This window comes from Rhizobium mayense (assembly GCF_030272705.1).
Taxonomy (GTDB): Bacteria; Pseudomonadota; Alphaproteobacteria; order Rhizobiales; family Rhizobiaceae; genus Rhizobium; species Rhizobium mayense.
This window is the reverse complement of the sequence record NZ_JARFYM010000037.1, coordinates 1-57671: the sequence shown is the minus strand read 5'-3', so window position 1 is coordinate 57671 and position 57671 is coordinate 1. Positions and strand designations below refer to the sequence as shown.

The following is a 57671-nucleotide window of genomic DNA, read 5'->3' as shown; positions in this document are numbered from 1 at the left end:
TCTTCCCGGCAACGACGAGACGCGGCTGGCCCTGACCTCGAAGCGTGCCGACGTTCTAGTCGACGCCTCCGACACCAATCTGCTTCTTACGCAGGCAAATCCCGACTGGGCGGTCGCACTCAACCCGACCCCCGCGCTTGCCAAGCAGGGTGTGTCTTTCGGCCTGCCGCATAACATGTCGGCCGCCGACGTCGAAGTCGTGAACATCTTCCTGGAAGAAAAGGTTGCGACAGGCCAGGTGGACGCGCTCATCAAGAAAGCCGTCGATCAGGTCCTCAAGGGTTCCAACTGATCCAGCCGGGCGTCGGCTCACGCCGCCGGCGCCCGTTCTCGCTTTCAGACAAACCGAGATCGGCCATGACAATGTCTTCCAGCCTACCGCTCGTGAAAATGCAGGCGCTGCACAAAAGCTACGGCTATGGCGCAATTCAGGTGCTCAAGGGCATCGACATCGAAATGAAGCCCGGCGACCGCGTCGTCGTCATTGGTCCCAGCGGCGGCGGCAAGAGCACGCTCCTGCGCGTCATGATGGGTCTTGAACAAATCGATAGCGGAAGCGTGAGCTTTGACGGAAAGCCCTATATCTCGTCCGATGGACGGGGCAAGAAGACCGTCATCGACACGGAAGTCCGGCGTTCGATCGGCATGGTGTTCCAGCACTATACGCTCTTCCCGCATCTCAACGTCATCCAAAACCTTGTCCTCGCGCCGTGCAAGGTGCGCGGCGAGCCGAAGGCCAAGGCGGAAGCCCGCGCACAGGCCCTGCTTGAGAGATTCGGCCTCGGTGCAAAGGCGACGGCCTATCCGGCACAACTTTCCGGTGGCCAGAAGCAGCGTGTTGCCATCGCCCGCGCCTTGATGCTCGATCCGAAGCTGATGCTCTTCGACGAAGTGACGTCGGCCCTCGACCCCGAGCTGGTCAGCGAGGTCGAACACGTCATCATGCAGCTCGCCTCGCAGAACATGCCGATGATGATCGTCACGCACGACATGTGGTTTGCGAAGAATATTGCGTCGCGGGTGATCTTCTGTGCGGGCGGCGTTGTCGTCGAGGACGGTCCTCCGGAACAGGTGCTCGGCTCTCCGAAGGAGGAGCGTACCAAGGAGTTCATCGACCGCGTCTTCCACATCAAGCAATAGAGGAGGCGGTCATGAACTATACTTTCGACTTCAATTCCGTGTCTTTCGCACCTCTACTAAGAGGATTGGTGGTCTCGCTGGAACTGACCGCCGCGGCCAACATCATCGGCATCGTCGCCGGCTTCGGGCTCGCACTGCTGCTGATGAGCCCGTACCGCGTGGTGCGATTGCCCTTCATGCTGTTCGTGGAATTCTTCCGTTGCACGCCTGCACTCGTGCAGATCGTCTGGATTTTCTACTGCGTGCCCATGCTGTTCGACGTCTTTCTTGACCCGATCACCATGGGCGTCATGGCCCTTGGGCTCAATCTTACTGCGTTCAACGCCGAGGCCTATCGTGCCTCCATCCAGGCGGTTCCCAAGGAGCAGCTCGATGCAGGAATCGCGCTCGGGCTCAATCCCTGGCAACGCGTCATGTACATCGTATTTCCGACTGCGTTCCGGGCCTCGATCCCCGTGCTTCTGACGAACGGGATTGTCATCTTCCAGCAGAGCGCGCTTGTGGCCATCGTGGCGATCGCCGATCTCATGTACGAAGGAAAGTCGCTGGCGACAGAGACCTACCGTCCCATCGAGACCTTCACGGTCGTCGCTCTCATCTATTTTGCCGTGTCGTTTCCAGTCACTCAGATCGTGGGCCTGCTGGAACGCCGCCGTCAACTGCTCGCAAGCTAGGAGGGCTGTGATGTCGCTCGATTTCTCCGTCCTTGCACGGTTCGAACATGCTCTTCTTCTAGGGTTACTGACGACACTTGAGCTCACCGCCGTCTGCATCCTGCTGGGTTGCTCGCTGGGGTTCTTCGTAGGCCTCGCCAGAACCTCTCGCAGCACGACGCTTCGTTTCATCTCTAGCATCTACGTGGAATTCTTCCGCGGAACACCGGTCCTGATCCAGCTTTTCTGGATCTTCTTCTGCCTGCCACTGATCCTTGGTGTCGAACTTTCGAACTTCATGTCAGGCGTCATAGCTTTGACACTCTACATGGGAGCGATCACCAGCGAGACGTTCCGGGCAAGTCTCAAGTCCATCGGGCCGGAGCAGTTCGACGCATGCGTTGCGCTTGGTCTTCCACGCCGGGTCCAGGTTACGAGCGTGATTCTTCCGCAGGCGGTGCTGCGAGCTATCCCGACCTTGCTCTCCAACTGCGTCAGCCTGTTTAAGGAGAGCGCGCTCGTCTCAGCGGTCGGCATGGCCGACCTGATGTTCGTCGGACAGAACATCTCCAACAATACCGCGCGGCCTGTCGAAGTGCTGACTGTCGTCGCTCTGATCTACTTCGTGATCGCCTTCCCTCTGACGCGCGCCGTCACGCTCGTCGAAGGGCGGATCCTCAAGAAGCTCGCAATCTAAGCAATCGATACAGGAGAATGAACTAATGAAGCTTTCCGGCGTCATGCCCGCGCTAATCACCCCGTTCGACGCGAACGGAAAGGTCGATTTCAAGGCCTATGAGAAGCATCTGACGGCCTTGCGCGAAGCGGGGGTCACAGGCTGGGTTCCGATGGGATCCACGGGCGAATACTCCGCGCTGTCCAATGACGAGCGCCTCGAAGTGCTGAAGTTCGTCAAGGACTTCGCTAATGAAGATGAAATCCTGATTGCTGGTACAAATGCTCCCGCGACTCGCGAGGTCATCGAGAACACGCTGCGGGCCAAGGAGATCGGTTACGACACTGTTCTGCTCGCGACACCGTTCTACACCCGCCCGACCCAGGAGGAGCTCCTTGCTCATTTCCAAAGAGTGCTCGGGGAGACCGACATCAATCTCGTCCTCTACAGCTATCCCTACAAGGATGGCGTGGAGATCGGCTTCGACATCCTGGATGCTCTTGCTGACGATCCGCGTGTTCTCGGCATAAAGGAAAGCTCCGGTTCCCTCCAGCGGGCGATCGACATTCACTCGCGGTATAAGGGCCGCATCGACCTCGTCTCCGGTTCGGATGATATCGCACTCGACTTCATGTTCTGGGGTGCCGACGCGTGGATCTGCGGTCCGGCCAACTGCATGGCGAAGGCCTGCGTCGATCTCGACCGCACCTTCCGCTCGGGCGATCTAAACGCCGCGTGCGAGAAGATGATCGTGCTCTACCGGGCGATGAACATTCTGGAGAGCGGCAAGTTCGTGCAGAAGGTCAAGTACGGCTGCGAACTCCAGGGTCTGCCGGTCGGCAACTGCCGTGCTCCACTTGGCGAGCTGACCGCCGACGAGAAGGCAGAATTCAAGGCTGCGATGCAACCGATTCTGAATTGGTAGGATTCACCGGCGACCGGGACAACCTCCGTCTCGGCCGCCGCCATAACATTGAGGGACCAAAGTGGCACAGACCGTCGTAGTCGGCGCCGGGATCATCGGTACCGCCATCGCATACCAGCTACAGCGCCGCGGCGAGTCTGTCGTTCTCGTCGACCGGAGCGCCCCGGGCAAGGGCGCGTCCTACGGCAACATGGCTAGCATCGCTGTCACCGAATTCATGCCGGCCTCGCGACCGGGCATCTGGGCGCAGATGCCCGGATGGATGCTCGATCCGGAAGGGCCGGTTCGCATCCGCCCGTCCTACATGCCAAGATTGATACCCTGGTTCCTGCGCTTCGTCGCGGCAAGTCGCCCTTCGAAGCTTCGCGAGCTCGAGGCGGCCGGCTCCATTCTCTGCAGCCGCGTCTATGAAGACCTCGACGCGTTGCTTGCGGAGACCGGCCTGCAGCACATGTTGTCGGCGGAAGGATGTCTCAGCCTCTACACCGACGAGGCTGAGTTCAAGGCCGATCACGAGCACATTGAAATCCTCGACCGTTTCGGGTTCCGGTACGAGGTTCTCGGTGGCAACGCGATCCGCGACCTGGAGCCCGCGATCACCACCAGGATTGGCAAGGCCGTTCTCTTCCCGGACAATCGCTCCGTTTCAGATCCCTACAAGCTGGTCCTCGCGCTGGCTGAGAAGTTTCAACAACTGGGCGGAACGATGGAGACCGGCGACGTTGTCGGGTTTGAGCACGATGCCACTGCGGTCAAGTCGATCTGCCTCCGCGATGGCCGGAAGCTCCAGGCGGGCGGCGCAGTCCTTGCCGCGGGCGCCTTCACTGGCCGTCTCTCCGCCATGCTTGGTGAACCTATCCCGCTCGAGACCGAGCGTGGCTATCACACACAGATCATGGCCCCCGGCGTCTCGATGCGCCACTCGCTCATCTGGCCAGCGCGCGCTTTCATGGTCACTCCGACTGCAGGCGGCATCCGCGTCGGTGGCACGGTCGAAATGGCGGGCCTTGATGCCGCACCAGACTACCGTCGTGCGAGGGTTCTGGTGAAGCGCGCCAAGGAAGCCCTACCGGATCTCAAGGTCGAGGGGGCCTCCGAATGGATGGGGCACCGCCCGGCAATGCCGGACACCATTCCGGTTATTGGGCAGTCCGCCAAGCGCAGCAACGTCTGGTATGCAACGGGCCACGGACACCTGGGACTTACCTACGGCGCTACCACCGCCCGTCTCATGGCCGACCTTATCACGGGCCGGAAGCCGCCCGTCGACATGAGACCCTATCGCGTAGACCGATTCTAAGCCCCGGGGCGAGCAACGACAGCAAAAGGGAATGAAGATGCGAAGCGAACTCTACATCGATGGCAAGTGGATGAAGCCGGTCAAGGGAGGCACCTGCACGGTGACCAATCCCGCAACCGAGGAGGTCATCCAGACAATAGGAGCGGCGACCGCCGAAGATGTCGACATCGCCGTCAAGGCCGCCCGCCGGGCCTTCGACAAGGATGGTTGGCCGAAGCTCACGGGCGCACAGCGCGCCAAATACCTTCGCGCGATTGCCAAGGGAATCCGTGCCCGCCAGTCGGAAATTGCCCGGTTGGAAGTTCTCGACAACGGCAAACCGTTCCCTGAAGCGGACTGGGATATCTCGGATGCGGCAGGCTGCTTCGACTACTACGCGGGCCTTGCCGAGCAGCTCGACAACAACCCGGAGGAGATCATCGCGCTTCCGGACGACCGGTTCACGTCGAAGGCCGTCAAGGAACCCATCGGCGTCGCGGGCGCGATTATCCCGTGGAACTATCCCTTGCTCATGGCTGCCTGGAAGGTCGCCCCGGCGCTCGCAGCAGGCTGCACCATCGTCCTGAAGCCCGCGGAACTAACCTCGCTTACCGCGCTCGAACTCGCTGCCATCGCGGACGAAGCCGGGCTTCCAGCGGGCGTCCTGAACATCCTTACTGGCTCCGGCTCGGTTGCGGGCCAGGCGATCATCGACCACAAGGGCGTCGACAAGCTCGCCTTCACCGGCTCCGGCCCGGTTGGCTCGAAGATCATGGCCGCAGCCGCCCGCGACATCAAGCGCGTCAGCCTGGAACTCGGTGGCAAGTCGCCCTTCGTCGTCTTCGAAGACGCCGACATCGACGAGGCAGTCGAATGGATCATGTTCGGCATCTTCTGGAACCAGGGGCAGGTCTGCTCGGCGACGTCACGCGTCCTCGTGCAGGAAACCATCTACGAACGCCTTCTTGCCCGTCTGGTCGAGGAGACGAGCAAGATCAAGATCGGCAACGGTCTGGACGAGGGCGTTCTCCTCGGCCCGCTGGTCTCCAAGCGACAACATGAACAGGTCGTCGCCGCAATTGAGGCCGCACGAAAAGCAGGCGCCACGGTCGCATGCGGCGGACAGCGTCCCGAAGGATTCGAGAAGGGCTACTACCTGCAGCCTACAGTATTGACTGACGTTCCACTCGACAGTGACGCCTGGGTTGAGGAGATTTTTGGTCCGGTCGTCTGCATCAAGCCGTTCAAGACGGAAGAAGAGGCGATTGAACTCGCCAACGACTCCCGCTTTGGCCTGGCCGCGGCCGTCATGTCCAAGGACGACATCCGAGCCGAGCGCGTCGCCGCCGCCTTCCGGGCAGGCATCGTCTGGGTCAACTGCTCGCAGCCGACGTTCACCGAAGCGCCCTGGGGCGGCTACAAGGAATCAGGCATCGGTCGTGAACTCGGCCGCTGGGGTCTCGAAAACTATCTGGAGACCAAGCAGATCACCAAATACGCCACCGACAAGCCCTGGGGCTGGTACATCAAGTGAGGTCCATCGAGATGGGATCCGAAAATAGCCTGGAACTACTGCTGGTGCACTGCCAGGGCGAGCTTGGCCATGTTCTGGTAGGCGGCGCTCCGGAGATTCCCGGAACGACCATGCTCGACAAGATGAACCACATCAACAATGTCGATGACAGCCTGCGCCGCTTCGTGACCTTCGAGCCACGAGCCAATGTCGCGATGTCGGTGAATCTTCTGGTCGCCCCGACACGTCCCGACGCCGATGCCGGCTTCATCGTGCTGCAGGCGGATCGCGCGCATCCGATGTCGGGGAGCAACTGCATCTGCGTCGTGACTGCTCTGCTGGAGAGCGGCCGCGTTCCGATAGTGGAACCGGAGACGACGGTCCGCCTGGACACGCCGGCAGGATTGATCGTCGCACGGGCCTGCTGCGAGAGCGGCCGCTGTGTCAGCGTCAGCCTCGATAACATTCCGAGCTTCGCCGAACTTCTCGACCACGGGGTCGATACGCCTGCCTGGGGCCGGATCAAGGCCGATATCGCTTTCGGCGGCGTCTACTACGCGCTTGTCGACGTGAGGCAGGTGGGACTGACAATCGCACCGGAGAACGCCCGCGAACTGGCAGAGGCCGGGATCGAGCTGAAGCGGCTTCTCGCGGAACAGGTGAAGGTCTCCCATCCCACACTGCCGGGCATCGACGAGATCGCCTATGTCATGTTCCGCGACGAGGAACCGGACGGGGCCGTGCGGACCTGCACGACGCTCCAGCCCGGCCGCGTCGACCGCTCGCCTTGCGGAACGGGAAGCTCCGCCAATCTTGCGGCCCTCCATGCGCGGGGCCAGGTTTCGGTCGGCGACATCAGGACATCGCGGTCGATCATCGGCGGCGTGTTCCGGGTCGAAGCCATCGGTGAGACTGAGGTCCAGGGCCGTAAGGCGGTGCTGCCACGGATCACTGGTCGTGGCTATGTCTATGGCCGTACGGAGCTTCGTGTTGCCGACGACGATCCATTCAGAAACGGATTCGCGTTGTCGGACACCTGGGGGGCGCAGGTCAGCCTATTGAAATGAGGTAATGGCATGAAGAAGACACTCGAAGGACAGGTCGTTCTGGTCACGGGAGCGTCCGGTGGAATCGGTGCGGCGATCGTGAGGCAGCTCGCGGAGGATGGCGCGCGACCGGTCATCCACTACGGCCGCGATCAGGCGGGCGCGGAAGCGCTCCTCGCGGAAGTCGGTGGCAATGGCTGGATCGTCCAGGCCGACCTGTCGGTGCCGGAGGGCCCGTTCCGACTTTGGGAGATGGCCGTCGCGGCGACCGGTCGGGTCCATGGCCTCGTCAACAATGCCGGCATCCGCACAGAGATTTCAATCGAAGCCTCGGCGTCTGACTGGAAGGCCGCATGGCAGCGCGAATTCCAGATCAATTTCTTCGCCGCGGCTGATCTTTGCAAGGAAGCGATCCAGCACTTCAAGGCGAATGGCGGCGGGCGGATCGTCAATATGGCTAGCCGGGCGGGTCAGCGAGGGTATACGGCTGACGCGATGCCTTATGGGGCAACCAAGGCGGCGCTCGTCAATCTGACCAAGTCGATCGCCCGCAGCTTCGGCGAGGACGGCGTGACGGCCGTCGCCATCGCGCCTGGCTGGGTCCGAACCGACATGGCCGAAGAGTTCATCGCCGTCCACGGAAAGGCTGCAGCCGTTGCGGACATCCCGATCGGAGAGATGGCGGAACCGGCAGAGGTGGCGGAATTGGTCGCCTTCGTTCTGCGGCCCGGTCAGGCGTCACTGAACGGAGCGACGCTCGACATTAACGGCGGAAGCTACATTCGATAGCGAGGAGGAAATTTCGATGAAGAGGTTTGTAGGGAAGGTCGCCGTCGTCACGGGAGCAGGGGGCGGCATAGGATCGGCAATCGCGGGCAGGCTGGCATCCGAGGGCGCGCTCGTTGTCGTGACCGACGTTAACGTCGAGGCGGCGGCGCATGTCGCCAGCAAGATCGACGCGGCGGGCGGAACGGCGGTTGCGATCGGGGCGGACATCTCGAAGAAGGAGGAATGTTTCGAGCTCGTGGCGAAGTCGTTCGAGCTGAAAGGCCGACTGGACGTCCTCGTCAATAACGCAGGGATCAATCGACGCGGCAATCTGCTGTCGCTCTCCGATGAGGATTGGAAGGCAAGCTTCACGGTCAACCTGGATTCGATGTTCCATTTGTGCCGGGCAACGCTTCCCCACATGATACAGGCTGGCGGCGGCGCGATCGTGAATACCGCCTCGCAATGGGGCCTTCATCCCGCGCCGAACCACATTGCCTACAACACCACAAAGGCCGCGGTAGCTGCGTTCACTCAGAACCTTGCGAGGGACTACGCACCCGACAAGGTGCGCGTAAACGCTGTCTGCCCCGGAGAAATCCATACGCCTATGCTCGAAGCCGGAGTTACGCGCTCCGGCCGGACGATCGCTGACCTCGACAAGCTCGTTCCCTTTGGGCGCATCGGGAAACCGGAAGAGGTGGCGGCCCTCGTCGCGTTTCTTGCGTCGGAGGAGGCCGCCTTCATGTGCGGCTCGCTGGTGGAGATCACGGGAGCCCAGGCGGTTGCGTGACCGTCGCTCCTGCGGTCTGGATAGGGATACACGAAGAAAAAGACCAGCCGCAGATTATTGCCGCCTGGCCCATATGCGTATCCCGCCCATTGATCTCATCCGATGACCCGCCACACTGCGGAATAAAAAGCGGCGGAAATGTTGTTTCACACACCGATAAGATGTTTAAAAAATGACCGTAGATATGCGCCTATGACGTGTATCGCATCGAGCAGATATGACATCCGTTTTTGTTGGGTAACGGCACAAGCTCTTGTTGCGTGATTACCGATCGAAATCGGGCGTAGCCGAGCGTTCTCGCCGATAACCCGTGCCATACCTCCGGTCCGCTAGCGAAGCGACACGAACGGAGGGCCAGCCAGGCAAAAACATTCAATTTAGAGCTGATGTCTTCTTCTAGTGGGGATCTAAAGACATGAGGGTTGCAATCCCGCACGAAGAGGAAGGCTCAGCACAATGGGCCGGGCAAAGTGGGTTCTGGCTCAAGCCGCCATCATTGTGATGCTATTGCATTCCCGGGCCATTTTACAGGCAATGAATCGAGTAGCCGATCCATTTTCCCTTGGCTTGGTTGCCAAATAGCGCTGCAACCGCAATACTCGCGTGCTCGCGGGATCAGTTGGCTGATGTGTCGAGATTAATGATGTCTCCCCTTGCCCAGCTTTCGGCGAGGCTCATCAGAAAATCCATCTCCCGTCTCAGCCTAACCGTTCGACTCACATCGTTTGCATGCTCGCTTTCAGCGCAGACGTGGTAAAACTCTCCGACCGCAATTCCTGCCGCTTTGCGCTTTTCTTCGAGCGACGATTTCAAATCGGCAAGCTCTTTCTTCACGCTAAAATAGCGCCGCATAACAGCGAGCAAACGTACATCGTTGTCTATAACATTCATATTAGCATCTTCCGCAATACGACGGCCTAGGGAGAAACAGATTCGCGCATTTTTGTCACCCATCTTGCGGGAGGGAATCAATGAAAAAGCCGTTGACGGACGTGCACACAATAGGTTCGCTCGCGCTCAGTATCATCAAAACCATTCCAATTGTGTCGGCTTTGTCGATTTCTCGACAGAGCTTCGTTTGGCGGACTCCTTGCCCTTCTTTTCTAAGCTAATGAAAGCAAAGGCAGACGCTTCCTGACCAATCTTGCGTTAAAGTTGGCATGAATTTTGATGCCAGTCACCGAGATGCAGCGAGAGCTGTTTACTCGGAAAGAGCCGAGAAATGTCTCAATGAGACGGAACGACTGGAGATAAGTGATATTGCTGAGAATGATTGCGTTGTCCGTTGTCGCCCATGCTTTCGCGGTTATTGCCATCGGGCGTTTGCCCAAGAAGTGCCCTCCAACAACAGTGCGCCAATCGGTTGTGCGATGAATTCACGGTGCCCAAAATATGTGTTGTGGGCAGGTTTGGCACTTCTGGCGATGGCATTTTTCGCAATGACTGCCAATGGACAAGAGACCAGCCTCGTCGGTATCAACCGGGGGTCAGACCTAACCACCATCGCCCGTCGTCTTGAACGCGGCGGATACGAGCTGACGAATGGCACATGGGTGCCGTTAAGCAAGATGTACCATAGCAACTGGGTCGACATGCAATTCGAAATGTTGACCCAGCTGTCCGACGATTTCGGTCTGCTGTGGGGCGCAAGCACAGGTCAGCGTGCCGAAAAGGTCCGAATCGACCCAGATGTGCAACTCGGCTTCATTGTACAAAAGCGGCCGACGCCCTCCACGACGCTTACTTTCACGGCCAATTCGATCTTGGGTGGTGACCTGACGGAACAACCGTGTACCGCCAGCTACCGACTTGGCGGCGTTCAAAAGGTAAATTGCCGCTTGGCGGCTTCCGAACTACCGGTAGCGGACACCCTAAAACATTTGGTGAAACTCCATCCGAGCCGACTGAAACTCAGTCTCTGGTTCAGAGGCCAATTCTAGCGATGATCAAAGGTGTGGCCGGCAGATTTGATAACGAAGAACAATGCAGACAGGAGGTTAGTATGCAGAAATCACTGTTATTCCCTATAGCGTTCCTTAGCGGTCTCGTTATGTGCCTGCTGGCAGCAACAGGTTTTGCCGGCGAGACTGGTGCCCATGTCAAAGGAAGGGCCGATACACCAACCATGGAAAGCAGCGCGTCGGCGTGCGCACAAAATGCCGACAACACCTTTTGCTGGATGAGTCCGGATATTGGGCAAGCCTGGGCGTCAGGCTATACAGGTTCAGGCGTATCGATAACGATCGTGGATGATTTCAGATCCTCGGATATGGTAGATGGCGATCTCGGTCGTGGCCCACAAAGACAGCGGCATGGCGAATGGGTCTTTGAGGAAGCGGGCATGGTGGCGCCTGGTGCGAACATGTTCCGGAATGCATACATCCAAGAGGCCCCGATCGCGCTGCACGACGGCCTCAATGTCATCAACTTGAGCTACAGCTATCCGGAGCCAGTGAGCCGGTCTCCACTTGAGCAATCGATTGTCGATGCAGCTCGGGCGGGCAATGCGGTCGTCGCAAAGTCTGCCGGCAACGATGGCATACGAATGGGCACCGTGAACAGTAAAGGGGATGCTGATTATCTAGCCGTCAGCCTGTTTGGAACGCCATCGACAATCTTTGTGGGTGCGCTCGACCACAATGGTACTCCCGAGAATAAGGCATCGTTGGCCTCCTATTCGAATTATGCCGGTTCGAATCCGCAGGTGCAGAACCAGTTCCTGACGGTTGGTGTCGAAGGCGACAAAACTGGACTGTTCGGAACATCTCATGGGGTACCCGTGATTTCGGGCTATTCCGCTATCCTTGGCAACAAGTTCCCGTCGGCGACGCCGACACAGATCGCCAATCAGTTGCTGGATACAGCCAGGACTGACACACTCGTCAACTATAACGCGGCGACCTACGGCCGCGGCGAGGCTAGCCTTTCGAGGGCACTGGCACCCGATTGGATCAGGTAAACAAAGAGCCAAAGTTACCTGCGAGGCGTTGAGTGCCATCAAATCGCCTCGCAATCCGAGAGTAGACGCTGGGCATTAATTGCGGCTTCAACAAGGTGCGGTTCATGGCACCGGTCAAGAGCCCGCAGGCGTGCGCGGTCGCTTCACCACAGCCGAGGCGCGCCTCCGCGGCGCCGGCATGCTGATGGTCACCGATGAAGCAACGGTGGAGATCGAGGGTGAAGGAAAGCTGGCGCTGAGTGCGATTTGGCAGACAATCGTTAAATTCGAACCCAAGAACCTGACTGGTTTTGTCTAAGGCGGCGGCCCCGGCATCCCGGCAAAGACCTGTGTTCTCAGGGAAAGAAACCTGGAGCCGTCGCTGGCTGCACCTGCAAAGGACGCCTTCTGAGTGAAATTGCTGCGGCCAGATGATGCGCCGGATCGTCCTGCGTGTTCCGCAAGCCGAATTTCAACATGGGTCCAAACCGCGGAAACTCGCGCGGCCAATCCATGGCGTGGATAGGTATGATCCAAAAAATCAATTTTTCCAATCGGCCGAGTGCCATTAGAAAACGCTGAATTTGACCGAAATCAAGCGTGGCACCACGACAATTCTTGCCATGGATTTTGCCAGCGCGTTGAAGGAATGATCGCCGGTCATGGCGATCCGAGAGTGATTGTAGCTTCGCTCACTCCAGCTTGACGGAGTATGTGAGCGCCGTGACCGACATGCGAAGAAGCGCGGAGAGGGTATGTGCGGGATTGTGGGTATTGTCGGCCATCAGCCGGTTTCGGAACGGCTGGTAGACGCGTTGAAGCGCCTTGAATATCGTGGCTACGATTCGGCGGGCGTCGCGACTATCGACGGTGGAGCGCTCCATCGCCGGCGCTGCGAGGGCAAGCTCGTCAATCTCGAGGCCAAGCTGAAAGAACAGCCTCTGGCGGGCACAATCGGCATTGCCCATACGCGCTGGGCAACCCATGGCGCGCCGACGGAGCGCAATGCCCACCCGCATTTTACAGACGGCATCGCGGTCGTCCACAACGGGATCATCGAGAATTTTGCCGAATTGAAGGATGAACTGACCGCGGCCGGCGCCGAGTTCCAAACCGACACCGACACAGAGGTCATCGCGCATCTCGTGGCAAGATTTCGCCGGGGCGGCATGGGCCGGCGGGAGGCTGTGCATGCGATGCTGAAGCGCGTCAGGGGCGCTTATGCGCTGGCTCTGCTCTTCGAGGACGACCCTTCAACCATCATGACTGCGCGCAATGGTCCGCCGCTCGCAATCGGTCACGGCGTCGACGAGATGTTCCTTGGGTCGGATGCGATTGCGCTGGCGCCCTTCACCAACGAGATCACCTACCTGATCGATGGCGATTGGGCGGTCATCGGCAAGACTGCCGTCCATATCTTCGATATCGACGGCAAGTCCGTGACCCGACCGCGGCAAGTCTCGATGGCGGCGGCCCATCCGATCGACAAAGGCAACTATCGCCATTTCATGGAGAAGGAAATTTACGACCAGCCGGAGGCCATCTCCGATACCCTGAGCCACTACATCAACTTCCTCGACAATCGCGTGGTCGAGGTTTCGGGCGACATCGCCTTCGCCAACGTTCAAAGCCTGGCGATCTCCGCCTGCGGCACTGCCTATCTGGCCGGGCTGATCGGCAAGTACTGGTTCGAGCGCTATGCGCGTCTGCCGGTCGAAATCGATGTTGCGTCAGAATTCCGGTACCGCGAAATCCCGCTCTCGCCACAAGCGGCTGCTCTCTTCATCTCACAATCGGGCGAGACAGCCGATACGCTTGCTTGCCTACGCTATTGCAAGGAGCACGGGTTGAAGACCGGTGCGGTTGTCAACACCCGCGAATCCACGATAGCGCGGGAGTCCGACGCTGTGTTCCCGATCTTCGCCGGACCGGAGATCGGCGTCGCGTCCACAAAGGCCTTCACCTGCCAACTCGCCGTCCTGGCAGCGCTCGCAGTTGCTGCGGGCAGGGCGCGTGGCGCCGTCACGGAGAAGGAGGAACAGATACTGGTCGAACGCCTTGCCGAGATGCCGCGCGTCATGGCGCAAGTGCTCGACAGCATCCAACCAAAGATCGAGCGTCTGTCGCGTGAATTGGCAAAGTGCCGCGCCGTGCTTTATCTCGGCCGCGGCACGAGCTTCCCCCTGGCCATGGAAGGCGCGCTGAAGCTGAAGGAGACTTCCTACATCCACGCGCAAGGGTATGCCGCCGGCGAATTGAAACACGGTCCGATTGCTCTCGTCGACGAGAACATGCCGGTTATCGTGATTGCACCGCACGACCGCTTTTTCGATAAGACTGTTTCAAACATGCAGGAGGTCGCGGCCCGCGGCGGACGGATCATCTTGATCACTGACGAGAAGGGCGCTGCCGCCTTGAAGCTCGACACGATGCATACAATCGTTCTTCCGAATGTGCACGAGATCATTGCGCCGATGATCTTCTCGCTGCCGGTTCAATTGCTCGCCTATCATACGGCCGTATTTGTGGGCACGGACGTCGATCAGCCGCGCAACCTGGCGAAATCAGTTACCGTCGAATAGGCGGCCATTTCCGTAAGAGACGAATGACAGAGTGAGATGGCTATAGCCGCTCAGCATTTGGGAGATCGACATGCCGCAAACGAAGATACTAGGCTTTTCGGGGAACATAACACGTCCGTCCACGACGCGCTCATTCGTCGACCATATCGTTGCGCAACTGGCAATCAAAACGGGAGCGTCTTCGCTGTCCTTCGATGTCAACGACCTTGGACCTTCACTGTTGAAAGCCAGGCGGTTAGACGACCTCACCGCTGACGCGCGCTGCGTGGTGGACCAGATGCTCGAGGCCGATGCCCTGGTCGTAGGCTCACCCACCTACAAGGGCAGTTACACCGGCCTATTTAAGCATTACTTCGATTTGCTCGACCCAACATCGCTGAGAGGCAAGCCGATCATCATCGCTGCAACGGGCGGAGGCGAACGTCATTCGCTCGTTGTCGAGCATCAGTTGCGCCCTCTGTTCGGCTTCTTTGAAGCGCTTGCGATGCCGACCGCAATCTATGCCACCCGTAAGGATTTCGCCGACGGGGAGGTGATTTCCGAGCCCATCCGCATGCGCGTAGGCCGGGCCGTTGAGGAAGCAGCCCGCGCGATCGGATGAGCAGATGCAGCAAACGTCGCCGAGATAGGCCCTATTACCCCGGGCGAACTTTGCGAGGCGATTTTATGGCACTCAACGCCTCGCAAGCAACCTTGGCTGTTTTTTTAGCTGATCCAATCGGGTGCCAGTGCCCTCGAAAGGCTAGCCTCGCCGCGGCCGTAGGTCGTCGGGTTCTAGCTGGTGAGTGTGTCGGTCCCGGCTGTATCCAGCAATTGATTGGCGATCTGTACCGCTGTCGCCGACGAGAATTTGCCGCCCGGAATGGCGCGATAGCCGGAAATCAGTGGTGCCGCAAAAATGGCTCAAACAGTTCAGTTTTGTCACTTTCGACGCCGTCAGACTTTTCTACTTTGCACCATGGCCGACATTCCAACTTTTAACACCACAGTTGCGCGCGGATGCCGGTGAACTGCGAGGAATTGCCAGTTGAGAAAGCCGTATATCCTACTTGCCGCCGTCCTTGTCTGTGCAGCACTCCAGTTTCCTTCCCGCAATGGCATGGCCGAACAGGCCGGCGCACCCGCGCTCACCGTCTCCCTGGCGCAACCCGGGCAAAGGGATTGGCCGGAGACCGTTCCGGCGAGCGGCTGGCTGAAGCCATGGCAGGATGCAATCATCGCCTCGGAAACGAGCGGCCTGCGCATCACGGACGTTCTGGTCGATGTCGGATCTGTGGTGAAGAAGGGGCAGACGCTGGTGCGACTATCGCAGGACAGCGTTCTGGCCGAGTTTCGCAAACAGGAAGCTGCAGTCGTGACGGCCAAGGCAAATCTCGCCAAAGCCACGGCCAACGCAGACCGGGCGCGGCAGTTGCGGTCTTCCGGTGCTGTCTCCGCTGAGAAAATCACCGAATATTTTGCCGATGAGCAAACCGCAACTGCGAGCCTCGCATCCGAAGAGGCGGCGCTCGACGGTGCAAAGATCAAGCTTGCGCAGACAACGATTACGGCCGTGGACGACGGTCTGATAACGTCGCGTTCCGCCAACCTCGGCGCGGTCGTTTCCACCGGCACCGAGCTATTTCGCTTGGTTCGCCAGCAGCGGGTCGAATGGCAGGCGGAAGTGTCGGCCCGCCACCTTCCAAGGATTTCGGAAGGCCTGAAGGCGACGATTAACGGGCCCGACGGTCTCCAAATTGAAGGCAAGGTCCGACTGGTTGGGCCTTCGGTGAGCACCGATACCAGCCGGGCGATCGTCTATGTAGCGCTTCCCGCCGATATCCGTCCGCGGATCGGCCTTTACGTCATGGGCAACATCGAATTGCAGACCACTCCGGCGCTTACAGTTCCCGAAACGGCGATCGTGTTCCGGGACGGGATAAGCTACGTCTTCACGTCCGGCGAGGGTCAACGGGTGCGAAGGATCCGGGTAGAAACGGGCCGCCGCAACAATGGCGAAGTCGAGATCGTCGCCGGCATAGACCGGTCGTCAAAAGTCGTCACAGCGGGCGGAGCGTTTCTGTCGGACAACGACCTCGTGAAGGTTGCGGAGACACATTGATGAATTTCTCCGCGTGGTCGATCCGCAACCCCATACCGGGGATATTGCTGTTTGTGATGCTTGGATTTGGCGGGCTTTGGGCTTTCAAACAGCTGGCGGTCCAGTACTTTCCGGACATGGACCTGCCCACCATCAGCATTACCGCCACGCTCGATGGCGCGGCACCGACGCAGCTTGAGACGCAGGTTGCCCGCACAATCGAGGACAGTCTCACCTCCCTCAGCCACCTCGATCACATCATCACGACGATCACCGACGGCACCGTCTCGATCAAGGTCTCCTTCAAGCTGGAAAAGGACAGCGAAGCGGCGCTGAACGAAGTCCGCAATGCCGTCGATAGCGTAAAGGCCGCCCTGCCGGCGCAGATGGAGACGCCCAGCGTTACCAAGGCCACCGTACAGAGCTCTGCATTGGTCACCTTTGCTGTCCGCTCGGCCGATCTTGACGAGACTGAGCTGTCCTGGTTTGTCGACAACGATCTGACCAAAGCACTCCTGTCGGTCCCGGGCGTGGGGCAGGTCGACCGCATCGGCGGAGTCAGCCGCGAGGTTCACGTGGACCTCGATCCGGCGACGATGGCGTCGTTTGGTGTTACGGCAGCCACCGTGTCCTCGCAGCTCAAAGCCGTGCAGGCTGACACGTCCGGCGGCCTCGGAGAAGTTGGCGGCACACGCCAGACATTGCGCACGCTCGGCGCCGTAGCGTCGGTCGAGGCCCTGAGCGAGCTTCGAATTCCGCTCGCTAACGGGCAGCAGGTTCGCCTCGATGACGTCGCATCCGTCAAGGACAGCTTCGCCGAGCGATCCTCGACGGCATATCTCGACGGCAAACCCATAATCGCGGTCGAGATCAAGCGTTCGAACGGGTTTTCCGACAGCAGTGTCTCGGCTGACGTTGACGCGGCAATGAAAAACTTCGCAAGGGCGCATCCGAATGTGCAGATCAACCCAGTCTACAGCATGATCGGGGCAGTTCTCGATAGTTATCATGGTTCGATGCACATGCTGTATGAAGGGGCGATCCTGGCGATCGTCGTCGTCTGGCTCTTCCTCAGGGACTGGCGCGCGACGATCCTCTCGGCCGTGGCGCTGCCTCTGTCGGTCATTCCGACCTTCCTCGTCATGTATTTTGCTGGTTTCAGCCTGAACGTCGTCACCATGCTGGCGCTGTCGCTCGTCGTCGGAATCCTCGTCGACGATGCCATCGTCGAGATCGAGAACATCGCCCGCCACCTGCAGATGGGCAAACGGCCGCTCGATGCCGCGCTGGAAGCGGCCAACGAGCTCGGGCTCGCCGTCATCGCCACTACCTTCACGCTGGTGGCGGTCTTCCTGCCGACGGCGTTCATGAGCGGCATACCGGGCCTCCTGTTCCGTCAGTTCGGCATCACGGCAGCAGTCGCGGTCCTCGCCTCGCTGATAGTCGCGCGTCTGCTGACCCCGATGATGGCAGCTTATTTCATGAAGGCTCATCGGACGGAGGAAAGAAATGGCCGCATCATGCGCGGTTATATTGCGGTGGTAAGGGCAGCTCTGAGACACAGGAAGACCACGGCGGCAATGACCGCCGCCGTCGTCGCACTTTCGCTTTCCATCATCCCCCTCTTAAGAACGGGATACCTGCCGGCTGCTGACGACGCACGCACGCAGATCACGCTCACCCTGCAGCCCGGCGCCACCGTCGAACAAACCGACGCCGCAACCAGGAAGGCCGCAGATATCGTCAGTAAGCTCCCCGACGTGACGCATGTCTTTACGGCTGTCGGCTTGGCATCCTCGGACGACGGTGCGAAGGTCGCCATGAGCAGTGTCGGATCCGCCGCGATCGTCGTTACGCTGACGCCCATCTCCGAGCGCGACCGCAAGCAGTCGGAAATCGAAAACGATATTCGCCAAGCGCTTTCCGTCCTGCCTGGCGTGCGGGTCGCCGTCGGTATCGGCAACGGCACGAAGCTCGAGATCACGCTGGCCAGCGACGATGCCAGTGCGCTCGACAGCGCGAGCACGGCGATCGAGGAGCAGCTTCGGACGCTTCATGGCATTGGAGCAGTGACGTCGACTGCGTCGAGGCAAGCCCCCGAGATCCAGATCAAGCCTGATTTTACGCGCGCTGCAGCACTCGGCATAACGTCGAATGCGATCGCCAGCGCAGTGCGCGTGGCGACGAACGGAGAATATTCCTCCGATCTTCCGAAGCTCAATCTGCCGCAACGGCAGATCCCGATTGTCGTGCGCTTCAACCCCGACACGCGCACCAAGCTCGACGACATCAAGAACATGCGGGTGGCCGGAACGAACGGCAATGTCGATCTCGGTTCGATTGCCGATATCCGCATCGTCGGCAGCCCGTCTGAGATCGACCGCATCGACCGCATGCGCAATGCCACGATTTCCGTCGAACTCAACGGCCGCATCTTGGGCGACGTCAACCGCGAGGCGAAGGCGCTGCCGGCGCTCCAGCACCTGCCGCCGGGCGTTACCCTGGTGGAACACGGCGAACTTCAGCGCAGTTCGGAGCTGTTCCAGAGCTTCGCCCTCGCGATGGCGATCGGCGTGTTCTGCATCTATGCGGTGCTCGTCCTGCTGTTCCACGATTTCCTGCAGCCGTTGACACTTCTGATGGCCCTGCCGCTCTCGCTCGGCGGTGCGCTGGTGCCGCTTGTGGTAACCGGCACGAGCTTCTCGATGCCCGCCGTCATCGGGCTGCTCATGCTCATGGGCGTAGTAACGAAGAACTCCATCCTGCTTATCGAATACGCGATCATGTCACGTCGCCAAGGCATGTCCCGGTTCGATGCGCTCGTCGATGCCTGCCACAAGCGGGCGCGGCCGATCGTCATGACCACCATTGCCATGGCCTCGGGCATGCTTCCGGTCGCTCTCAGCCTGACGGGCGGCGATTCGAGTTTCCGGCAGCCGATGGCCATCGTGGTGATCGGCGGGGTGATGATCTCGACACTTCTCAGCCTCATCGTCATCCCGGTCATCTTCACCTTCATCGACGATCTACACATTGCATTCAGATCGCTCGGCCGCCAGACGCGGCGACGCCACGCGACCTGCGGGCGGGAGACGGAGTTCTGTAATTTGCAAGGCGATCTGGCCGGCGACACGAAGAAATCGCCAGAGATGACCCCAGCTCTGCATAAAGTCATCGAACCCACACCTTGATCGAGGCTCGCAGGCGCTTTTTTGACTATACGCTTGTCGTTGTCGATCAAACTTCGCCATCGGCTTTTAGGCGAGTCTTCCACTCTGTGGCTGAGTCTGGATCTTCTCTCACGCTCTTGAAGTTCTGCCATTTGGCAGTATATTTACTGTCAGATGGAGGCCGCCATGGTCGTAGCACATGCAGTTCGAGATAATGGAGTACCGCAGGCGCCTGTTAATCTCGGCGACGAAAACGCGCGCGAAAGGCTGACGCCAGCCGCTGTGTCTGGAGTTGTCCGGTTGGCTGAGATTTGGCGCCTCACCAGCGGTGAGATATGTGCCCTCCTGGGCGATGTATCGGAACGAACGTGGTTCAGAATGAAAAAAGGAGAGTGGACGGGAAGCCTCTCCCAAGACAGTTTGACAAGGGTCAGCGCCCTAATCGGAATTTTCAAGGGCCTACGGCTTTTGTTCTCGGAACCATTGGCCGATGAATGGGTGAAGCTTGCCAATAAGGGACCGCTTTTCGAAGGCCGGCGGCCGATTGACGTGATGATCGAAGGTGGCATTCCGAAACTCCTGCTCGTAAGGCGCCATATTGACGCGTTGCGAGGTGGCCTTTGATCGAGCCTGCCCGCGCAGATATCGTTCAGCGCGACACTGTCCGCCTTATATCTACCGCACGGCTCAAGGAACCCGTGTTGTTGGCTCTTGTGCCGAGCCATGGCGCGTTGGAGGATCTAGCCGAACTAGAGGGAGCGACCAGCGGCCGCCTTCAAGCCCAGCAAGGCGGGCTTTTGGATCTTGATCCCAAGGAGCTCGTCTTCGGCCGGCCAGGTCACACTTTCATCAACGCGGCGTTCACCTACACCCGCCCGGGCGGCAACCGGTTCAATGACGATGAACGCGGCGCCTGGTATTGCGCCTTCCAAGCCAAGACTGCCTTGGCTGAAGTGTCGTTTCATCTGACGCGCGAACTTGAAGCGATCAACCGTTTCGAGAACGTGACGGACTACGCGGAATTGATCGCCGACTTCGTGGGTCAATTTCACGACCTGCGAGGCGCGGATTTCGCAACGGACCCTAGCCTGAGCTCGGAGCCCAGGGTCGCCTACCCAGCAGGGCAAGCTCTTGCGAGGTTGCTTCGCAAGGAAAAGGACAGCCCGGGGCTGATCTATCCTTCCGCCAGATTGATAGGAGGGACCTGCCTGGTAGCTTTTCACCCCTCGCTCGTCCAAAACCTGCGGCAAGGGGCAATATGGCGACTCGAGTGGCAGGGAACACCCAGACCGGAGATAACGAGGCTTTGATGTCAGAGGTAAAAGACGCCTCGCTCCAAGACTGTGGTGACATTCAAAAACCAGCTCATGATCCAGCGCCTTGAAATGGTTGAGGCGCTTTCCGAGTGCACGAACCGCAACTGCATCAATTTGCCGGTCGGATCATCTACAAACATCAGCATGGAGATAACCTCGCTACCGGCTGAGAAAGTCGCTTGGCAGGGGAGAAGAGCTTCAAGGCGTCCCACAATTTCTGGCGTGGCTCGTCCCGCTCGCTTTACGTGGATTCAGACTGGATACGCCGGCCAACCTGCTTGAGAAAAGAAAGGTTGTGGATTTCGAAGACAGCGATACTTCTGGACGTGATTTCTTGGCAATCTATCCCCAACAAAGAAGACTCAGCGGAGGTGACGGTGATGCCTAACCCAACGCAGGAAAGCAATTGGCAGGATAGAGCTGGTGAGAATGTCTTCGAGATGTGCATTGCCTACTGCGGCCCAGGCTTCTGGATACGAAGGACGACTTGGGGCAACAGCCTTGCGCGCATTGTCGGCGTCGGGCCTATCACGCAGCCCGCGCCGTACTTTGGGAATCCATCCGTCTTAATGGATGTCTACTCGCTGAGCGGCGAGTTGAAGGACACTCTAGCGCCGGTGCCGGTTGCCGGGACCTACAAGACCTGGCGACGTATCGACCCGCCGGCCTGGACGGACGCGGGAAGTTTGAGACCGCTCGATGACCCGGCGATCGACGAGGCGCTCGCGAAACTCGACAAGCGGCGTGGCAAGCAGCCCGGCGGACGTTTTTCACACGAACCTCCTTTCGGCGTCGAGGGTGTTATGCTCAAGGTGCCGTTCGCTCGGAAGGAAGAAGCGAAGGCCATCGGCGCTCGCTGGTCGTTGGCTGACAAATCCTGGTGGCTCCAGGCGGGGAATGACGCCGCCCTCGCCAAGGCGCGCAAGTTAGGCTTCCTCGACTAGATCAGGGAACCGCCGATATACGTTCTGCCGATTTGCAAAAGCGACAATGAGGCCCATCGTGACCAATGGGGCAGTTGCGTCTGCCGCAATTGCCGCGAACGCTAGAATGCCAAGGTGAGAGAAAAAGATATTCCGCAGCGATCCTAAAAACTATGCGTCCGTGCAAGCGTGGCAATTTGGTCCTCCGCGACAAGCATGGCGCCTACTAACCGCGTCATGAACTCGAACAGCGGGTCGTCATCATCCAAGTTCCATGCGAATTGCGGTGCGAAAACGCTGTGATTGATGGCGGCTTCGACTTTCGCGTCGAAACCCTCCACTCGGACAGCGAGAAATCTATGTTCGTCATCCGGTGTTTTCTGGCGCTTCTTTGTTGATTTCCACCCGAAACTGAGCCGGATCAGTTCCGGGTGGAAATCAACACTTAGGACGATAACCGCTGCTATTGATTGCAATGAGATAAACTTCTCGGGTCACATCCCTCAAAAGCTCGGTTAGGACCGGGTCGGCGGAGCTGCCGGAGTCGATAAGTTGACAAATTTGACAAATTTGACAAAGTTGCTCAAATGTCTACGTTAACTGCCAGGAGATGAGACACATGGCAGAAAAGGCAAATACGAGAGCTTCGACCATCGCAGCGAAAACGCGCGGTACGGCTGTGCTGACAATGTTCACAATGAAGGGCGACCCCATCAAGGCGCTCTCCGGATTCAAGCTGCCAGCCGGCGCTCATGTTGCGATCGTATCGGCGAAACCGGAGTCCGTGAGCGCAATCAGGAAGTCGGTCCGCGGTCATGTCGCCCGGGTGACTGAGGTAATTGAGAAGGAATCAGCCACGGCGCAAGCGGATGAAAAGCCGCTGATCGACAGATCGGCGTTTGAACCCGACGCTCGCAGTCGGGCGATTCTTGAGGGCCTTCGCATCGCACAGGAGGATCTCCGTGACGCCGGCGGCGCCTATGACCTCGATCAGGTCCGCACGCTCATGCGCGGTGTGTCGCGGCAAGCCGTCGACAAGCGGGTGCAGGACGGTTCCCTGCTCGCTGTTCCCGGTCCGAGCAATCGTCGTAGCTATCCGACGCTGCAGTTCAATCGCGACGGCACTGTTGTGGCTGGACTCAAGGCGGTCCGAGAGGCCCTGCAGACTAGCAATCCGTGGGCAATCCTCAACTTCCTTACCAATCCTGATGCGCGGCTGGGCAATCGCAAACCGATCGACCTGCTGAAATCCGGCAACCTGGACCTTGTGCTTGATGCCGCGAAGCGGCACGGTGAGCAGGGGGCGTGAGCGGCCCATTGCCTCCCGCCGATCTGGACCGGCGCCAACCGGAACTGGTGGAGCTTCAGGCAGGAGCAGTGCTCCATCGCTTCTATACGGCGAAATGGGATCCGATCTTCTTCGACACCTCGACGAGTGGGCGGTTCAATGCACCCGATGCCTCCTACGGCGTTCTGTACGCTGCAAAGAAGATCGACGGGGCCTTCGCAGAGACGTTTCTGCGCATTCCCGGCCGCACGCTTATCGATACGGCCCTCCTCCATCGAAAAGCGTATGTTCGGCTGACCTTGACCAGAGAATTGAGGCTGGTCCGGCTCGCCGGACCGGGCCTCGCTCGCCTCGGCGCAACAGCTGAAATTTCGCATCAGGGGTTGCCGTACGACGTGCCGCAGACTTGGTCGCAGGCGCTGGCTCGCCACCCTTTAGGTGCGAATGGTATCGCCTACCACGCCAGGCATGACGATACCGAACTCTGCTATGCGTTGTTCGACCGATCGGCCAACGCGATTGCGGAGGTGGCACGTGAGTCGGATCTCGATCGGGACTGGTTCTGGCGTGTCGCTGAACGCTATGGGGTCGGGCTGGCTCCGTAACGACCAAGCCACTTTTAGTATCGATCTCAATACAGCCGAGCGAGATCACAACAGCGATTAGAGCCGAGGCGATTAGACAACGAACACGCCGGGAACGTTGCTTTCCCCGAACAATATCGATCTCGGGACGCAGGCACGCCCGCCTTTCGTCCCAGACGTGCTTAATCCAAGCGCACGAGGTGCTGTGTGTTTGGAACGAGCCCTTCATGTACGAGCCACGTCAGCGTCAAAAGTGCAAGACTGACCTTTGGTGTCGAACTCGATCGACCTGAGCCGTTGATCTCCGCGAGCGACAAGGCGCGAAACATCGGGAACGCGGGGATCTGCGCGGAACGGATAGTTCGCAGCATCCGCACGCGTTTCCAGACCTTATCGCGGTTATGGATGATCGCACTCAAATTGCAGAGTGCGGTTCTTATGCTGCTGATCCGCGGTGCAGTATCGAGGAGGACAGAAATCCTGACGCCCAATCCGACTAACTGCGTCGTGAACAGCAGCGTCAGCGGCCCGTTTCCGACAACCACGACCTTGCGGGGCGGTGCAACCGCTGAGGATTTCAGGAGAAGTTGCACCGCCCCGACGCTCATGACACCTGGAAGGGTCCGGCCCTCGAAATCTATCGGGCGCTCTATCGCACCCGTCGCCAAGATGAGTTTGCTGAACCGAAGGCGCGCAGGCGCATGATCCTTGGTATAGCTTGTCACGCCGCTGGCATCTGCCATGTCGATGCGCCAGGTGTGCATCAAAAATCGTCGTAAGACTTGCCTCGCTGAACCGGGCTATGGCCTTCGATGTTGTTGAATAGGCAGCTCCGAGAGCGTATCCATTCCGAAACGGTCGATCCTCCAATCCATGATAAATTTTGGCCGCCAGCGCTCGGGCGTTCATCGATCAGCGCGACCGAGAGCTCTTGACCTGCAGCCATCGATGCCGCCGCCCACAGTGCAAATATCGACAGCTAACCCACAAACATCGCGCTCACGCGTCCGCGTCTTGACGAGCGCATCACCCACTCGAAGGCCGTAGGGATGGATCGAGCGCATTTAGCCGACACCTGCGCCTCGCTGTGGATCGATGGCGAGCTCATCCATTTCGAGGATCTGGTGCTGCACGACGCCACGAAAGATATTCGCACGCCGACCCATGAACTCACCATCGCCCGCGATGTTTTGAAAACCTGCCGGCGCGTTGCCACGGATCCGCCCGCCTGGGTGCTCAGCTTCCAACAAGATCAAAACGATCACGTCTCGTTGCTGACCACCAGCCGGACAGACCCGGATCATGTTTTTCAGGGCGCAGTGATATAGAGACGATCCCTTCCGCCAGGTCCGAGTTCGGCCGGTGAAAAATACACATCCGCCGCCCATTCATCGACTTTGTGCAGAACCTTGTCGAGGAGCGCGCCCGGGTCGTTCAATGTCTCGTCGAAGATTGGGCCAGCTGCCTCGTGGATGCCCGGACCTCTTCTGAAATCACCGCCGCCAGGAGCGCCAATCTGCTGTACAAGCAGCGGCAGAAGCCAGAAAAGACCGACAATATGGGCCTGCCGGGTGCGCACGGCGGCTTTCAGGGCGAGTTTCGCGTCCGATGCCTCGAATGTCGCGAGGTCCCGGGCCCCGGGATTGCGGCTGTTCCACTCACGCCACCAGGCATGGTTGCGGGGGAAGCCGGCCGTTGCGAAATGTCTGACGGGGTTGCGCAGGATCTTGCGTCGGGATGGCGCTGCCGATGCGGTGCCAACCCGAACATGCCGCGCGCCAGCACGCTTGCCGCGAAGGAAAAGCCGCGATGTTTCGGCAAAGATTTCGTGACCGTCGCTGTCATAGTCCCGTTGATGACCACCCCAGTCTAGATAGGCGGAATAGAAGAAACCGGAAACCTTGTCGTCGATGACGACATCTGCGCTATCATCGGCCATCCAGTCCGCCAGTGCCGCGTCCGTTTCGTTGGCGAGGCCGACGAAGCCCGGATGCCCCTTGAGAAACCGATGCGGCGGATGGGTGGTGCCTTCCAACATGATATCGTTCGATTGCGGCGAGGCGACGGCCTGCATGGCGGCAACGTAGCCTGGATCGTAGAGGGTGTCCGCGTCAACCTGGAGGATCAAAAGCTTGTCGGCTGTCACGTCCTGCGCGCGCGCGATTTCCGCGGCAGCCAGTATCCCTCGGGATCGTGCCGGCACATAGCCCCTGACCGACTCTTCGCAGACGACGACTTCACCCGGTGCGGCGCGTGCCTTGATGGTACGCATGACATCCAACGTGCCATCGGTCGAGCCATTGTCGACTAAAATGAAGACCGCATGCGCGCTTCCGCTCTCTCCGGAAGTTGACCTGAGCGAGTCCAGCGAGGTCTCCAGCGTCCCTCGCTCGTTGAGACAGGGCATGACCACTGCAGTCAGCATCGGCGCGTCCTCCCACGCAGCTCAGGTTTCTTCCGCCGGGCCTCTTTGGCCGTCGGATTGGCGGTGCCAGACCATCACTTTCTGACGCTCCTCCGGCGGTGTCGCATCGACGAACCCAGCTTGCTCGGCGGCACGGGCCGAGGCGATGTTCGCCTTCTGCATATGGGCGTAGATTATGTCGTAGCGGCTGGCCCGTGCAGCCTTGGCATAGGCAATCTGGCCGATGTGCCGGCCCTGACTGGACAAATTGAGGTAGATCTGCAGGGAGGCATGCGGTCCGAGCGGCGGCGCGTCAATCAGATTGATGAACACGGTCCCACAGCGCTTGCCATCGACCTCAATGCGCCACGCTTCCCCATCGGGTCCACCACCTCGACCCTTGGTTCCCGGCGTCCGGATGAGATTGACTTGATCCGCAGCGACCGGCTCCCGGCGAGTCGCCCGAGGGGTGGGGCGCGGCGTGCGTCGCCGTTTGGCTGGCTTTGATCGCTGGTCGCTGGTTCTAGCCATCGCTCAGGCCCAGCCCGTCGACAAGACGTCGGTCGGCCTCTTGCCAGAACTCGGCCGGGAAAAAGCCCGGCGAAAAGGCGATGACGACGTCATCGATGCGCGCTGCAATATCGGGTTTGGTCAATACGCTCATCAAGTCGTCGATGCGTGCCATGATGGCGTCTCGTGGCGGATCAAGCGGCGACGCATGTAGTGCCCAATCGCTGTCCCCATCATACCGATTGTTAAAATAGTCCAGGTCAATATGAAGAAGAAGGGGTCGATCCTGCGTGTCTGTGAGCCAGTCATCGAGGCTTGCGGTCAACAGATATGTCGACGGGCCGGTGCGCTGCTCTGAGTCCCTGAGGATCATGGAGGGACGGGACGCAAGCGGGTCAAGCAAGCTGTCAGAAACTACGTCCGGCTTAAACCTGAAGATCTCGGTGGACCGGGCCTTCGGCGGCTGGCAGAGATGCCGGACTTCACATTGGGGAAAGCGATGCAGGAAGGGTGTCATAAAGCTTCCCATGCCGATGGCGCCGCTGGTGATGGCGTTTGTCACGGAAATGGGATCCAAAAGCGTAACCGGGTCGCCGCTGATCATGTCGGACCAACCATCAGCGCCAACCCGCAGGCGAGGCGATCCGAGGTCGCGATGATCGTCGACATGGAGAATGACTGGCTGCTGGTCAGCTTCGGGCTGGCGCGTCATCCATTCGCTCCAGCTCGCCAGCGTCCAGCTGTCATACAGGCAACGTAGGATTTTGCCGCTTCTGCGCTGCGCCGCGAACATGGTCTCATATCGCACGCCATCGCCCCACCAGGCAAGCCCGGCTGCGAGTGTGGGATCGACATGACGTTCCGGATCGGCCGGCCAGGCAAGGGTCAGCTCCCATGCGTCGCCGCAATCGACCGCACTTGCGTCTATATCGCAGAAATAGTCACGAAGAGTGGCATGGCGCTCGCTTGGGTCCGAGGGAAGGCGGCCCGGCGCGATCCGCATAGTTAGGCAGCGGCTGGCGCCTGGTGACTGGCGGCCTCCAGGACGTCAGCCAAGGCGACGCCGAGCTCCGTGAGCTCGCATTGACGCAGCGTGGCAATGCCGAGCTTGAGGTTCCGCTCGGTATCGCCCAATTGTTTTGCCGCGCGGTCCTTCATGCGGGCAGGCCCGTGGGCGAGGATGTGCTGCCAGAGGCGTTGCAGCTCGACGAAAACGAAGACGGCATGAAGCAATCCTGAGGGTGGTCGCAGGTCGGCGCGCCAGGGCGACACCACCCGCGGCGCAAAGCGGCTGACGGTGGGGCCGAAGCGTTCGAGCAGATAGAGCTTCTGATGGCGATGCTCGTGGACCAGCGAGTCGGCGAGATCAAAGGGGTCGATCAGGTGGCCGCCTTGCATGACCGAGACGAACAGGGTTCCAGGCACGGAATCGTCACTGAAGGAGACGATCTTTTCCGGATCCGCTGTCGGATCGCGCACAAACTGGACCGCTTGGCACGCCAGCAGCATTTCGTCGGCAAGAGCCGGACGCCAGCTGCGGACGATCGCAAAGGCTTCCTCGACAACTTCGCGTGCAACCGTTGCAACATTCTCACGCTCGAAAATGATCTGGTCCCCGAACGGCAGCTTCAACCAGGCATCGTTCTGTGCGACGTCCCATTTGATGGCTGCGTCCGGGTTGTAGGACTTCAGGACATCGACGAGATAAGCGATGTCGGCAAATATCGGCTTGCCGTCAACGTCGTGTATCTGGCGGCCCTGCGCCTGCGCCATGAACGCGTGGGTCCAGGCGACCATTCCCGGTCGTCTTGCAAGGCGGGCAAGGGCATCGACGTCAAGCCCGGCGAGCTCGCGGGCGATTTCCATTGCCTCGGGTCCAGCCTTTTCCAGTTCGGCCAACACCTGGTGCAGACGTTCGGTATAAGCCAGGTCTGCATCCGCCCGAAGGACCGCCATGGCCGGGCCGGCGGTCTCCGCCCGTTCGAATTCGCTCAGATTGAACGTTTCCGAAAGGCGGTTCGAGAGGTCCTCTTCCTCGGCGGTCAAATCCTGCACGAGGCGCGCTTTGACATGCGAGATCAGCGCAAAGAGTTCGCCGCAGTAAATCGAGGGATTGTTGAATCCATCGGCGCTGAAGCGGTGCGGCACCGATCCGCCCCCGCAGATGTCGACGACCTGACAGCTGAGGCAGTTTTCGCTGAGACCGTCCTTGCTGAGGAGGGCCCGATGCCGCTCGATCACCGGAGAGGCGGCTGCTGCGGAGATTGCCATATCCCGAACAGAGCCCTGCAGATCAGAAATGCGGTCGCCGACGATCTTCAAGACATCCAGATCGTGATAGCCGCCGTCGGTCTCGATAGACAGCAGATTGACGTCACCGAAGCCAAAGGCATCAGTCGCCGAGGGCAGTCCCGCCACGACATCAAGGAGAGCCTCGAAGGTTCGAAGCGGGATGTGCGGATAGCGGTCGAACCAGCAGTCGAAAGCGCGGATGAGCCAGTCTTTATAGATATCAGGCTCTGCCTCACGACCCGGTGGCGGTCGCACGTGATGCGCGTCAGGCAGCAGAAAATCGAGCTTCGGCGGGTTGATGTCATTGAAGAAGGCGAGCAAGTCTTCCGGATCAGACCTAGCGTCGATTACCGCGATGACGCCCGCAAAGATCTTCGGATGTGTCTCCAGGCAACAATAGGCCTCCATCACCTTATCAAAGCTTGACCGGCCCTTGCGCGTGGTGCGATGCCGATCATTGTCCACCTTTGAGCCGTCGAGACTCAATGACACCGAAATGTCGGCTGCCTCGAGCGCCGTCAGAACCGTGTCGGTGACGAGCAGACCGTTTGTCTGCATCGCGAAATCCAGTTTTACATCCGGGCCAACGGCATGACGCAACTGTTCAGCAAAGTCGGTGATACTTCCAACTCCGGCCAACAGAGGTTCGCCACCATGAAAAATGACGACGGCTCGTCGCAACCCCTCACCTTTGACGTACTCGGCCAGCCGCTCGGCAAACGCCTGCTTTATATCAGGAGACATGGTATTCGGCATGGATCTCCAGCTCTGATCGGCATGGTGATACACGTAACAATAGTCACAATCGAGATTGCAGCGTGAGGCAATCTTGACGAGGAACGACGTAATGCGCGCCGTCACGGCACAGCCGCTCCATTAAGAGCGATTATGCCGATGATGCATGCGGTCGTAACTGGTGATGACTTCGCTCGCCTCTGCATTGGCAAGGACGCGGCTGCGCAGCCGCTGAATAGCCGGATTAACGGATTGGCTGCGCAGAACCGAAGTCTTTACAGACTCGTCAGCGACTTTTTCTTCCTGCAGAACGTCAGACATTTTGGATCCCTGATTAGCAATAGATTTAGAGTATACGGTTCGCGCAAAGTTGCAATACCTTCCTGGCACAATCGCGATCTGAAAATAATCCGCACATCAGGGTGCCGCCCCCTTGTGGAATGACGCCTGCTATCCACGTGGAGATGTTACCGCTTTTCGCGTGATGCTCGATAATGCCGGAAAGGGCGACCGGGAAAGCGATATTGATTTGTGCGACATAACCGGCGAGCTGCGTTTCCGACTGTTTATCGATCGCGTCAAAGTGGAGGTTGTATAAATTTTCAAGTCTGTCAATAACCTGCTTTCCCCTTTCAATCGCCTCTTTGAGGCGCCCGAACGCGCCGCCATTGACCGTCACGCTTTGGAATTCGATCTTTCGTCTGGACGCTTCACGGTTACCCATATCCTCAAGGCGGGCGGCTAAATCGGCAAGAAGGGATTCCTGATGCTGAATATCGTATCGCTTCCGCCGGATCTCGCGACATATCGTTCGAAATGCCTGCAGGTCGACATGCTCTCTCGTTGAGATTGTCGATGTCGTCTCGAACGGGCGGAAGATTGCTTCGTGCTCACTGCAGAAGCCAGGAAAGGTCGATGCGTCGGAGGCGCCGATGCTTTTGATCTTCAATTCGCCATCCAGAAATCTTGGCGTGACCACATGCCCGTCCTCCAGAAGCTGGCTAATTGGACCCGATCTTTGGATCGTGTGTGATTTCGCGATGCTTGGTTTTGAACATCCCCGGTACATGCAACTGACTGGCTTTTGCCATCCAGCCGCCTTCGCCCCGATCATTTTATAAAGCGCTTTCATGCGCTCACCGTCGGATAAAAACAGCTGCGAGGGATTCTCGGCGGCGTCAAACAGCTTGTTCAAAACCTTCTTGGTTCTGTTCGGTATGTTTTTCTTCATGCGCAAACAACCTTAGACATTTTGAATCATCTCGATTCGTAGGCAGTACAGTAGGTAATGGATGTATATCCGGCGAAATAACCACCCGTCACCAGTCGCTTAATCGATACAGCTGGAGTCAATGGCGCGAGTCTCCTGCGCAATCGGACCCGTAATCGCCGCAACCTGGAGACGGGTATCGTCATCCGTCCAGCGAAATTGCGCAGTATGAGTGCGACGCGGTTCCGATGAAACTTATCGAAAGAACTCAAACGTAGCCGATGATGACGTTACTGAAGCCATCCCTTGGGCCGCAATTCATCTGTTAGACGTTCCGCTTCAGCTTTTGCTCGATGGTGCATCGTGAAATCCCAGACAAGGGAATTCAGGATTCGAAAGTGTAGGTCTGCAGCTCGTGTCCTTTCAAGCCGCTGCGATCGAAACGCTTAGGCCGCCCAATAGGGAACATACCGCGCGTTGCGCCTACCCTGGTCTGGATCCGCGGGCGCAATGCGGTTGAGCTTGATAGATTCGGCGATAATGGCCGAAACAGCCTGATATTCCTCCGGCGGAAGTGAAAACCGCTCTCGAAGTGTGGCGTTGCTCATGTAGTCGTGCGTGAGCCAACGAAGGACACAATGGAAAAAGCAGGCTCGCAGCTTTTCAGCCTTTGACATTTGAGCGAAGCTTTTCGGCGCGAACAAAACGACACGCATTGAATTTTCGGACGAGATGAAGTCGGGAGCGGGCAAATGCTGTGCTTCGATTTCAATCAAGGTCTTGTCGAGGCCGCCTCCGCGCTCCTCGCAAAGCCCGAACGAACGCATGGTTGCAGCGAGCTTCTCGTTTCTTGATCGGCGCTCATCGAGGATGCGGTCGGTGCTAATCAAGGAATTGCCAGGATTGGTGACTTCGATGCGGTTGTCGTAGATTTCGACCACGGGTCCAGCACCAGTCGCCATAAAATCCTGGTGGATGAGTGCGTTCGCGATAACTTCACGGACGGCGGTCTCAGGGAAGTGCGGCACCATACGCCGAACACCATCGATATATCGTTCTTCTTTAGGCAGGCGCTCCATCAAAAACCGCATCATTGCGGTAAAGCCGACGGCATATCCTTTCTTACCCTCTTGTTCGAAATCCGACCGAGACTTGTCTCGGCCGGCATATTTGACAATGCGGACAGTCTTTCCGGCGATGGATGGAAAGATCGTGACGTCGCGAGCCAACATGATTGCGCCGAGATTGGTTATGTCGAACCTGTTCTCGAGGTTGTCGAGCAGAAATCCGGCATCGACCATCTTTCGGATGATCTCCTGAGGGTTTTTGGGCCTGGGATCGCCCGTCAGATCGTAGATCGGATCGGGGTCGAGCATACCAAAGAGGTCGTCCGCAGCGACGTTCGGCGTTGCGACGGCAGTTTCGAAACGCCGGCGTCCCGTTGCTATCCAAAGTGCGCGTTCGTGCTCTGGAAACTCGGCGAGCTTTTTCTTGTTTTCGCCGATTCTGATAAATTCTGTACCAGAGAATTTGACCGGCCGCTCATGGGATGGCTCTATGGCAATGACGGAATAGGACAAGGTGTCACAAACAAAGTCGAGAACTTCAATGAGTATCCGGGGCTCAACCATGCGGGCTAGCCAATTGGTGAAGTCTTCATTGCCGTACTTTTGTTGCTGCAGACGAAGTTCCGTACCAACTCGTTTTTTGGTCCGGTCTTCTATCCCGAATACAAGAAAGGCCCGGTCTCGTCCGGCGAGTATTGCTGAATTCGCAAGCGCCGACACGTATTCTCCGATTTCGCGCGGATCCTTGTTGTTGATCTTGAACTCCAACCACGCGCTTTCGATGGGTTCTTCCAGTAGTCGATTGAGAAGAGAGCAGGGATCGTGAATGGGCATTGTAGGTCCTCTTTTATCCCCCTTATATCAGATTCGCCCGTTTCAGAACCTCCTGGCCCGGAAAATTCCGAACGGAAACAAAGTGATGGCACGAAGGCAAAGCGCGGATTTTTATCCGCGTTTTGATCGATTGCTCGCGACATCGCCTTGCCGAGGAAGAAATTCGGCCGCTTGGTTTATATCCTGGTTTTATCAGAATTCTGGAAGTTCACTTGAAACCACATAAATGAAAACAATAGGATAAGGACCAAACGAAGCGTCAATTATATCAGCCATAGACTGACGCTGTTCCTTCCGCCAGTTAAGCACCCTTATGCTGACACTAAGCGGCGGCCTCCCAGACCTGGTTCAGAATAAGAGCCGCAAGTGCTGCCTTATCCTGCGGCAAGCTATATCGGCTGCGGCGTCACCACCGGCATCGGCCTCAAGGTGCTTCAGGGTCTGCGCCATGCTGACGTCGACATGATCATCGGTGTTGATCTCAACAATGACAAGAAGGCCTGGGGCGAGCGCTTCGGCATGACGCATTTCGTCAATCCGAAAAAGGTCGAGGGCGACATCGTTCCTTATCTCGTCAACATGACGAAACCTGGCGCCGACCAGATCGGCGGGGCCGATTACACCTTCGACTGCACCGGCAACACCAAGGTGATGCGCCAGGCACTGGAAGCATCGCATCGCGGCTGGGGCAAGTCGGTCGGTCATCATCAGCGTTGCCGGCGCTGGCCAGGAGATTTCGACGCGTCCCTTCCAGCTCGTCACCGGCCGCACCTGGATGGGCACGGCACCTTCGGCGGCGCCCGCGGCCGCACCGACGTGCCGAAGATCGTCGACTGGTACATGGAAGGCAAGATCCAGATCGACCCGATGATCACCCACACCATGGCCCTCGAGGACATCACAAGGGCTTCGAGCTGATGCACTCAGGGGAAAGCATTCGCAGCGTGGTGCTGTATTGAAGCATCAATCCCAGGCGACATGCAGAAGGGGTGGTTTTGGTTTGAATATCGGCGGCACGCCCGGTTCAAGCTGTCGGAACGGCGCTCGCAACCGGTCGCGAGCGCATCAGCTTGCCCTGCAGTCTATGGGCATCGTCGATGTCGGAGAACTCCGAATATTCTGTGCCGACCGGCCACCAATGCTCGTTCCAACCGGTCTTGTTCATACGGTTGTCGCAAGAACCGCTGTTTACGACTGCAGCCTTGTAGAGTTCGGGGTGGAAAAGTAGCGCGCTCACCGCGTTTTAGTCGCCGGCGGACGCGCCGAAAATGCCGACATTGGATATGTTCATAGTGACCGCTGTGATAGACGATGGCGCGCAGCATGACGCCAGGCGAGGCCCGCAAGGCAACTGATGGGTCGGCGGCGCTACTGGATGCGCCAAGCCTCACTCCGCGAAGAAAAGCAGCGCTGCTGACATGCCCGATAATGCCAGCCTTTTGAGGGCTAATCTTCATGCTGCAAAAACTCGAGTCGTACTCGGAATTGTTGCTCTTCTCCTGGAGCGAGATTGGCATTGTATTCCCGCTCGTCAAATGGAATGCGCCTGCCCTCTATGTCACCATGACCGGTGCATGGTTCTAGCGCCAGAAAGTCCTGCTGTGGAAGAGACCATACAACCCAGTTGCGTGCATCTGGCGCGTCAATTCTGATTGTGACCTTCTCTCCAACAAGCGACAGCCTTTTACTGTTCGCATTCAAAAAACAAAGGGCCTCATTTTTGAAAAGAGTTTCATCTAGATGAAGGCGCCGTCCGCGGAACGAAATTTTCCGTTGGTCACCTCGAATTAGCCCTTGGGAAGATATGCATGGGACGAGTGGGGATTCTGATTTATCGAACTGCAGGCGCCAGCTATCTTTGCGCGAAGACAGTAACGGCCATCTAAATCCCGGATGTATTCCGATGGAATAAGGCAAGAATGCACTATAGGACGTGTTTTTTACGGAAATATCAATGTTCAATCGACTCTCTACAATTTTGTACGTAATCCTAAAAAGAAAATAAAACGGAAACATTGTTTTCGTGAATTCATCGTCAGATGCTTCTAATGTCACCTCACTTTCTGAGCTGGAAACCACGTCAAATTCCAGCATACTGACAAAGCCGTGAACGGGCATCGGATAATATTGCCCTTTTATTTCGGCAAGCGAAGACTCACTCCATCCGCATGAAGGGAACATCAGGGGACAAGTTTGGTTCCAACCTTGGGAGTCTCCCGGCCAAAGGAGGTCGTTTACACCGACCTGCCACCCAATTAGCTCTGCTCCTCTTCGGTTGATAACTGCCTGTGCAATACCGGAACGAATAACGACAGCATCATGCATGAATGTTGTTACCTTGAACCCTTCGGAATCGGCAGTCAGGCGGTCTTGGTCTTCTACAATCATCGCGCGACTGGATTAAACTGCTGTTTTTTTGACGATTGAAACGATCGGATCATGACAGGTTCCATTGGCGCCGGCGTCAGGAAACGGTGGTGGCGGTGCCGAAGGAGCAAACGCACCGGCTGCTCGTCGGCATCGACATCGCGCCTAAAATTGGCTGATCTGCGGTTTGTCGCGGACATTGTCGCCATTAGAGAATATCATAAGCCTCTTCCCCGAATACGCGCTCGTTGCCGACGCGAACCTCAATCCAGTCAATGCCGTGGAGATCTCCATTGGATCATCAAGACTGGTCATTTACCAAAGATCACACTCATCTTTAAAGTTGCGAATGTCAGTCCTTCAGTGGCGCGCCGCCACGCGCGAGCGCGTCGTCCAGTTGATTGACGAGACGCGTCCGCGATGCCGCGGAGAGCTTGTCGAGATTTAGCTGTTTCCATTTGACGGCCGGCAATTCAGCCGCTTCGGGAAGACCGATCAGCCTCCAGTCGGGTTCGCCGCGCTTGAACCCCAGAAGAAACTGCCTGTGCGGCGCCGGCATTCCGCCGGTGATCGTGGCAATAAGCACTTCCCGCGCCTCCTCCAATGCCGCGCGCTGCACCGGCTCGGCGGTCATGCCTTCAAATCCCTGGGCAAACTCCTGCACGATGTCCTTCCGACGCGGCGCCAGCACCTCCGACATGGGACGATCATGGCTGACGAGGTAGACGAGGAAGGCGCGGCGCAGGTCTTCGCCGATCCGCTCATTCGCGAGCAGATCGCGAATATCGAACAGGTCGCGGGGATGCTGCCGGTCGAGGGCCGCCATGATCTTGCCGGCGTAGAGGTCGGCGAATGAAACTACCTGGGTCTCTGCATAGCCAAAGGCCTCTTCCACGGCTGGAGAGACGGCACGTATTTCCGGGGCGAAAACACAGCCGCGCAGAACGGGCGTCACCTCGATCTTGATCTGCGCATCGCTGCGTTGAACGGTCAGTTTCGTCACGATCTTCTCGCGGACGTTAATGACCTCGGTTACACGTACACCGCGCAAGCCCGCGCGGATTGCGGTGGCCATGCGCTTCATGGCCGCATCGATGGCGGCAAGCGATTCCGGCCTTCCGGCGACCGGCAGATAAGTCAGGTCGATATCGACTGACAGCCGCGGCATGTCGCGCACGAAGAGGTTTATGGCGGTGCCGCCTTTGAGGGCGAATTCTTTCTCCGCCGCCATGAACGGCATTGCGGCTATCAGGAGCGCGACCTGGTGTCGATATCGTTCAGAGAGGGGCATCGAGATCGTCCGGAACAGTTATCAGTAAGTCGGGATCAAGGCGCCCGCCTTTCACCAGAGACCGCTTGCCGGTCCCCAGATCGACCGCACTACGGTCAATCTGCTTCACCCAGGAATGCGCATGACGGGCAGCGAACCAAAAGAACAGCCGTTTCACTTTCACACTGTGGCAATCGGAAATCAGCGATTGCAGCCTCCGGGGACTGAGCGAACTGAGGCCTTCCATCAGCACATCAACCTGATGGAAACTTTCATGGGTCGGAAGTTCATCCAGCATCTCTAGCAGGGCGCGCTCCGGCGTTGAGATCGTCATTTGCCATTCCGAAGCAACCGGCACCTGTCGGAGGGTCCCTTCTTGCAGCCAAGGTTTCTCTGGCAACGACCGAAATAGCGTCGATGATTTATGAAACCGGAACATCTGCGGCAGGGGCAGCTTTGTAAGCCATCCCTGTGGCGAGGCCGTGCCATAAAGGTGAATAACAGACGGGCCTGACGCCGAAATATAGTGGCTGAAGCCTTGCAGATCGAGGGCTGTACGGCCGCCGACGGCAAGCGCGCTGCCCATTAGTGTCTGGAGTGACACTACGACCTTTTCCCATGTGAGTTCGCCGCGAGGGCGTTTATAAGTCCCTCTGACGGGCTGAGTGAGCCATCCTGCGGCAACATACTGGCTGCGCAGACTGGTAGAATAACCGTGGCGTTCCATCCACGCCGCGTCGACCAAAAGCCCATCGGGAAGGGTTCGTTCCAGGAAGTTTAGCTTTCCGGTGTTTTGTCCAGTCATTCTTAGTAAAATAACATTATTTTAAACCGCCGCCAAGGTTTGAATATGCTTAAGTTTGCGAAGCGTTGCTTCGCAAAATCGTCTTATTTCAAACCGTCGCTCTCAAAGAATGCTCCGGCAAGAAACCCCTATGATTCTGCTGGAAAGTAGCACCACAAGGTACCAATAATGCCTCAATCAACCAAAGGATTATGACCGCCGCGTAGATAGAACGCACGTTTCGACGGTCTGACGCTGGGAGAAGTGATTGGGGACGGCGTGACCGGAAGCAACTGGCCGTGAGGGGCGGAAGTGGGACATTCATGTCCACAGCCCGGTATCGCACGGATTTAAGTGTGACTATAATCAGTTCGTCATTCAGCTCGGGAATGCCGACCGCGACGTCATTAGCATTAACGACAATTTTTCCGTCGCTGGATGTCGGGAGACTGTTGGCCGCCTTGGCGATCCCGCTGGCGACACCGATCGCACCGAGACTACACTATCGCTAAATCTTAAGCCCGACATCAACGGCGTCGAACGCGTGCGCTACATTCCGCGGAACTATCTGGAAAAGGTCTGTTCTGAGACGGAGCCTGAAGCGTTGCGCGAGACGTGGATGTTCAAAGGCGGTACGTGCTTGAAGAAATGCTACTGCCAGACTTACCGGTTTTCGGAGGATCTCGACTTCACTCTGATGCCAATGCCGAAGCACTTGGCTGCCGCCCGGCACGACAGACCATCGTGCGTCACCGCGCCAACAACGCGCTCCCGCAGATCATCCGAAGAATGTCTCGCCATCCTGGCCATTGGCGATGCGTACAGCATGGGTCCGTATTGTCTGGTCTATATCGTCGTCTGCGTCGACATAGATACCGCGCATGAGGTGGACCAGTTTTCTCCGCCTGACGGTGGCCACGCATTTTGTCGATGTTTTCGCCGACAAGATGGAGCGGCATATTATGTAACTTTCGCGTATTTCAGATACGCGATAGTTTCATCTATGAAAAATCTCTGATTGCGCCAAATTTTTTGTAAGTTATTGATCTAAAATAAAAATATGTCGCCAATTGTCAATTGGTCTTCACAAGGTCGGGTGCGCTTGCTTGTCTGCCAAATTGCGAGATGAAGCGCGTTCATCAAGTGGAATGGAATTTGAAATAGTCCTACGCTTCATTCCAACTTAAAAGCCGATCAAGATGCTGACGACGGTGGTCAAGTGGCATAAGCAGACCACGACGATCGATGCGCCGATGGGGTGGAAGGTTTGCAAGAGCACGTGCAGACGCCGGAGGCCGATTCACCCCCGCCACATTGGCAGGGTTCGCCAGGCCGCGTCGGTCAGTTCGAGACCTATCAAGAGCAACTCGTTCTCCCACTCCGTCAAAAGCCAGCAAGTATTCCATAGCGACGGCCTATATGAAAGGTTGCGCCCTCTCAGCTGATGATATAGTGCCGAATGTTGATGATGATGATGATGCGACGCTCGGACACGTCCGCTCGATCTTGGTCCGCAGGCGGATCGACTGAAGCGATTCAGCGCTCGCCGGGTAAAGCGCTCTTGAGATCCGTTTCTATAAAATCACGCCCTTTGAATAGCATCGGAATGTTGAGCGTGTCTGCGCAGGCATAGGACAGGCAGTCAGCGAAATTGAGTTGGGCGGGATGAGCTCTTCCTTTGCCATATACGGCAAAAGCTTCCACGGCGCGCCGAGCGATCGTATCGGTGATCGGAACCACGGCAATTTTGGCTGCTTGAAGAAAGGCGTCGAACATTTCTTGAGCATCAAGGACTTCTAAGCCAAGAATACGCGCCAGATTGATGGTCGCCTCAAGCCGGACATGCGCGCCGGTTTGCCGGCGTGGAGTGCGATCGACCGCCACTACGTACAAGTCGGCCTCCGGTTCTCCCGCAAGGATGGCGACGAATGCTGAGGTCTCGATGAACATCATTGGCCCCAGAGTGCGTCGCGTTCCTCTTTGGTCAAGGGCGCGGCCGGCGGGCGTTTTGCCTTGGCAAGTGCGCGGGCACGAATCTCTGCGACGTGCTGTTTCAAGGGCACAGCTTCGTCAGCCCGCTCAATCTCGTGCTGCAACGCAAGCTTGATAGCAGCGGTTAGGTTGGAGGCGCCACGTTTGCGCATAACGGTTTCCGCTAAGGTGCGAACTTCCTGATCTCGGATACTAAGCATGTGACGATCCTTGCTGTCATGACAATTCTGTATGTACGTTTGTACGAAATCTGTCTATACGAGACCGAAGCAAGGTTTATGGCAGCTTCCTGGTTAGTTTCCGCGCAGAGCTGAGCCGGTTTTTCCACCGAGGCGGCGAGTCACCTCCAAGTATCGTTGTCAGATCAGAGATTGGTCAAGGGATCGGCTTTTTCTCCTCTCTTTGTGCTGCGGCGGCCGAGTTGGCTTTGAAGCGGAAGCTGTCGTTCCCGATTTCGAGAATATGGCAAGCCGATCCACGCCCTTAAGGAGAGGTTGGCTTTCTTTGCCGGACATGCGGTTATCCATCCGCAGCTTTCCTCGAATTTCTCGGGGAGAATGACCGTAACGCGTCCGGAGAGCGAATAGACGGCTCTCGGCTAATCTTTCTCGACAAGGGAGCCAGAGAGGAGGCTTTATAACGACGGGGTCATTGGTTCAGATCCTATGAAGAGCAAAGGTAAGGCGCCAATTTCCCATAAAGAAGCGAGGATCGGGAAGACTTCATCGGGTGGACGAAAAATTTGCCGGGGGATCCGTTGTCATGTCGTGAGCCCACATCGCTCCGTGAGGAAGGATCGGAGCTGTTTTCCGGCCATGCGCGGATCGTCGATTGAGCGCGTGGCTAATGTAGCGATCAAAGGGTGATACAACATCGAGAAGCAGGTCGAGATCTATGTGGGACACATTCATGCTTGTATCTGCTTGTTCCCACGATGCCGTCGCCGGGGTCGAGGGCGACGACGCGTGACGTCCTGGCGCCTCCGCAGTTCAGGCCATAGCCATCCAAGACGATGTGGAGCGTTCGAGGCCGTGTTCACCGCGCCTCGTATTGGGCTTTCGAGATAATTTTCATCGAGCTTCTCTCAAAATAAAGCCACTGCTTTTCGGGAAGCTTAAACCAGCAAGCGTTCTTCTTCGGGTTGCACTCGCAGTTCGGGTTCTCCGGAGCGCAGACGGTCACGTCGACCTTTGAACGATCGAGGTAGAGCTCGGGTTGGGATTGCGCGCTTGCCGTTCCAGTGATCGTCGATGCTAAAGCCATTACAAACATCGGTTTCATCGCGCTCTTCCTCATCTTATGGCTCCTTGAGCCCCTTCGGCTTGTTCGTTGCCGCTGTGACCTTGATCGTCTGGACGTCCTCAGGGGTCTGCGACACCTCGGCTGTCAGGTTCAGGGGCGTGGCGTGGAAGCCGATCGCACCATTGGCTTGGACAGACCGCGTGACCGCAAACTCCTTGGTCATTGCAAATTTATCGAACAACATCATGGGATGTCCGGCACTCGTGGCTAGAAGCTGGCCTGCAAACTCATTTAACTGATCGCGTATGCCAAGGCCGGGGGCTTCATGAATACCAGCCTGCTGGCGAGCGGCTGAGCAAATGCTCGTGTCAGCAGCGTAAGGGTCGAGGAGGATAGTGTCTTCCATAGTCGCCGTCACGGCCTTTGACCCCGAAACCCCGAATCCGCCCGAGGCCGAGCCGTAGGGCAGAATGAATGGACCCAATCCGGCGTCCGCCTTGCCGGCCGAGGTATCCACGACCTTGAGCGTCAGGGTGACTACAAACGGGTTCGCGCTTTCGAGAAAGCGTATTCGCGCACTATCGCGCGCGCTCATCAGCGAAGTACTGTCCCATCTCACATTTGATGGAATTCAAGACAACCGCTGCGGGAATGGGGACGGGCGGCGAATTGGCGATCGATCCGCACGAAGCGGTCGGCAATATAGCCAAGAGCGTGAGCGACTACGCATGTCTGTCCCCTAGTTGAAAGCAGAGAAGCAAAATAGGGAGTTGTTGTCCAACGGTATTCAACTAGGAGACTGCAAAAGTACCTCTCTACCTCGTGGTTCGGCGAGGCGTTTCTACCCCGCCGGGGCTTGCCGTGCAAAAGGCCGATCGAGGTCTTCACCGCAATTGTGGCGCAAGCTTTGTCTTGCATCAGACAATCAATATCGGATAAGTTGCACGGCAATACTTCTCATTGTTTATTTCAGGAAGATCGAAAGGCGAATGCACATGACAGGTGAAAACGAATCGTCACAAGTCGTTGAAGTCAGCAATGCGGGAGCGGTCGACGAAGATCAGGTCAACGCTAAAATTCTGGAAGTTTGGCAGGAGATGTTGCGCGACGAAAGCGTCAAGGCGGAAGTTGCGGGCATCCTTTCGGTCGATGCCGGGGTCCTGGATTCATCGACTCCCCCAGTCGTCGCCACGAGTGGACCGGCGGGCGTCCTCATCAGCGGCATTCTGATCTCCGTCGGTACCGCCTTCCTTGTGGCGGCCGGCAAGGAAGCGGGAGGTGTTCTCGGCAAGGCCGCCGCTGAAGCCCTTGTCGCGGCGATTCGCAGATTCTGGGAGACCAGAATGCGTCACATAGTGAGCCCTGTCGGCAGCAATGTGCTCGGCGAGCCGAAAACCGGAGACGAGTAAGGCAATGCCGCTCGATCCCGGTCTCAAAACGGCGACCGCACTCTGGATCGCCGCGGCGCGATTTGCCGATCCTGACGCGTGCGACGTCGAGGACGATGCGACGTTCCAGGCGCATGAGGATGTGTTCGCGAAACTGCACGCCCATGCTGTCAGTGCAAAGCGGACGGTAAAGGACAATGGCGATATTGCCGGCCGCTGCAAGGACGCGCTCGGGGATGTGGTCGGGATCGGGTTTCAGCACAACTCGTTGCAGTTGCTCCAGAGAACGCTAGGCGGCTTGGCGGTGAGCCTGGTCCAGGGCAATGGGGATGGGCCGGCATGCCGTAACGGCGTGTGCAGCGTCGCCTGCGGCAGCGGCGTCCTGGAGATTGCCGGCCTTGTGGAGGCGCGCATACGCGAAACCTTCAGCATGGGCGGGGCTGCTTTCGGCGACGAGCCGGCCATCGTCTACGCGACCACGTTGACGCCGCTCGGCCAACAATTTGCGCCATTCAAGGTCACGGGATCCACGGATTCGAACAAGGTGATCCGCATCGTCAACCTCGTTCTCCTGGAAGGCCAGCTTTCTGCAACAGATGTGGTTGACCTGATTTATACCCTGCACCACGAACTCATTTGCCACGCTTTCCAGGGCTATCGAAGCAGGCGTCCGACGCCCAACGCGCCGGCGCAATGCCATTGGTCAGAGGGATGGATGGATACCTTGGCCTTCGACATCGCCGAGCTGTGGATTGACGAGGGCCGGAGCGACTGGGTTCCTCTCAAGGGCGAACGTGGTAAGGGGCAGCTCCGGGCGTTCCACGAGCATCGCTTTGGCGATCAGCCGTTCCTGTTGCGGTCCGATCGCACCCGCCGACGCGGCGCGCGTGAGGCATTTCGCGATCTGGCAGCGATCCTTGCTCAGACGGGAATGGCTGCCTCGTTCGAGGAGGCCGACACCTTGTGCCGGACGTTCACCTGGATGGTAAACACCCATCCGGAGGCCGAATGGCGACGGCTAAAGCTGCTCGCCACCCGGTTACAGCAGAATCTATTGAGCAAGATCCGGCACGAAGACGCGGTCGCTGCCGCACAGGCATGTCTGTCTTTCTTGGTTGATGGCGATCTCGCCAAGCTCGAGAAAACGCTGGCATAGCTGTAAACACTCCTTGACTTTTGGGGTTGTATCCCCGATATTAGTGTTGGTCAACAGGAGGCTGCAATGATACGCCAATGAAGAGAGATAGAGACGCCAGCCGAAAGCTGATGGGCGCCTTGCTCCGTTTGAGTGCGGGCAGATCCGACGGGTTCACGGCCAAGGATCTTGCTCTCGCGGCAAGCGTTCCGCACGAAACCGCCCGTGACTTTCTAAAACCTGACCGATCCTCATTCACTGAGAGTGTGGGATCAACATCGCGGGATGCTTCAGGAAAAGGCAAGCCCCCGAACTATTACAGAGTAACCGAAGAAGGCTATCAGCTCCTCCTGAAGGAGGTTGCTGCGTTTCGCCGCCAGCTGATCGGTGCTGCCGATCCGTTACCGCGAGACGATGTCTTTCGGCCTTTGAATCAGATGAAAGAGACAATCGAAGACCTGGAGAAAGCCGTCGCAGACAGTGAGGAGTTCGAGGATCTTCTGATTGAAGCAAAGGAAGGATTAAAGGGATGTCGCAAGGATCTCAAGGCTCTAGAGGCCCAACAGTCGGAGCATGTTGTTGAACATGCGCTTGAACTTGGGCGGTTGGAAAGCCGTCTTCGGTCTGAAGAAGGGCGCAGCCGGAATGAGACCAAGGAGCCTGATTTCGTCGATTGGCTCGTCGAAAAGTTCGGATCTTGGCTGGACAAGCCGGCTGCGCCCTTCGAACCCGTCTTGATGCTGTTAGACGGCATAGAGGGTCGCGATCCTTTATCGAGTGCGGTTATCAGATCCTGTCGTCAAGACGCCATATCCGTGGCCGCCTTCGATGTTGCCCAGATGTCAGATACGGTCAGGCGGCAATTGTTCGATGCGCTCGTCAACTTGCGTCAGGCCACCCCCCTTGCCGCAAGCAAGCTGGTGTTGACGATGGATGGAGCAACGCGCCTCGGCCAGGAACTTGCCGAAGAGTTCAAGGCATTGGCACTCCCTCCTGTTGAGCAGGCCAGCCTGGATTTGCCGGGATTGGGCTTATTCGATCCGAAGGCCGTGCGACAATCTTATCTGTTACGGCTAGCTGACGCACAAAACCGCCTTCGGGCGCCGCAGGCGAGGAATTTCGCAAAGACCTGCGCATCAGCTCTGCTTGCTCTCGATGCGGCCAACGATGTGCCCGAGTGGACGATTACGGAAAGGCTCATCGGCCAAGGGGCGGACCGCGATAAGCTTATGACGGCGGCTCAGGACCTGTTAGGTAACGTGGTTTTTGTCGATTCCAATTTCGACGAGACGATCCAGGAAAAGCTGGCCGATGTCCATCTCACATATTCGTCCGCAGATAAATGGGTGAATGCCGGTTAGATCCCTGGGGCGTTGAAGAAACTTACATCTTGCAAAAGCGACGTGGAAGTTTCCGTGACAGTTCCAACATCGCGGTGCCTTTGTTCGCGATGCGGTTCAAAAAGGTTCCATCTCCAGCAAGTCCTGACTGATGCGTGAGGTCGCCGGATAAGGTGCATGTCGACGTCAGAGCGTGTGCTGTTGGCGACCTATGCTGCCAGAAAATGTCAGCTACTGGTACCCGGTCGCCATGACAGAACTGTTTGGATCTCGTTTGGCAGAAAATCTGAGATTCGGTGCGACGAGATTCTCAAAATAAGTGGAACCGTGGCGACCTGACAGATGGCATGCGCAGTCCACGATCTCGTCGATAGAATCCCTTCGCCCGTACACGGCCGCTGGGTTAACGGAGCCCGAGAAATCTGATGGAGAGGTTGCGGCTGAATCGCCGCCAGTACGTTTCGGCACAATTCAAAGCCTTCGAACCCAGATGTGGCAGACGACCAAATATTGACCCGCAGTTCGCGAATGTTTGTCGGCTAAAACTGACGTCGGCCAGGCAGTTAAGGAGGAAACGCTAGCCGCAACAGACGTTCACATCGCATCTATCGCCTTGATCATCCTAGAGGAGGCGTCCATTCAGCTTTTGGAAACATCTTCCGGCGACCCTACCGCCCACCAGTTGAGATTCGCTGGTTGGAGGTTAAATGAAAACGATACTGTTTCCAGCTGATCGGCGGCTGGCAGAAGTGAAACGCTGCTCGGCCCTCTTGCAGGCTCTTCATGGCGAAGAGGCGAACAGGTTCTGGCGATCGGAAATGATCCACTTCGTTGCTGCGATGAGGATTGCTGGGGCCGAAGACGAAGATATCCGCGCCCAGGCAGGCCTGTTCCTCAAGGCAGTCCAGATAGAGCTCGAAATTGCCGCCGGTCGGGAAACCAGCGTCGGCGGTTGATGGTACCGACCACAAACTCCTGGGTTTCCTCGTTTGCAACGTTCTCCGGCAGGTCGAACTTGAACGCCATGCCATTCGAGCTGCCGAAGGAGAAAGCTATAAGGTTACGGAGCTGGGGAGGGCGCTTTGTCATTTGGCAGATGCGATGATTGCCGTCCTTTCCACCCACGGCAAGAAAGCACGCCCGCCGGCGCATACCTGAAGCATCATTGACTTTCTGCTCTTTCGCCGGGGCCGGCGGCTTCCACCTCCAATCTGCCACGCCATGAGGCGAATGATTTCCTCCCCACTTATTTGCAGCGAACCCGACAAAGGTGGCGCCACTGTTTCACCGGATGGCACCAAGAACTTGCTAATTCATTGAAAACGAATGGGCGCGCCTTCTGGCACGCCCCTTGCTTTACGACTTGCGACATACACTCCGACGAAGAAGTTTTATATGCAGATCCGGATCTGTGATGACATCGTCGGTGAAGGTGAGAACCTTCCGTCCCGTGAAACGGCTGTTCCACTATCCATAGACGCAGGAAGCCCTACGACCCGACCCGCCGCGCGACAGCAGCAGCTTTCCTTGTTACAGCTTCGCCCTGGCCTCTTGCCTTCTACACAAGCTATTTCGATGATTTTTCAAGTATTAGCGCGATTTGGAGCGCTTGGCAAAATCACCATGGATCGACGAAGAGTGTCAACATTGGCTCGTCAGAGAACGTCGAGTTTCAATATGGAGGTGAATTTCAAACATGAGCCCAAACCCACGAAAACCCGCGCCGTGATCCATGGCGCAAATAGGCGTGATCCAAAGAATCAATTTTTCCAATCAGTCGAATGCCATTAGGAAGCGTAGAAGAAAGATGAAGATGCAAGAGCTGGGGTCGTCGCATGCGTGCAGATGCGGTGGGATTCGGTGTTGGCAATTCGTTATCGGTCGACGATCCCGAGCCAGCACCTACCAAAGTCAGTTGAGCACATTCGAACAACGCGCCAGCGTTCTCGCCGCCGCTCGCCTGGAGCTGAGTACTTTCGAGACATATGCAAGTTGAAGAAGATTCATGCGCGTGCTGTCGTGGTTAAGCGTAGCGCGAGTCTCTCATGGGCGCGGTCCCGTCGATCGTAGCCTGGTCTGTCGAGCATCTCCGCTCGTCGATGTCTTCTTACAATATACCGCCTCCCCCTAGAGTCTAAAACCCAACGGCCTACCAGCTCATCGGGATGACTAAATATCGGAAGAGATCACAGAAACGCCGCCGCGCAAGAGGTCACGTCGCCCCCCCCCGCAAGACAGTGATCATGTAAATTGAATTGTGAAATAATCTGATGATATCCATTCGTACTGCCGCCCCCGCCTTGCTTCTTCTTCTGGCAGGTTGCGTCAGCGGCCCCGATCATAAGCCACCGGAAATGCCGCTCGCGGCCAAATTCTCGGATGGCGGTACGAAGGTCAACGGCGACGTCTCCGGTTCGCAATGGTGGACCGCTTTCGGCGATAGGAAGCTGAACGCCTTGGCTGAGCAAGGACTTGCAGAAAACCTTAGCATCCAGCAGGCGCTGGAACGCATCAATCAAGCACAGGCTGAAGTCATCACCGCCGGCGCCGGCGGATTGCCGAGCCTTCTGGTGTCAGGCGGTCATAAGACCAACGGCGAAAAGGGCAGCCAGCGCACCAAGAGGGAAACGGAAAACACCATCGGCGGCAATGCCACGGCTTCGTGGCTGCTTGACCTCTGGGGTCAATACCGCCGTGCCAAGGAAAGCGCCAATGCATCGCTGGATGCGGCTTACTCCGGTGTCGACGTCGCTCGCCTGACCTATCTGCAGGATCTGGCTAACAGCTACGTCAACGTCCGCTACTATCAGGCCCGCGTCGCAATCGCGCAGGATAACCTGAAGTCTCGCCGGGAAACGTTTGAACTCACCAAATTCCAGTTCGATGCCGGCGCCGTGTCCCGCCTCGACGTGGTCCAGGCCGAAGGCCTCGTTAACTCGACGCTTTCGGAAATTCCGGGTCTCGAAATCAGTTACCGTCGTGCGCTGCATCATATTGCAACCTTGCTCGACGTGCCGTCGGCGACCATTATCGCCCAGTTGCACAGCGGTGGTCCCCAGCCGGTATTCCGGGGCCGCGTCGACACTGGCGTCCCGGCTGACCTCATCCGCAACCGACCCGACATTCGTGTCGCCGAGCGTAACCTTGCCGCAGCGACCGCCCAGATCGGCGTGGCGGAAGCCCAACTCTTCCCCACGATCTCGCTCAGTGGTGCGATCTCGCCGTCCTACATCCACACGCCGTCCGTTCATGGCAGCCTGACGTCCTGGTCTTTCGGTCCGTCGCTGTCGCTGCCGATCTTCGACGGCGGCACGCTGCGGGCTAATGTGAAGAGCGCGGAATCGTCGAGCCGCGAACAGTATATCGTCTGGAAACAGACCGTGCTGTCCGGTGTCGAACAGGTCGAAAATGCCCTGTCGGCCGTCAGCCGCGATGCCCAGACGGTCGCTGCACTCCGCGCGCAGGTGAAGTCCTACCAGGAAGCCCTCGAACTTTCGACGGCAAGCTACAAGGACGGCGCCTCCTCGCTGCTCGATGTTCTCGATGCACAGCGCTCGGTTTCTGATGCGCAGGAAAGCCTGGCTACGGCTATCCAACAAAGCGCTCTGGACTATATCTCTCTGAACGTCGCAATCGGCGCCGGTTTTGTTCCCGCGGAAAAGCCGACTGTCGCCGCAACGCCGGCCAAGGTCGTCAAGGTCGCTGCCAAGAAGACAGGGAACTAATGCAATCAATTGGCCTTGCGCATCGTCGATTGAATTAGAAAGATGTACCCACCGTACTGAGACCAGCGCATCTGTCGCTTCTTCCCAATGCTCTTGGCGACCAGGAAATTGACTGCAGATTCGGCAACGGTGGTTGCGACACGCAGGTCGGCGCGACAGCGGATTTCGTACTTGATGGAACTCTCGCGCGACAAAGCAGAGTTGTACTCCTGTTCAGGATTTCAAGTTACAGCTCGCCGCTATGCCCAGCTGAAAGAGTTTTTCCTCATCATGAATACCCTGCTGGTACAATTTGATCACAAAGGCGGCAATGTTTTCGGCTCGTTCGTGTTCACGACTTATACTAAGTTCAGCAAGAATGGCATCAAATGCGCGTTGGCAGGTGCCAAGCGCTTGGGAATCCAAGGGTATGTCCCTCTCATGAACGTACCTGGAGATCACTCAAGCCACCTCCGCAAACAGAGATACTCGGGGCGCGAAGTAGAAGCTAAGTGTTTATTTGCAGCATTTCAATCAACAAGATGAGCGAGCGAATCCATCAAGCGATCACAACCAATCCAAGACACAAGGGCCGAAGATCCTGGGCCGGCGAGCGTGAGACGACATCGATGTCGACGGCGGTCGGCGTGACATGCTCAAGCATGCGCGCCGCAGTCGGAAGGCCGGCGATGAAGGCGTCGGTACGGCTGCCTGACCAATGCCCGACAGCAGGACTGCGACCCAGCGGCTGCGGAGTGGGGTAGGCGAGATGTCTTGGTCGTCGACTGTGTCAATAACACCGTACCCGTGCTCGCCCTCGTTACCTTGAACGGGAAAGGTGTTGTCCGGCGCCGTGAAGAAGAGGCCTGCATCCTGAGCGAGAGATACTCGGCTCTCGTCTCACGAGCGCTCCGCGCCGAACTCGACACCGATCGCGGTGTCCTCGAAGTCTGCGGAGCTCGTTGTCCCGGCCGCCGGTTTGATGCTGGCCTTGACATGAAGCTGAGGGTTTTGATGGTGCCGTTGTAGGCGCCCGTTTCGTCGCGGGTCAAGGTACCGATCTGAGCCATTGTCTTAATCTCCTCAGAGTAGTTCGAAGCCGTCCGATATGGCCTCGATGGCGGTCGAAGGTCGAACGGCGACGGATTGGCCTGCTGCATTCAAGGACCAAAGCGTCAGTGGAAGACGGCGACAGCCGAGCTTGCTGGTTCGCGGGGAATGACCGCTCGCGGTGAGGGAAGAAGATCGGCGGAGCCGTTGCAGACCAAAGCTTCTGCGGCTCCTTGCGCGTAATTCCGGAACGAAGCGGGGACAGCTCCTCTCGACCTTGAGATCGTTCAGTCCTTCATTGCTCATTGGGCTCCTCGCGCTGATGCCAGCTTTTGGCAACCGCGTTGAGCCCATTTAAAGAACCAAGCTCTGACTCTCGAGGCCTGCGAACCCGCAAGAGGCACCCGGTAGCGATCAGCAACAGAGCTCCAGCGGAGGCTTCCAGCGACAAAGCCGGGGAGAAATTCTGCGCTATCACACCCCACACCCAACTGCCTGCCGCGATACCGCCGTGCGTTAATGCAAAATAGATCGAGATGGTGCGACCTGCGATCCACCGCGGGCTCGCCAGCTGCACACTCACGGTAAGGCTAGACCAGGCGATGACCCAACCCGCACCCCCCAGGGCGAGTGCGACCGCCGCCAATGCGAGTTCAGGGATCAGAGCAAGGGAAATGGAGCACGTCGCACAGGCGGCGCACGCGAGCGCTATTAGCCGTTCCTGAGGCAGCTTCCGCCTGAACACGCTGTTGGAGATGCCGCCGAGGACGGCGCCAGTGCCGAACCCTCCCATCAAAATGCCATATGCGATCGCCCCGCCCGCGAATTGGTCGCGAACAATCAGAGGGAGCAGCGCGAGTATGGAGATGCTGGCCAGACCAAAGAGCGTTCCACGCGCGATCGCTACCTTTAGTTCCGAAGACGTCGCCGTGAAGCGCACTCCGGCATTGATCGCCGCAATCATCGACTCGCGCGGGAGAGTTGAAGAGCGGGCCTTCCAGTTGCAGCGCCGTAAGGCGCATAGTGGCAAAAGATAGCAAAGTGTGGTCAGGGAGAAAGCCGTCATAGCGCCGAGCGACGCAATGACGATGCCACCAAGCGCCGGGCCCACCGTCCGGACAGTATGGAATCCGACTGACGTAAGCGTTATGGCAGCGGGAAGATCGCGTCGATCCACAATATCGCCGATTGACGCCTCCCAAGCGGGACCGTTGAGAGCGGCGCCACATCCGAGCAAAAAGCTGCAACCGAGGATAAGCCACGGATCGACAAAGGCCAACGCTACAAGCGCGGTAAGCATCGCAGATGCTAGGATCATCAGGCACCTGCCGGAAAACATGACCCTACCACGGCTGAAATTATCGGCGATGGCCCCGGCAAAGACAGACAGAATGAACGTGGGCAGCGTTGATGACGCCTGTACAAGCGCGACCATCAGATCAGAAGGTGAGACAGTAGCCATCAGCCAACTGGTGGCTACTGCCTCCATCAACGAGCCAAGGCTGGAAACCTGCATGGCGAGCCAGATCGAACGAAAGGTCGGGTTCTTGAGCGGCGCAAAGGTGCTTAGTAATGTTGCATCCGCCGCTACGCCCGCCACACTGCTTATTTTCGCCAAGTCATTGCGCTCCGTCTAGTCGGCTGACTGGCACCTTCCCCGCGCGATCGCTCGGGGAGGCCGCAGGGATCAGCTTCAAAGTCTTTCCGGTTTTGTGCGAGGGTCGTGATGATCGGAAATCGGCCAGACACAGTTCAGACCCCGCACGTTCACATCCTGGCCTTCGTTATCTTTTTGAAAGCATTTGCGGCGAGGTGACTTTTTGAACGCCTTCCAGATCGCGCGGCGGCTCATTCCGCCCGCGCTACGGGTGAATTTCAAAAGTCGTGCCAACTGCACAGAAAAATCTTCTGCAGACGAGTTCAATGGCTTAAGGGGGTGCGCAATAAGGTAGACCGAACGCCACCATGTCGCGGCCTCGACAAACTCGACAATCCGTTGCCTGACGTTTTCACAGGAATGCCGGACTGAATTCAACTGCGGGGGCGGAATTCACGTGTTAGTCAGTAGCGTTCCGCGTCGGTGGAGGACCTCACCCGTCGTCTATCGGCAACGACGTCACGCAATTTAATGAAGGTCATCTTTTTCGCCGCGCTCCTGTTTGGCCTCGAGACGCTGCGCGAGCGGTTGGATGACGCCGGGCTGCTCACCGCCAGGTGCTCGAAGAGGGCGCGATCGCTGAGATTGAAGGCCAAGTACTGGAGGACTGAGGCGTTTGGCCTTGCGGCCGCCTTTACGCCCCGGTTTTCTGCTGCATCGGTCGACCAAGGAGGGAAAGCTTCCCCTCTCAGGGAGTCGTCCAGTAAATCCGTAAACTGGGTGACTCAGGTCTTCGGTTCGTCGACCGGTTTAGGATTGCTCTATCCGGATGATTTCGACCAACGCGCCGAAATAGATTGCAATTATGCATATTTTGTGCGTATCGTGCGTTTATAATGGAGTGATAGCGACTATGCTTCTGGAGTTTCGCGTCAAAAACTTTCGGTCGTTTCGTGATGAGGCCGTGCTGAGCCTGGCCGCCAGTCCAGATTCAACGCTGGAAAGCACGCACACCCGAGAAGCCGGCCTCGAGAAGGTCAAGCGGGTTCTCAATGCGGCGGCCGTCTATGGTGCGAACGCAAGTGGCAAGTCGAACATCATCCGAGCCTTTCAATTCATGCAGGCCATGGTTACGACCTCGAACCAGGTTCAGCCGGATCAAGAAAACAATCTTACGCCCTTCCGGATGCGCCCGGACTTTGACACTAAGCCGACGCTCTTCGAGGCGACGTTCATCATCGACGGCAGGCGCTATCAGTACGGATTTGAGCAGACGCGGCGGCGCGTCATCAGCGAATGGCTACTCGTTTATGAGCGCGCCAAACCACAAGTCTGGTTCTCGCGCGCCTACAACGAGAAGAAAAGAAGCCGCTACGACTATACGTACAGTGACTATTTCCTGGGATCGAAAAAGGTGTGGGAAAACGCGACCCGGAAAGAAACGCTGTTTCTGACAACGGCTGTCCAGCTCAACAGCGAGCAGCTTAAACCCCTGTATCAGCAGTTTTCCGAGGACATGGCCATCTTCCCGGAAGGCGGGAGCATAGGCTTTGACTTCTCGGCAAGGTACGCTCAAGATCCGAAGAACCTGCAGCGTGTCGTATCGCTGATGACGGCGGCGGATACCGGCATTTCCTCCGTGTCATTTGCTAAGCGCCCGGGTCGTCAATTCCAGCTTAACATCGCTTCTGGCCTCTCGGACATTCGAGATGCGGAACTTGATGTTCCGCAATTCGGGCACCTTGCCGAAGGGCAGCAGTACGAATTCGACATCACCGACGAATCTGCCGGCACCCAGATCCTTTTCAATCTTGCCGGGCCAATTTTCGATATCCTCCAGCGGGGTCGCCTGCTTATCGTGGATGAACTCGACCGGAGCCTGCATCCGCTGCTGGTGCAAAAGATCCTGCATATGTTCAACAATCCGACGACGAATCCTAAAGGCGCACAGCTGATCTTTTCGACACACGACGTCTCGCTCCTTGAGGGGCACAAACTGCGACGGGACCAGATCTGGTTTACAGAAAAGGACGCAGAGCAAGTTTCGCACCTTTTCCCGTTGCTCGATTTTTCGCCCCGCAAGGGTGAAGCCCTCGAAAAGGGCTACCTTGGTGGCCGTTACGGTGGCATTCCGATTCTCGGAACAGTGGATCGTTAGTCTTGGCCAGAAAACACCGCTTTGAACGTACTGAGAGTCGGTTAGCCCGTCGGCAGGGCCGAAAGCGGCCGTATGACCGCATGCTGATTGTCTGTGAAGGCGAAAAGACCGAAGTTAACTATTTTGAGGCCATTCGCCGCGAAAAACGGCTTCCGAACGCGGATATCAAAATCGTCCCGTCGGACTACGGAACCGCGCCGCTGCGGATCGTGGAATATGCCATCGATCAATTTAAGGAAAGCAAGGCTTTTGACCGCGTTTATGTGGTGTTCGATCGCGATGACCACGACAGCTACCACAATGCGTTCTCCAAAGCCGAAGCGACCAACAAGAAACTGAAAAACGACGAGGGGACAGCCGTTCCCTTCAAAGCCATCCCATCGGTGCCCAACTTTGAGCTATGGATATTACTGCATTTTCGCGATGTGCTCGCGCCGATCCATCGGAACGAAGTCTATGCAGAGTATGTACTCCTGTTGCAAGCTCATCTCTCCCCCATCGCTGCTTGTTACGCCCAAGGTAACCGCCGCTGCTGCCCATCATCGAATCATCCGCTGATCGTAAAGGTAAAGATGGGCTCGCTTATTCTAGCGCGCAAGTAGAAAATTGCGGACAACATTGCCATATCGATTTAGCAAGAACGACCTCTGAGCCTCGATCGCAAACTTTGTAAAATAGTGGGAAACGCGATTACTCGCATTTATTCAGTAGCAATTATTATGTTGACTACAATGGGAGGCGCAACTTGCTTAGCGATATTGAGTCCACATATTTTCGGAGTCGGATCGATGACGTCCTGCGCGAGGGAGATGCGACGCCGCTGGCCAGTTAGAAAGGCGACACTGGCACTGACGACCAGCCCCGATCTGACCGGCTGATCCGGTTGCAAGATCAGATCGGGGCGGGTGAAACGCACCCCTTCGGCTTTAGCCTTCTCACTAGCAATTGTTCGGTCGCCGGTTGATAGTCGCTTGCACCCGCATGGGGCGGGGTAGGGATCACAGCCACACGATGCTTCCAGAAATCAAACTGCAAGGTGACGCACCATAACCTTTTTCCAGCGCTATCTTGGCCAGTTCAGGACTGAGGTACTCATCAATCAGAAACTTCATCCCGCCTTCCTGCGACGGGGGACGCAACGATCTGTGAGGATGACCGATCCTTCGGGAAGGTCGCCCAGGACGCGGGGCCGCCCACGCAAGGGATTAGCTTCCGCATAGATTGTCGCGAGCCTGATCTTCTCTGCGTCTAGGCTCGGCCAGGTTTCGAGAATGCGCTCCGTTGAATGGCTCGCGGATACAGACGCGGCAACATCATGGACAGGAACGCGGGTGCCCCGAATGACGGCCGTCCCGCCAAGGATCTCGGGCGATGATGTCACGGCTTCCCGCGCCGCGGTGAGGTCGTCCAGCCGCTCGCTCGCGCCCCTCATAAAGGGCATGAGATCGATCGTCAGAAACTCGTGGTGCACGGTCCAGTCTTCACGCAATAGAGCGGACCACGGGAGGCTGCGGGCGCTTGCGAGCCGGGCTTCTGCCGTCCGGATGGTAAACAGGCGTTCTTCCGAGGTAAGGCGGCGGGCGCTTTCGAAGTAAAACGTGATAAGCGAGCAGGCTCCGGCGAGGACATGACGACCGTTGTCGAGCGATACGAACGCTTCTGGCAAGATGTGCTCGTCGATGACGCGATTGACGTCGCGCAGGCTCACGCGCGAGACAACGGCAGCCTCGCTCGCCTTCAGCATCTCGGCAACTGCGGGCATGGTTGAGCCTCCGTATTAATTCTTCCGATGGGCCGGAATATATAATTTGTTGGGGACGATATCAAGGCTTGGGACGGATCGGTGGTCGCCGGTTGGACTCGAAGCACTGGGTTGATGAGGACGAGCCAAGATCGAATCGCCGCTGGGCCACCGTTAAATCATTGCGCTATTTCGCTCGAAATGACCTCCTGTTGCGGAATTCCGCATTCTCGTTTATCTTAAGGTCGTACGCAATTCCGGACACTCAGCAATAGATGGGCGACATTCCGCATGAGCACCACGATTTTCAACACCCTCGGCGAGCAACTGCTGGCTGCCCGTAAACAACGCGGTCTCAGTCAGCCTGCACTTGCGACAAGACTCGGTCGGGACCGGGCGCGAATATCGGAACTCGAACGGGACCTTGCGACCGATCGGCGGGGTAGGGACCGACTGACGCTGTTTGCGGAAATCTGCGATGCCCTTGACCTTGTGCCTGTCCTGCTGCCGAAGTCCCGGATCGCGGAAGTGAGACAGCTGATTAGCGATGCTGGGGAACAGCAGAGCAAAGGTACGGCGGCCAGCGCATTTGAGGAACTTTTCGTCGATCTCGATGAAGACGACAATGGGGAACCATGATGGCGAAATCATCGGCGATCCTCGGCGTCCATCTTCTGGATCAGAACCTCGGGAAGATTAGAGTAGGGACCCTGACGCGCGACAGCGACGGCGCGGTCGCGTTTGTAGTTGCCGAGACGTTCCTGCGAGATCCAAGGCGGCCAATCCTAAGCCTGGGTTGGTCCGATCCTGACGATGACGAGGGCACACGCAATCGTCTGGCGCGGCGTGGCGACAAAATTGGCCTTCACGGCACATTGCCACCGTGGTTTTCAGGATTGCTTCCTGAGGGCGCCCTTAGGGATCTGGTATTGAACGAAATGGGGCCGGGCGATCACGACGAATTCGACGTCTTGACCCGCCTCGGTGGCGATCTTCCCGGCGCAATCCTCGTCGTACCGGAAACAGCAATACCAGCGTCAGCCGGGCCAATCACTATCGAAAAGGTACATGGCGTGGATGTTCCGCTGCCTGACGGCGCGGTTAAATTCTCGCTCGCAGGCGTCCAGCTCAAGTTCACCGCCAACGTCGAGGGCGACAGATTGACGGTTCCGGGTCGCGGTAACACCGGCCGATGCATCATCAAGGTCGCAAGCGAGCGATACCCAGGGCTGCCGGAGGCTGAACACGCGGCCATGCAGATGGCAAGGATGATCGGCGTGCGAACAGCAAACTGCCGGCTTGTCTCCAGCACTGCTATCAGCGGCGTCCCTGCGGAACTGTTGGCTCATGGTGAGCGCGTTCTCGTCGTCGATCGCTTCGACCGTGCCGACGATGATCGTCGCATTCACATCGAAGACGCGGCCCAAATCCTGGGAGCGATAGGCGATCGAAAATATACGATGGCAACGACCGAGACCATCATCAACATGGTGCGCCGCTTCAGCACCGACCATCGCGATGATATATTGGAAGCCATCCGCAGGGTTGTTGCAGACGTGCTTTTAGGCAATGGCGACAACCATCTCAAAAACTGGTCTTTCCGCTTCCCGGCGCCCGGCGAAATCCGATTGTCGCCGGCCTACGATATCGTCCCGACCGTTCTGTACATGCCGTCCGACACTATGGCGTTGAGGTTCGTCAAAACCCACAGCTTCGAAAGTGTGAACCTACATCGCTTTGAGAGGGTCGCAAGTTTTCTGCGCCTGGACGACAAGCTGATCACCCGGGAGGTCGTGGCCACAGTCAGGCGGGCGCTGGAGCATTGGCCGACATCGGCGCCTGAACTGCTCGGAGAATCGAAAGCCAAGCAGCTTCTTGATCGCCTCGAGACTCTGACCCTAGTGGACGAAGTGCGGCCGTAGTCTTTGGCTCACGTCGGTCCGGGCCTTGCACTCTCTCTAATTCGCTCCTATGTTTGGGGGTGTATTAGAAAGGGTAATAGGATGGAACATCTGACAACGGCACAAGCGGCTTTTGTGGTTGGTGCGCCTCTAGACCTTTTCAAAAAGGTTGTCGAGCGGGCGCCGATCAAGCCGCAACTCGTGAAGCGAGGCGGTCGGAATATTAGGCAGTTCGGTCAAGCCGAGCTGGTGTTTCTCCATGCCTATGACGAACTCAAACAGGCGCTGACCCCCAAGAGCCAGTCCGAATTCTACGAGGCGTTGCGAAGCTCTCTTAAACGCGGTCTCGCGAAAGAGGTCGTGTTCGGTAAACAGCGCTACGACATTGGTCAGCACCTGGTCTTCGTCGAGCGCAAGTTGAAGGAACTCGACAAGCTCACTGCTCAAATCGACCTATCCGGCAAGGAACCGCTAATCCGGGGAACGCAAATCGAGGCGCATCGGATTGCCGCTCTCCTCGACGCCGGCGTGACCGTCGAAGATGTCATGCGCGACTATCCCTCTCTAAAGGAACAACAGATCGTTGCAGCGCGAGTCTATGCGGAGGCGCATCCGAAGGCAGGCAGGCCGTATCCGAAGCAAACGGCAAAGGCCGCCATGCGCGCCGCCGATCTTAGTGCGCTGGATGATTGAGCTGGAAATATCTGCTCGATACCAATGTTCTGAAAGAGATAGGTCGACCCGTGCCGCACGAAAATGTGGCGGTTTGGCTCGATACGGTTGACGATACCGATCTCGCGATTAGCGTGATCTCGGTCCGAGAGATCTCGAAAGGCATTGAGAAAAAGCGGAAAACCGACGACGCTGTGGCTAACGAGATCGCCAAGGCGGCCGATGCCATCTTCGCCGCCTATGAAGGCCGCACCCTTCCTGTAGACGAAAAGGTCGCGCGCCACTGGGGACAAATGCTCGGACAATCCGACAAGAACACCGACGACACCGGACTAGCTGCGACGGCGCAGGTGAATGGCCTGGTCATCGTCACCCGAAACGTCGCTGACTTTCAGGGGCGCAGCGTCACAATCCTGGATCCGTTTAAGAAGGCGACTAAAGGCTCCCGAAATATCGCACGATGAATTTCGCCCCTATATATCCAGCAATTTCAGCTATTTAGGCGTTGTCAAAGCTGACTAGAGGCGCGACGTCGTCAGCCAGTTAGAAACGCGACACTGGCTCTGATGGTCAGCCCCCGATCCGGCCGGCTGGGCCGGGTTGA

At 57.8% G+C, this 57671-nt stretch carries 53 protein-coding genes and 6 pseudogenes (1 of these 59 running past the window's edge); 38 read left to right on the top strand and 21 right to left on the bottom strand.

Annotated elements, in window-relative coordinates:
* The 10 genes from PY649_RS29660 to PY649_RS29615 form a co-directional block, all read left to right on the top strand.
* Positions 1–292, top strand: partial view of a substrate-binding periplasmic protein gene (locus PY649_RS29660; RefSeq protein ID WP_285872478.1) — the end only. It extends 542 nt beyond the left edge of the window; the window shows 292 of its 834 coding nt (coding positions 543–834); the start codon falls outside the window, past its left edge; the stop codon is at positions 290–292.
* A 65-nt stretch (positions 293–357) separates the two neighbouring features.
* Positions 358–1140, top strand: a complete 783-nt coding sequence (locus PY649_RS29655; RefSeq protein ID WP_120709105.1) for an amino acid ABC transporter ATP-binding protein — start codon at positions 358–360, stop codon at positions 1138–1140.
* Between the two features lie 11 nt (positions 1141–1151).
* Positions 1152–1814 (top strand): amino acid ABC transporter permease, encoded by a 663-nt coding sequence (locus PY649_RS29650; protein ID WP_285872476.1) that lies wholly within the window; start codon positions 1152–1154, stop codon positions 1812–1814.
* 10 nt (positions 1815–1824) lie between these two features.
* A complete protein-coding gene (locus tag PY649_RS29645; RefSeq protein ID WP_285872475.1) occupies positions 1825–2490 on the top strand; it encodes an amino acid ABC transporter permease in 666 nt (221 codons plus the stop codon).
* Positions 2491–2515: 25 nt separating this feature from the next.
* Positions 2516–3394, top strand: a complete 879-nt coding sequence (gene dapA, locus PY649_RS29640; protein WP_285872474.1) for a 4-hydroxy-tetrahydrodipicolinate synthase — start codon at positions 2516–2518, stop codon at positions 3392–3394.
* Between the two features lie 61 nt (positions 3395–3455).
* Entirely contained in the window at positions 3456–4694 is a 1239-nt protein-coding gene (locus tag PY649_RS29635; protein WP_285872473.1) for an NAD(P)/FAD-dependent oxidoreductase, read from the top strand.
* A 37-nt stretch (positions 4695–4731) separates the two neighbouring features.
* Positions 4732–6207 carry an aldehyde dehydrogenase family protein gene (locus PY649_RS29630; protein WP_285872485.1) on the top strand — a complete coding sequence of 492 codons (1476 nt, stop codon included), beginning with the start codon at positions 4732–4734 and terminating at the stop codon, positions 6205–6207.
* 11 nt (positions 6208–6218) lie between these two features.
* The gene (locus tag PY649_RS29625; protein ID WP_285872472.1) at positions 6219–7253 is read left to right on the top strand and encodes a proline racemase family protein; all 1035 of its coding nucleotides are present in this window, start codon (positions 6219–6221) and stop codon (positions 7251–7253) included.
* A 9-nt stretch (positions 7254–7262) separates the two neighbouring features.
* Positions 7263–8021 (top strand): SDR family NAD(P)-dependent oxidoreductase, encoded by a 759-nt coding sequence (locus PY649_RS29620; protein WP_285872471.1) that lies wholly within the window; start codon positions 7263–7265, stop codon positions 8019–8021.
* 16 nt (positions 8022–8037) lie between these two features.
* Positions 8038–8793, top strand: a complete 756-nt coding sequence (locus tag PY649_RS29615) for an SDR family NAD(P)-dependent oxidoreductase (protein ID WP_285872470.1) — start codon at positions 8038–8040, stop codon at positions 8791–8793.
* A gap of 615 nt (positions 8794–9408) precedes the next feature.
* Here the strand turns inward: PY649_RS29615 and PY649_RS29610 are convergent.
* Positions 9409–9684, bottom strand: a complete 276-nt coding sequence (locus PY649_RS29610) for a hypothetical protein (RefSeq protein ID WP_120709098.1) — start codon at positions 9682–9684, stop codon at positions 9409–9411.
* A 269-nt stretch (positions 9685–9953) separates the two neighbouring features.
* Between PY649_RS29610 and PY649_RS29605 the strand changes: the two genes are divergently transcribed.
* The 10 genes and pseudogenes from PY649_RS29605 (at position 9954) to PY649_RS29560 (ending at position 21823) form a co-directional block, all read left to right on the top strand.
* Complete coding sequence (locus PY649_RS29605; protein ID WP_285872469.1) at positions 9954–10733, top strand: hypothetical protein; 780 nt, start codon at positions 9954–9956, stop codon at positions 10731–10733.
* Between the two features lie 62 nt (positions 10734–10795).
* Complete coding sequence (locus PY649_RS29600) at positions 10796–11752, top strand: S8/S53 family peptidase (protein WP_285872468.1); 957 nt, start codon at positions 10796–10798, stop codon at positions 11750–11752.
* Positions 11753–11817: 65 nt separating this feature from the next.
* Positions 11818–12050 (top strand): annotated as a pseudogene (locus tag PY649_RS29595) (hotdog family protein); the annotation flags it as partial.
* Positions 12051–12486: 436 nt separating this feature from the next.
* Positions 12487–14313, top strand: a complete 1827-nt coding sequence (gene glmS / locus PY649_RS29590; RefSeq protein ID WP_285872467.1) for a glutamine--fructose-6-phosphate transaminase (isomerizing) — start codon at positions 12487–12489, stop codon at positions 14311–14313.
* A 70-nt stretch (positions 14314–14383) separates the two neighbouring features.
* Complete coding sequence (msuE, locus tag PY649_RS29585) at positions 14384–14914, top strand: FMN reductase (protein ID WP_120709094.1); 531 nt, start codon at positions 14384–14386, stop codon at positions 14912–14914.
* Between the two features lie 426 nt (positions 14915–15340).
* Positions 15341–16414, top strand: coding sequence for an efflux RND transporter periplasmic adaptor subunit (locus PY649_RS29580; RefSeq protein WP_285872466.1), 1074 nt, complete (start codon positions 15341–15343; stop codon positions 16412–16414).
* Positions 16414–19584: an efflux RND transporter permease subunit gene (locus PY649_RS29575; protein WP_285872464.1), complete on the top strand. Its 3171-nt coding sequence runs from the start codon at positions 16414–16416 to the stop codon at positions 19582–19584. The genes PY649_RS29580 and PY649_RS29575 overlap by 1 nt, the downstream gene beginning before the upstream one ends.
* Before the next feature lie 165 nt (positions 19585–19749).
* Positions 19750–20187: an antitoxin Xre/MbcA/ParS toxin-binding domain-containing protein gene (locus tag PY649_RS29570; RefSeq protein ID WP_245472420.1), complete on the top strand. Its 438-nt coding sequence runs from the start codon at positions 19750–19752 to the stop codon at positions 20185–20187.
* A gap of 173 nt (positions 20188–20360) precedes the next feature.
* The gene (locus PY649_RS29565) at positions 20361–20873 is read left to right on the top strand and encodes an RES family NAD+ phosphorylase (protein ID WP_285872462.1); all 513 of its coding nucleotides are present in this window, start codon (positions 20361–20363) and stop codon (positions 20871–20873) included.
* A gap of 185 nt (positions 20874–21058) precedes the next feature.
* Positions 21059–21823 carry a DUF5710 domain-containing protein gene (locus PY649_RS29560; RefSeq protein ID WP_285872461.1) on the top strand — a complete coding sequence of 255 codons (765 nt, stop codon included), beginning with the start codon at positions 21059–21061 and terminating at the stop codon, positions 21821–21823.
* A 143-nt stretch (positions 21824–21966) separates the two neighbouring features.
* Here the strand turns inward: PY649_RS29560 and PY649_RS29555 are convergent, their stop codons facing one another.
* Positions 21967–22278: a hypothetical protein gene (locus PY649_RS29555; RefSeq protein WP_285872460.1), complete on the bottom strand. Its 312-nt coding sequence runs from the start codon at positions 22276–22278 to the stop codon at positions 21967–21969.
* Between the two features lie 143 nt (positions 22279–22421).
* Between PY649_RS29555 and PY649_RS29550 the strand changes: the two genes are divergently transcribed.
* On the top strand, positions 22422–23111 hold the full coding sequence (locus PY649_RS29550; protein ID WP_285872459.1) for a hypothetical protein: 690 nt from the start codon (positions 22422–22424) through the stop codon (positions 23109–23111).
* On the top strand, positions 23108–23695 hold the full coding sequence (locus tag PY649_RS29545) for an RES family NAD+ phosphorylase (RefSeq protein ID WP_285872458.1): 588 nt from the start codon (positions 23108–23110) through the stop codon (positions 23693–23695). Before PY649_RS29550 ends, PY649_RS29545 begins: the two co-directional genes overlap by 4 nt.
* Before the next feature lie 161 nt (positions 23696–23856).
* On the opposite strand, the gene PY649_RS29540 is transcribed toward PY649_RS29545, so the two are convergent.
* Positions 23857–24438: an NAD(P)/FAD-dependent oxidoreductase gene (locus PY649_RS29540; RefSeq protein WP_285872457.1), complete on the bottom strand. Its 582-nt coding sequence runs from the start codon at positions 24436–24438 to the stop codon at positions 23857–23859.
* Positions 24439–24666: 228 nt separating this feature from the next.
* On the opposite strand from PY649_RS29540, the pseudogene PY649_RS29535 reads away from it, so the two are divergent.
* Positions 24667–24915: pseudogene (locus tag PY649_RS29535) on the top strand (RHE_PE00001 family protein); the annotation flags it as partial.
* A 68-nt stretch (positions 24916–24983) separates the two neighbouring features.
* Here the strand turns inward: PY649_RS29535 and PY649_RS29530 are convergent.
* The 7 genes from PY649_RS29530 to PY649_RS29500 form a co-directional block, all read right to left on the bottom strand.
* Entirely contained in the window at positions 24984–26099 is a 1116-nt protein-coding gene (locus tag PY649_RS29530; protein ID WP_285872456.1) for a glycosyltransferase family 2 protein, read from the bottom strand.
* A gap of 21 nt (positions 26100–26120) precedes the next feature.
* Positions 26121–26609 carry a GNAT family N-acetyltransferase gene (locus PY649_RS29525; protein ID WP_285872455.1) on the bottom strand — a complete coding sequence of 163 codons (489 nt, stop codon included), beginning with the start codon at positions 26607–26609 and terminating at the stop codon, positions 26121–26123.
* A complete protein-coding gene (locus PY649_RS29520; RefSeq protein WP_285872454.1) occupies positions 26602–27381 on the bottom strand; it encodes a hypothetical protein in 780 nt (259 codons plus the stop codon). The genes PY649_RS29525 and PY649_RS29520 overlap by 8 nt, the downstream gene beginning before the upstream one ends.
* A 212-nt stretch (positions 27382–27593) precedes the next feature.
* Positions 27594–29741 (bottom strand): cyclophane-forming radical SAM/SPASM peptide maturase YhhB, encoded by a 2148-nt coding sequence (gene yhhB, locus PY649_RS29515; protein ID WP_285872453.1) that lies wholly within the window; start codon positions 29739–29741, stop codon positions 27594–27596.
* A 15-nt stretch (positions 29742–29756) separates the two neighbouring features.
* Complete coding sequence (gene yhhA / locus PY649_RS29510; RefSeq protein ID WP_285872452.1) at positions 29757–29936, bottom strand: YhhA family cyclophane-containing RiPP; 180 nt, start codon at positions 29934–29936, stop codon at positions 29757–29759.
* A gap of 25 nt (positions 29937–29961) precedes the next feature.
* On the bottom strand, positions 29962–30846 hold the full coding sequence (locus PY649_RS29505) for a hypothetical protein (protein WP_285872451.1): 885 nt from the start codon (positions 30844–30846) through the stop codon (positions 29962–29964).
* Between the two features lie 425 nt (positions 30847–31271).
* Entirely contained in the window at positions 31272–32726 is a 1455-nt protein-coding gene (locus tag PY649_RS29500; protein WP_285872450.1) for an ATP-binding protein, read from the bottom strand.
* A gap of 387 nt (positions 32727–33113) precedes the next feature.
* Here PY649_RS29500 and PY649_RS29495 point away from each other — a divergent pair.
* Positions 33114–33685, top strand: a pseudogene (locus PY649_RS29495) (zinc-binding dehydrogenase); the annotation flags it as partial.
* A gap of 104 nt (positions 33686–33789) precedes the next feature.
* On the opposite strand, the pseudogene PY649_RS29490 reads toward PY649_RS29495, so the two are convergent.
* The 4 genes and pseudogenes from PY649_RS29490 to PY649_RS29475 form a co-directional block, all read right to left on the bottom strand.
* A pseudogene (locus tag PY649_RS29490) lies at positions 33790–34014 on the bottom strand (alpha/beta hydrolase family protein); the annotation flags it as partial.
* Between the two features lie 158 nt (positions 34015–34172).
* The gene (locus tag PY649_RS29485) at positions 34173–35114 is read right to left on the bottom strand and encodes an aldose epimerase family protein (protein ID WP_285872449.1); all 942 of its coding nucleotides are present in this window, start codon (positions 35112–35114) and stop codon (positions 34173–34175) included.
* Between the two features lie 331 nt (positions 35115–35445).
* Positions 35446–36384: a nucleotidyl transferase AbiEii/AbiGii toxin family protein gene (locus tag PY649_RS29480; RefSeq protein WP_285872448.1), complete on the bottom strand. Its 939-nt coding sequence runs from the start codon at positions 36382–36384 to the stop codon at positions 35446–35448.
* Positions 36371–37168: a type IV toxin-antitoxin system AbiEi family antitoxin domain-containing protein gene (locus PY649_RS29475; RefSeq protein ID WP_285872447.1), complete on the bottom strand. Its 798-nt coding sequence runs from the start codon at positions 37166–37168 to the stop codon at positions 36371–36373. The genes PY649_RS29480 and PY649_RS29475 overlap by 14 nt, the downstream gene beginning before the upstream one ends.
* Positions 37169–37766: 598 nt before the next feature.
* Between PY649_RS29475 and PY649_RS35215 the strand changes: the two are divergent.
* Positions 37767–37823: pseudogene (locus PY649_RS35215) on the top strand (hypothetical protein); the annotation flags it as partial.
* Between the two features lie 20 nt (positions 37824–37843).
* On the opposite strand, the pseudogene PY649_RS29470 reads toward PY649_RS35215, so the two are convergent.
* The 5 genes and pseudogenes from PY649_RS29470 to PY649_RS29450 all read right to left on the bottom strand — a co-directional run.
* Positions 37844–37948: pseudogene (locus tag PY649_RS29470) on the bottom strand (IS630 family transposase); the annotation flags it as partial.
* 735 nt (positions 37949–38683) lie between these two features.
* Complete coding sequence (locus tag PY649_RS29465) at positions 38684–39097, bottom strand: type II toxin-antitoxin system VapC family toxin (protein ID WP_285872446.1); 414 nt, start codon at positions 39095–39097, stop codon at positions 38684–38686.
* Positions 39097–39339, bottom strand: coding sequence for a type II toxin-antitoxin system VapB family antitoxin (locus tag PY649_RS29460; protein ID WP_120709082.1), 243 nt, complete (start codon positions 39337–39339; stop codon positions 39097–39099). Before PY649_RS29460 ends, PY649_RS29465 begins: the two co-directional genes overlap by 1 nt.
* 835 nt (positions 39340–40174) lie before the next feature.
* Positions 40175–40435 (bottom strand): hypothetical protein, encoded by a 261-nt coding sequence (locus tag PY649_RS29455; RefSeq protein ID WP_285872445.1) that lies wholly within the window; start codon positions 40433–40435, stop codon positions 40175–40177.
* Position 40436: 1 nt separating this feature from the next.
* A complete protein-coding gene (locus tag PY649_RS29450) occupies positions 40437–40976 on the bottom strand; it encodes a hypothetical protein (RefSeq protein WP_285872444.1) in 540 nt (179 codons plus the stop codon).
* Positions 40977–41376: 400 nt separating this feature from the next.
* Between PY649_RS29450 and PY649_RS29445 the strand changes: the two genes are divergently transcribed.
* The 6 genes from PY649_RS29445 to PY649_RS29420 all read left to right on the top strand — a co-directional run bounded on the left by PY649_RS29445 (position 41377) and on the right by PY649_RS29420 (position 48494).
* Positions 41377–41790, top strand: a complete 414-nt coding sequence (locus PY649_RS29445; protein WP_285872443.1) for a hypothetical protein — start codon at positions 41377–41379, stop codon at positions 41788–41790.
* 4 nt (positions 41791–41794) lie between these two features.
* On the top strand, positions 41795–42925 hold the full coding sequence (locus PY649_RS29440) for a hypothetical protein (protein WP_285872442.1): 1131 nt from the start codon (positions 41795–41797) through the stop codon (positions 42923–42925).
* A gap of 77 nt (positions 42926–43002) precedes the next feature.
* Positions 43003–44265: a hypothetical protein gene (locus tag PY649_RS29435; protein ID WP_285872441.1), complete on the top strand. Its 1263-nt coding sequence runs from the start codon at positions 43003–43005 to the stop codon at positions 44263–44265.
* 686 nt (positions 44266–44951) lie between these two features.
* Positions 44952–45200, top strand: a complete 249-nt coding sequence (locus tag PY649_RS29430; RefSeq protein ID WP_120709074.1) for a DUF6074 family protein — start codon at positions 44952–44954, stop codon at positions 45198–45200.
* A 1314-nt stretch (positions 45201–46514) separates the two neighbouring features.
* Complete coding sequence (locus PY649_RS29425; RefSeq protein ID WP_285872440.1) at positions 46515–47969, top strand: efflux transporter outer membrane subunit; 1455 nt, start codon at positions 46515–46517, stop codon at positions 47967–47969.
* A 174-nt stretch (positions 47970–48143) separates the two neighbouring features.
* Positions 48144–48494: a hypothetical protein gene (locus PY649_RS29420; RefSeq protein WP_162950434.1), complete on the top strand. Its 351-nt coding sequence runs from the start codon at positions 48144–48146 to the stop codon at positions 48492–48494.
* Between the two features lie 799 nt (positions 48495–49293).
* On the opposite strand, the gene PY649_RS29415 is transcribed toward PY649_RS29420, so the two are convergent.
* The gene (locus PY649_RS29415; protein WP_432761426.1) at positions 49294–50616 is read right to left on the bottom strand and encodes an MFS transporter; all 1323 of its coding nucleotides are present in this window, start codon (positions 50614–50616) and stop codon (positions 49294–49296) included.
* A gap of 510 nt (positions 50617–51126) precedes the next feature.
* Between PY649_RS29415 and PY649_RS29410 the strand changes: the two genes are divergently transcribed.
* From PY649_RS29410 to PY649_RS29400, 3 genes are read left to right on the top strand one after another with little or no spacing between them, the layout of a single operon-like run.
* Entirely contained in the window at positions 51127–51492 is a 366-nt protein-coding gene (locus tag PY649_RS29410; protein WP_285872439.1) for a hypothetical protein, read from the top strand.
* A gap of 16 nt (positions 51493–51508) precedes the next feature.
* Complete coding sequence (locus PY649_RS29405) at positions 51509–52753, top strand: AAA family ATPase (protein WP_285872438.1); 1245 nt, start codon at positions 51509–51511, stop codon at positions 52751–52753.
* A gap of 2 nt (positions 52754–52755) precedes the next feature.
* Complete coding sequence (locus tag PY649_RS29400; protein ID WP_285872437.1) at positions 52756–53355, top strand: RloB family protein; 600 nt, start codon at positions 52756–52758, stop codon at positions 53353–53355.
* 506 nt (positions 53356–53861) lie between these two features.
* On the opposite strand, the gene PY649_RS29395 is transcribed toward PY649_RS29400, so the two are convergent.
* Positions 53862–54515: a DUF433 domain-containing protein gene (locus PY649_RS29395; RefSeq protein WP_285872436.1), complete on the bottom strand. Its 654-nt coding sequence runs from the start codon at positions 54513–54515 to the stop codon at positions 53862–53864.
* A 270-nt stretch (positions 54516–54785) separates the two neighbouring features.
* Here PY649_RS29395 and PY649_RS29390 point away from each other — a divergent pair, with 270 nt between their 5' ends.
* The 4 genes from PY649_RS29390 (at position 54786) to PY649_RS29375 (ending at position 57531) form a co-directional block, all read left to right on the top strand.
* The gene (locus PY649_RS29390) at positions 54786–55133 is read left to right on the top strand and encodes a helix-turn-helix domain-containing protein (protein WP_285872435.1); all 348 of its coding nucleotides are present in this window, start codon (positions 54786–54788) and stop codon (positions 55131–55133) included.
* Complete coding sequence (locus PY649_RS29385) at positions 55133–56416, top strand: type II toxin-antitoxin system HipA family toxin (RefSeq protein WP_285872434.1); 1284 nt, start codon at positions 55133–55135, stop codon at positions 56414–56416. Before PY649_RS29390 ends, PY649_RS29385 begins: the two co-directional genes overlap by 1 nt.
* Before the next feature lie 81 nt (positions 56417–56497).
* A complete protein-coding gene (locus PY649_RS29380) occupies positions 56498–57088 on the top strand; it encodes a DUF433 domain-containing protein (protein ID WP_285872433.1) in 591 nt (196 codons plus the stop codon).
* Positions 57085–57531, top strand: a complete 447-nt coding sequence (locus PY649_RS29375; RefSeq protein WP_285872432.1) for a type II toxin-antitoxin system VapC family toxin — start codon at positions 57085–57087, stop codon at positions 57529–57531. The genes PY649_RS29380 and PY649_RS29375 overlap by 4 nt, the downstream gene beginning before the upstream one ends.
* The last annotated feature ends 140 nt before the right edge of the window (positions 57532–57671 follow it).

Coding starts and splice junctions, on each gene's coding strand:
- PY649_RS29520 (WP_285872454.1), bottom strand. CDS start 27,381: ATGTTCGCGGCGCAGCGCAGAAGCGGCAAAATCCTACGTTGCCTGTAT.
- PY649_RS29655 (WP_120709105.1), top strand. CDS start 358: ATGACAATGTCTTCCAGCCTACCGCTCGTGAAAATGCAGGCGCTGCAC.
- PY649_RS29575 (WP_285872464.1), top strand. CDS start 16,414: ATGAATTTCTCCGCGTGGTCGATCCGCAACCCCATACCGGGGATATTG.
- PY649_RS29430 (WP_120709074.1), top strand. CDS start 44,952: ATGAAAACGATACTGTTTCCAGCTGATCGGCGGCTGGCAGAAGTGAAA.
- PY649_RS29485 (WP_285872449.1), bottom strand. CDS start 35,114: ATGATTGTAGAAGACCAAGACCGCCTGACTGCCGATTCCGAAGGGTTC.
- PY649_RS29435 (WP_285872441.1), top strand. CDS start 43,003: ATGAAGAGAGATAGAGACGCCAGCCGAAAGCTGATGGGCGCCTTGCTC.
- PY649_RS29455 (WP_285872445.1), bottom strand. CDS start 40,435: ATGAGGAAGAGCGCGATGAAACCGATGTTTGTAATGGCTTTAGCATCG.
- PY649_RS29480 (WP_285872448.1), bottom strand. CDS start 36,384: ATGCCCCTCTCTGAACGATATCGACACCAGGTCGCGCTCCTGATAGCC.
- msuE (WP_120709094.1), top strand. CDS start 14,384: ATGCCGCAAACGAAGATACTAGGCTTTTCGGGGAACATAACACGTCCG.
- PY649_RS29650 (WP_285872476.1), top strand. CDS start 1,152: ATGAACTATACTTTCGACTTCAATTCCGTGTCTTTCGCACCTCTACTA.
- PY649_RS29390 (WP_285872435.1), top strand. CDS start 54,786: ATGAGCACCACGATTTTCAACACCCTCGGCGAGCAACTGCTGGCTGCC.
- PY649_RS29615 (WP_285872470.1), top strand. CDS start 8,038: ATGAAGAGGTTTGTAGGGAAGGTCGCCGTCGTCACGGGAGCAGGGGGC.
- PY649_RS29605 (WP_285872469.1), top strand. CDS start 9,954: ATGAATTTTGATGCCAGTCACCGAGATGCAGCGAGAGCTGTTTACTCG.
- PY649_RS29410 (WP_285872439.1), top strand. CDS start 51,127: ATGAAGGTCATCTTTTTCGCCGCGCTCCTGTTTGGCCTCGAGACGCTG.
- PY649_RS29450 (WP_285872444.1), bottom strand. CDS start 40,976: ATGAGCGCGCGCGATAGTGCGCGAATACGCTTTCTCGAAAGCGCGAAC.
- PY649_RS29610 (WP_120709098.1), bottom strand. CDS start 9,684: ATGAATGTTATAGACAACGATGTACGTTTGCTCGCTGTTATGCGGCGC.
- PY649_RS29395 (WP_285872436.1), bottom strand. CDS start 54,515: ATGCCCGCAGTTGCCGAGATGCTGAAGGCGAGCGAGGCTGCCGTTGTC.
- PY649_RS29620 (WP_285872471.1), top strand. CDS start 7,263: ATGAAGAAGACACTCGAAGGACAGGTCGTTCTGGTCACGGGAGCGTCC.
- PY649_RS29440 (WP_285872442.1), top strand. CDS start 41,795: ATGCCGCTCGATCCCGGTCTCAAAACGGCGACCGCACTCTGGATCGCC.
- PY649_RS29625 (WP_285872472.1), top strand. CDS start 6,219: ATGGGATCCGAAAATAGCCTGGAACTACTGCTGGTGCACTGCCAGGGC.
- PY649_RS29540 (WP_285872457.1), bottom strand. CDS start 24,438: ATGCACACCTGGCGCATCGACATGGCAGATGCCAGCGGCGTGACAAGC.
- yhhA (WP_285872452.1), bottom strand. CDS start 29,936: ATGTCTGACGTTCTGCAGGAAGAAAAAGTCGCTGACGAGTCTGTAAAG.
- PY649_RS29630 (WP_285872485.1), top strand. CDS start 4,732: ATGCGAAGCGAACTCTACATCGATGGCAAGTGGATGAAGCCGGTCAAG.
- PY649_RS29645 (WP_285872475.1), top strand. CDS start 1,825: ATGTCGCTCGATTTCTCCGTCCTTGCACGGTTCGAACATGCTCTTCTT.
- PY649_RS29425 (WP_285872440.1), top strand. CDS start 46,515: ATGATATCCATTCGTACTGCCGCCCCCGCCTTGCTTCTTCTTCTGGCA.
- PY649_RS29445 (WP_285872443.1), top strand. CDS start 41,377: ATGACAGGTGAAAACGAATCGTCACAAGTCGTTGAAGTCAGCAATGCG.
- PY649_RS29475 (WP_285872447.1), bottom strand. CDS start 37,168: ATGACTGGACAAAACACCGGAAAGCTAAACTTCCTGGAACGAACCCTT.
- PY649_RS29525 (WP_285872455.1), bottom strand. CDS start 26,609: ATGGCTAGAACCAGCGACCAGCGATCAAAGCCAGCCAAACGGCGACGC.
- PY649_RS29405 (WP_285872438.1), top strand. CDS start 51,509: ATGCTTCTGGAGTTTCGCGTCAAAAACTTTCGGTCGTTTCGTGATGAG.
- PY649_RS29500 (WP_285872450.1), bottom strand. CDS start 32,726: ATGCCCATTCACGATCCCTGCTCTCTTCTCAATCGACTACTGGAAGAA.
- PY649_RS29380 (WP_285872433.1), top strand. CDS start 56,498: ATGGAACATCTGACAACGGCACAAGCGGCTTTTGTGGTTGGTGCGCCT.
- PY649_RS29385 (WP_285872434.1), top strand. CDS start 55,133: ATGGCGAAATCATCGGCGATCCTCGGCGTCCATCTTCTGGATCAGAAC.
- PY649_RS29460 (WP_120709082.1), bottom strand. CDS start 39,339: ATGCTTAGTATCCGAGATCAGGAAGTTCGCACCTTAGCGGAAACCGTT.
- glmS (WP_285872467.1), top strand. CDS start 12,487: ATGTGCGGGATTGTGGGTATTGTCGGCCATCAGCCGGTTTCGGAACGG.
- PY649_RS29570 (WP_245472420.1), top strand. CDS start 19,750: ATGGTCGTAGCACATGCAGTTCGAGATAATGGAGTACCGCAGGCGCCT.
- PY649_RS29505 (WP_285872451.1), bottom strand. CDS start 30,846: ATGAAGAAAAACATACCGAACAGAACCAAGAAGGTTTTGAACAAGCTG.
- PY649_RS29600 (WP_285872468.1), top strand. CDS start 10,796: ATGCAGAAATCACTGTTATTCCCTATAGCGTTCCTTAGCGGTCTCGTT.
- PY649_RS29530 (WP_285872456.1), bottom strand. CDS start 26,099: ATGCTGACTGCAGTGGTCATGCCCTGTCTCAACGAGCGAGGGACGCTG.
- PY649_RS29420 (WP_162950434.1), top strand. CDS start 48,144: ATGGAACTCTCGCGCGACAAAGCAGAGTTGTACTCCTGTTCAGGATTT.
- PY649_RS29465 (WP_285872446.1), bottom strand. CDS start 39,097: ATGTTCATCGAGACCTCAGCATTCGTCGCCATCCTTGCGGGAGAACCG.
- dapA (WP_285872474.1), top strand. CDS start 2,516: ATGAAGCTTTCCGGCGTCATGCCCGCGCTAATCACCCCGTTCGACGCG.
- PY649_RS29550 (WP_285872459.1), top strand. CDS start 22,422: ATGGCAGAAAAGGCAAATACGAGAGCTTCGACCATCGCAGCGAAAACG.